This is a genomic window from Pseudoflavonifractor intestinihominis, from assembly GCF_040096055.1.
Classification (GTDB): domain Bacteria; phylum Bacillota; class Clostridia; order Oscillospirales; family Oscillospiraceae; genus Pseudoflavonifractor; species Pseudoflavonifractor intestinihominis.
The window spans coordinates 1-57,671 of the sequence record NZ_JBBMFK010000022.1 but is presented as its reverse complement, the minus strand read 5'-3'; the positions used below and the strand labels follow the sequence as shown (position 1 = coordinate 57,671).

Sequence of the window (57,671 nt, the reverse complement as noted above, 5' to 3'; positions counted from 1 at the left end):
AGCGAACGGGCCAAGGCCGCCGGGTACAAACCACCCGTCACGAAAGCGGGCGGCAAGTAAGCATGGGCGAGAGCGTCTTTGAAGTCGTAAAACAGTCCGTCACCGCCAGAGAGGCGGCGGAGCTTTACGGCATCGCAGTGGGGCGCGGCGGTATGGCCTGCTGCCCCTTCCACGATGACCGCCACCCCAGCATGAAGGTGGACACCCGTTTCCACTGTTTTGGCTGCGGCGCAGACGGCGATGTGATCGACTTCACCGCCCGGCTCTATGACCTGTCCCCCAAGGGGGCCGCTGAAAAGCTGGCCCAGGATTTTGGCCTTTCTTATGACAGCAAGGCCCCGATCCGGCGAAGTTATGTCCGGCAGAAAACCGAGGCGCAGGTGCGGAAAGAAAAACGAGAACACGGCTGGCGCGTCCTGACGGACTACTATCACTTGCTCCGAAAATGGGAGGCCGACTATTCCCCCAAGACGGCGGACGAGGACCCGCACCCGCGCTTTTTGGAGGCCGTCCAAAAAAAAGACTACATGGGCTATCTGCTGGACACCTTTCTCGACAGCAGCACCGAGGAACAGGACCAGTGGATCGCAGAACACACCGCTGAAATTTCGGCCATAGAAGGGAGAGTGAACATCATGGCTGACAAACCCACCAACCGGGAACGGTTGCAGCAAATCACGGCGGGCATTGAACAGGGCATCAAGGAGCTGTTCGAGAGCGAAAAGTATATGCGCTACCTGTCTGTGATGTCCCGGTTCCACCGCTATTCCGTCAACAACACCATGCTCATCTATATGCAGAAGCCGGACGCCACGCTGGTAGCCGGATATAACAAGTGGAAAAATCAGTTTGAGCGCCATGTGAAAAAGGGTGAGCATGGTATTACCATCATCGCGCCAACGCCGTTCAAGAAAAAGATCGAGGAACAGAAGTTGGACCCGGACACCAAAGCCCCCATCCTGGATGCAGAGGGCAAGGCGGTCATGGAGGAACGGGAAGTTGAGATCCCCATGTTCCGCCCGGTGAAGGTGTTTGATGTGAGCCAGACGGACGGCAAGCCCCTGCCGGAGCTGGCGTCCTCCCTGTCCGGGAATGTCCAGAACTACGAGGCTTTCATGGAGGCCCTGCGCCGGTCCGCGCCGGTGCCGCTCTCCGTGGAGCCGATGGCCGCCAACATGGACGGGTATTTCTCGCCGGACCAGCAGCGCATCGCCATCCGGGCAGGCATGAGCGAGGTGCAGACCGTTTCCGCCGCCGTCCATGAGATCGCCCACAGCAAGCTGCACAACTACGCCAAGGCCCAGGAGGAAGCGGCCAGGGCCGGTGATAAGGAGCCGCCCAAGAAGAAAGACCGCAACACCGAGGAGGTGGAGGCCGAGAGCATTTCCTATGCCGTCTGCCAGTATTACGGTATCCAGACCGGCGAGAACAGCTTCGGCTACATCGCCAACTGGAGCCAGGGTAAGGAGCTACCGGAGCTGCGGGCCAGTCTGGAGACCATCAACAAGGCGGCCGGGGAACTGATCGCGGACATTGACCGGCACTATAAGGTTATCTGCAAGGAGCGCGGTATTGACCTGGCCGCCCAGTCGGAACAGACAGTGCCGCAGCAGGAAGCCGCATCGGAGGCGGAGGTCCCCATGCAGGCTCCCGCCCGCCATGCTTACAAGCTCCACAGCAATTTTGAGCGTACCTCACCGGCAGACAGTACCTATATCCAGGAATATACCGTTGCGGATGATTTATCCCTTATCCCCGGAGAGGTACTTTATGCGGGAACCTATGACGAGTGTGTAAAACTGCACAACGCCCTTCAAGATGGCAGTATGACGGCTGAGCAGGTCAAGGCCCAGGCGCAGGCGGAAAAGCTCTATGAGTTGGACGGACGGCTGTACCTCCACGTCCAGCCCTGTGACGGCGGTTATGACTACACTATCTACGACAAGGGCACAATGCGGGCATTGGACGGCGGCCAGCTGGACGCCCCGGAGCTGCCCCTGTCCACCGCCGCGCTGAAAATCTGCGAGATGCACGACATGGGCGGCCAATCCATTCAGTATGCGCCGCTGTCCATGATCGAAACTTTGCAGGAGGCGGCTGTCCAGCAGATGCAGGCAGCGGCCCAGGCCGCCGCCCCGGAAACTACCATGCTGCCGGACGCCCCGGAGCAGCACCTGGACGAGTACCCCATGCCGGACCCCACGCTGACCCAGGACGATTTGGAAAAGAGCGGCTATCTGGACGGGGACCTTCTGCCCCTCTCCAAAGAGCGGGCCTATGAGCTGATGGAGCGCGACCTGACCGTTTATATCGTCCAGCAGGGTGAGAATCCGGCGATGGCTTTTGATACCACCGACCTGGACGCCTACGACGGGATCTTCGCCGTCACCCGCGAGGAATGGGAGGAAAGCCCGGCTTTCGATGCTCAGGTCAAGGAGCGCATGGACCACCAGCAGGAACGGGAGCAGGCGTTCCTCGATCACAAGGGCGACTGCTTCGCTATTTATCAGGTGAAGCACACCGACGAGTTGCGGGACATCCGCTATGAGGGGCTGGAATGGCTCAAGTCCATCGGGCAGACGGCGCAGCGGGACAACTACGATCTAGTCTACACCGCGCCGCTGCTGCCCTCCGATTTGAAGGGCGATACTGCCGAACAGCTTTTTTACCGCTTCAACAATGAACACCCCGCCGACTACCGTCACCCGTCCATGAGCGTCAGCGACATCGTTGCCATCAAGCGGGACGGCAAGGTATCCTGTCACTACTGCGACAGCTTCGGCTTTGCCGAGGTTCCCGGCTTCCTGCCGGACAACCCGCTGAAAAATGCGGAAATGGCCGTGGAGGATGACTACGGCATGATCGACGGCATTCTCAACAACGGCCAGCGGCAGCCGCCCCAACGGGAGTTGCCGGAAAAACGGAAGTCCGTTGTGGAGCAGCTGAAAAGCCAGCCCAAACCCGAACATAAAAAGACAGCGCCCAAAAAGAGCGCGGAAAGGGAGATCTGATATGAACGCTTTGACTTTTGAGGAAACCAACCTGCTGTGCATCTACAACCCCGGCACCCGCCAGGGGGCCATCGAGGCCCTGACCGAGATGCGCGGCCACTTGCAGGCGGACGAGGACGAGCTGCTGGCCCTGACCGACAGTACCCTCGCCAAGCTGCGCGCCATGACCGACGCCGAGTTTGACGAGCTGGAGCTGTACCCGGATTTTGATGAATAACACACTGTTTTGACCCGCAGGGCGGCCACCGTGCCGCCCTGCTTTTATATAAGACCAGGAAGGAGGACAGAATCCCATGCCAACCAAAGCAGAACAATACGCGCAGATGGCCGACCAGGTGGCGCGGCAGCTCACCGGCAGCTGGCAGGAGTGGGCGGGCTTTCTCACCACCGCCGCCCGCCTCTACAAATATCCGTTCCATGAACAGCTGATGATCTACGCCCAGCGCCCGGACGCTACCGCCTGCGCCGAGTACGACCTGTGGAACAACCGCATGGGCCGGTATGTGCGGCGCGGGTCCAAGGGCATCGCCCTGGTGGATGATTCCGGGGACCGGCCCCGACTGCGGTATGTATTCGACATTTCCGACACCGGCACCCGTGAACACTCCCGCACCCCCTGGCTGTGGACGATGAACGAGGAACACACCGCGCCGGTCATGGCGATGCTGGAACGCAACTATGATGTGAGCGGCGGCGACCTGGCCCAGCAGCTGGCCGATGTGGCCGCCAAGCTGGCGGAGGAATACTGGGCCGACCACCGGCGGGATATTCTCCCTATCGTTGACGGTTCCTTTTTGGAAGAGTACGATGAGTACAACATCGAAGTCCAGTTCAAATCCACCGCCGCTGTCAGCATCACCTATGCCCTGATGTCCCGCTGTGGGCTGGAGCCGGAGCAGTATTTCAGCCATGAGGATTTCATGGCGATCTTCGACTTCAACACCCCCGCCACCGTGGGGGCGCTGGGCACGGCGGTCAGCCAGATAAACCAGCAGGTACTGCGGCAGATCGGCGTCACCATCCAGAACTATGAGCGCGCCAAGGGCGCGGAAAGGAGTGCCACACATGGAAAACAACCTGACTTACACGAGGAACGGCGATTACCTGATCCCCGACCTGAAGCTGTCCGAACAGCCGGAGAAGCCCCTGGGCAAGTACGGCAGGATGCGCAAAGCGTACCTGAAGGAACACCGGCCCATCCTCTACAACCAGCTGCTGATGAGCGAGAAGCTGTACCCGCACCTTCGGGAGATCGACGAGACCGCGAACAGCCGTCTGGAGCAGATGATGCCCCGGCTGGCGGAGGCAGCGGGCGCGACGGAGCAGCTGAAAGCCAGCGACCCCATGCAGTGGGTGGGCCTGATGAACACCTGCAAGGCCCAGGCGGAGGAGATCCTGCTGGCGGAACTTATCAACAGCTGACCTTAAACCTGTTCCTCTCCGAAGCGGAACAAATCCATAAAATCGACGAAGCAGAGAGTGTGAAAACGCCCTCTGCTTTTTCTATGCCCAAACCCGCTGCGCAGGCGGAACCTGTGCGCCGGGCGCTGACCCAGGCGGAGATCGACGCCGCCATCCAGGAATGGAACGGCAATATTGAAAGTAAGCACGCGGTTGTCCGCTACATGAAGGACCATGCCCGTGAAAAGGATACCGCCGCCTGGCTGCGGCAGGAGTACGGCGATGATCTCCCGGCCCTGCCTGTGACGGTGGACGGCGCGGCGGGCGACGTGCCCTGGCCCAAGGTGCAGCGCCGGATCGTCCAGCTCATCAAGGAAGATCGGTTCTACACCGAGGCGGAGCAGGACCGATTTGACAACATCGACTCCATCGCCATCCGGGAGGCCCTGGCCGAGCGCGGCATCGTGAACGGCCAGGTGGTGGACCCGGAAAAGCTGGACAGTGATCCATTCATCCGGCAGGTCATGCGGGATGTGGAGGCCGTCGCAACCGAGGAACAGGCCGAGGCAGCGGCAAAGCCGCCTGTGCCGGACTTATCCGGCCAGCCCGTCACCCGCGAGGGCGACACCCTCACCATTGGCAGCGGCGAACCCACCCATGAGATCGACATCACGGTGTCGGACGAGGAATATGCCGCCATCCGGGGCACCATCCCGGAGCGCACCGCCTACGATCCGTCCGCCCCGGTTTACAATGTGGGCAATACCGTCTATCTGGATGACCGCGCCCATCAAATTACCGAACTGCGGGAGGATACGGTGCAGCTGCTGCCCACCGGCATGAGCTATCCCATCTACCGGGTCGAGAGCCGGGAGCGGTTCGAGCAGCTTTTGCGGGCAGACAACCGCAACGACTTCTACACCGAGTTCCTGCCCGTCAACCCTGACACGGCGGACCAGGACCTGCGGGACGTGCTGGCCCACGGCCTGATCGGCGCGCCGAACAAGGCGGAGCTTTCCGAACTGCTGCGCACCGGCAAGAGCAACCGGGAGGTCGCCCTGTGGCTGAGCCGGGCCTATCCTGACATCATCGAGACGATGGAGCTGGAGACCGGCGATACCGCCGACTACCGAACCATACCCGAAGGCATCGAGCTGGAAGTGCTGGACGCGGACGAGAAGCGACTGGCCATGCTGTTCTTCCGCTGGGATGAGGTTGCACCGCTGCTGCGCGGGCTATATGCCCGCCAGCTGGACGGCTTTGTGCAGGAGCAGGATGAACCGTATATGGAAGCCCCTGCCGCCGTGGAAGAACCTGCCGAAACCGCCAAGCCCATTGAAGAAGCTGCTGAGGCACCGGCGTTCCACTCCGAGACGGTGGCCGTCTACCCCGGCGACAAAAACGGACTTCCCTATGACGTGGTGGTGGAACGGCTGCACGTTGACCGGCCGGAACCCACGCCGCCCGAACCGACGCCGGACACGGAGCCGGAGGAAAAGCCGGACCACCCGGTTTCTATCCCGGTCAACGGCGAGTGGCAGACTTTCCCCAACCAGAGGGCAGCCGAACAGGCGGCCTATCAGGAGTACCGGGACAACCTGCGCCGCAACGCCGAAAACTTCCGCATCACCGACGATCATCTGGGCGAGGGCGGCCCCAAGGCCAAGTACCAGGCCAATGTGGCGGCGATCAAGCTGCTGAAATACCTGGAGGAAACCACCGGGCAGGCTACGCCGGCACAGCAGGAAGTGCTGTCCCGCTATGTGGGCTGGGGCGGCGTGGCGGATGCCTTTGACCCGGACAAACCCGCGTGGGCCGCCGAGTATGCGGAGCTGAAGGAGCTGCTGACCCCGGAGGAATACGAAGCGGCCAGGGCCTCCACCCTCAATGCCCACTACACCAGCCCCACCGTTATCCGCGCCGTTTATGAGGCTGTGGAGCAGATGGGCTTCCGTACCGGCAACATTTTGGAGCCGTCGATGGGCGTGGGCAACTTCTTCGGGATGCTGCCGGAGAGCATGGCCGGGAGCCGTCTGTACGGCGTGGAACTGGATTCCATCAGCGGCCGGATTGCCAAACAGCTTTATCCCAAAGCCGACATCACCGTAGCGGGCTTCGAGACCACTGACCGGCGGGACTTCTATGACCTTGCCATCGGCAACGTCCCTTTCGGCCAGTATCAGGTGAACGACAAAGCCTACAACAAGCTGGGCTTCAACATTCACAACTACTTCTTTGCCAAGGCGCTGGACCAAGTGCGGCCGGGCGGCGTGGTGGCTTTCGTCACCAGCCGCTATACAATGGACGCCAAGGATTCCACCGTGCGCCGGTATTTAGCCCAGCGGGCCGAGCTACTGGGGGCGATCCGCCTGCCCAACAATGCCTTTCGCGCCAACGCCGGGACCGATGTGGTGTCCGACATCCTGTTTCTGCAAAAGCGGGACCGTCCGCTGGACATCGCCCCGGACTGGACCCAAACCGGCCGGACCGAGGAAGGCTTCACGGTCAACCAATATTTTCTGGATCACCCGGAGATGGTGCTGGGCCGCCCTACCGCCGAAAGCACCCAATACGGCAAACAGGACTACACCGTGGTTCCCATCGAGGGGCTGGACCTGGCCGACCAGCTGCACGATGCCGTGAAGTATATTCGCGGCACCTATCAGGAGGCCGCGCTGCCGGAGCTGGGCGAGGGCGAGGACATCGACGAATCCCTCCCGGCTGACCCCAATGTGAAAAATTACTCCTACACGGTGGTGGACGGCGCGGTGTACTTCCGGGAAAACAGCCGCATGGTGCGCCCTGACCTGAACGCCACCGCCGAGGCCCGCGTCAAAGGGCTGGTGGGGCTGCGGGATTGTGTGCAACGGCTCATCGACCTGGAGATGGACGCCGCCGCGCCAGATGCCGACATCCGGGCGCAGATGGCCGAACTGAACCGCCGCTATGACGATTTCTCTGCCAAGTACGGTCTTATCAATGACCGGGCGAATCGGCTGGCCTTTGCCGATGACAGCAGCTATTACCTGCTCTGCGCGCTGGAAGTACTGGACGAGGATGGCCGGTTGGAGCGCAAGGCAGATATGTTCACCAAGCGCACGATTAAGCCCCATGAGGCCGTCACCACCGTGGACACGGCCTCCGAGGCCCTGGCAGTCTCCATTTCTGAAAAAGCCTGCGTGGACATGGCCTACATGGAACAGCTCACCGGCAAAACCGGCGAGGAACTGGCCGCCGAACTGCGGGGCGTGATTTTCCGCCTGCCCGGCCCGGTGTCGGAGGGCGAGCGGCCCCAATACGTCACGGCGGACGAGTACCTGTCCGGCAACGTGCGCCGGAAGCTGCGCCAGGCCCAGCGGGCGGCGGAGCAGGACTCGGCCTTTGCGGTCAACGTGGAGGCCCTGACTGCCGCCCAGCCCAAAGACCTGGACGCTTCCGAGATCGAGGTGCGGCTGGGGGCAACGTGGATCGACAAGGAGTATATCCAGCAATTTATGTACGAGACCTTCGACACGCCTTTTTACCTCCAGCGCAGCATTGAAGTCCACTACACCCCCTTTACGGCGGAGTGGCAGATCTCCGGCAAAAATGTCGTGGGGCAAAACAACGTGGCCGCCTACTCGACCTATGGGACCGGCCGCGCCAACGCCTATAAAATCCTCGAAGATTCCCTCAATCTGCGGGACGTGCGTATCTACGACACCGTGGAGGACGCGGACGGCAAGGAGCGCCGGGTGCTGAACGCCAAGGAAACCACCCTGGCCGCGCAAAAGCAGCAGGCCATCCGGGATGCTTTCCGCGACTGGATTTGGCGCGACCCGGAGCGGCGGCAGGCGCTGGTGCGCCAGTACAATGAGGAAATGAACGCCACTCGCCCCCGCGAATATGACGGCAGCCATATCGTCTTTGGCGGTATAAACCCGGCCATCACCCTGCGGGAACACCAGAAAAACGCCATCGCCCATGTGCTGTACGGCGGTAACACGCTGTTGGCCCATGAGGTGGGCGCGGGTAAGACCTTTGAAATGGTGGGGGCTGCGATGGAGGCCAAGCGCCTGGGCCTGTGCCAAAAATCCCTCTTTGTGGTGCCCAACCACCTGACCGAGCAGTGGGCTTCGGAGTTCCTGCGTCTGTACCCGTCCGCCAACATTCTTGTTACAACCAAAAAGGACTTCGAGAAGCACAACCGCAAGAAGTTCTGCGCCCGCATCGCCACCGGCGACTACGACGCCATTATCATGGGTCACTCCCAGTTCGAGAAAATCCCCATCAGCAAGGAACGCCAGGAGCGGCTGCTGCATGAGCAGATTTGGGAAATCACCGAGGGTATCGCCGAGGTAGAGGCCAGCGGCGGGGAACGGTTCACCGTCAAGCAGCTGGAACGCACGAAAAAGTCTTTGGAGGCGCGGTTGGAAAAGCTGCAAGCCGAGGGCCGCAAGGACGATGTGGTGACCTTTGAACAGCTGGGCGTAGACCGGCTGTTCGTGGACGAGGCCCACAACTACAAAAACCTGTTCTTATATACGAAGATGCGCAACGTGGCGGGCCTCTCTACGACGGACGCGCAGAAATCCTCGGATATGTTCGCCAAGTGCCGCTACATGGACGAAATCACCGGTAGCCGGGGCGTCATCTTTGCCACCGGCACGCCTGTCAGCAACTCCATGACCGAGCTTTACACCATGCAGCGGTATCTCCAGTATGACCGCCTGCAAGAGCTGGGCATGGCCCACTTTGACTGCTGGGCGTCCCGGTTTGGCGAGACCGTGACGGCGCTGGAGCTGGCCCCGGAGGGCACCGGCTACCGGGCGCGGACCCGCTTCTCCAAGTTTTTCAACCTGCCGGAGCTGATGAACTTGTTCAAAGAAATCGCGGACATCAAAACCGCCGACCAGCTGCACCTGCCCACGCCCCAGGTGGAGTACCACAACATCGTGGCTCAGCCCACCGAGCAGCAGCAGGAAATGGTGAAGGCGCTTTCGGAACGCGCTTCCCTGGTACACAGCGGTACGGTGGACCCGTCCCAGGACAATATGCTCAAGATCACCAGCGACGGGCGCAAGCTGGGGCTGGACCAGCGGATCATCAACCAGCTGCTGCCGGATGAGCCGGGCACCAAGGTCAATCAGTGCGTGAACAACATCATGCAGATCTGGCGGGATGGCGAGGCTGACAAGCTGACCCAGCTGGTGTTCTGCGACATTTCCACGCCCCAAGCCCGGCCCGCCAAAAAGGTGGCCAAGGCGCTGGACAACCCGACCCTCCACGCTTTGGAGGACGCGGTGCCGCTGGATGAGCCGGAACCGGCCTTTACCGTGTATGAGGACATCCGGCAGAAGCTCATCGCCCAGGGCGTACCCGCCGAGCAGATTGCCTTTATCCATGAGGCCAACACCGAGGTGCGCAAAAAGGAGCTGTTCTCCAAGGTCCGCACCGGCCAGGTGCGCGTCCTGCTGGGCAGCACGGCCAAAATGGGCGCGGGCACCAACGTGCAGGACCGCCTGGTGGCGCTGCATGACCTGGACTGCCCGTGGCGGCCCGGCGACCTGGCCCAGCGAAAGGGACGCATCGAGCGCCAGGGCAACCAGAACGAAACCGTCCATGTGTACCGCTATGTCACCGAGGGGACTTTCGACGCCTACCTCTGGCAGACGGTGGAAAACAAACAGAAATTCATCAGCCAGATCATGACCTCCAAATCGCCGGTGCGAAGCTGCGACGATGTGGACGAAACGGCGCTGTCCTTTGCCGAGATCAAGGCGCTGTGCGCCGGGGACCCGCGCATCAAGGAACGCATGGACCTGGATGTGGACGTGGCGCGGTTAAAGCTGATGAAGGCCGACCACCAGAGCAAGCAGTACCGCCTGGAGGACCAGCTGCTCAAAACCTTCCCGGAGGAGATCGAGAAAAACAAGGGCTTTATCGCCGGGCTGGAAGCGGATATGGCGACCCTGGCCGCTCATCCTCACCCGGAGGACGGCTTTGCCGGGATGGAAGTCCGTGGCGACACCCTCACCGACAAGGAGAACGCCGGTGCGGCGCTGCTGGACGCCTGCAAGGAGGTCAAAGGGGCCGACCCGGTGCCGGTGGGCAGTTACCGGGGCTTCACTATGTCGGTGTCGTTTGACGCTTTCCGGCAGGAGTATATGCTCCTGCTGAAAGGCCAGATGACCCACCGGGCGACGCTGGGCACAGACCCCCGTGGAAATCTAACCCGTATCGACAATGCGCTCAGTCAGATGCCCCAGCGGCTGGAAGCGGTGAAGAACCAGCTGGACAACCTCTACCAGCAGCAGGCCGCCGCCAAGGCAGAGGTGGGTAAGCCCTTCCCACAGGAGCAGGAGCTGCGGGACAAATCCGCCCGGCTGGCCGAGCTGGATGTACTGCTGAACATGGACGGCCGGGGCCGCCCTGCGCCGGAGGCGGTGCTTGCCAAGAGCAGCCGCCCCTCGGTGCTGGAGGGTCTGAAACGCCCGGTGCCGCCGCGCTGCCCCGAAAAGAAACCCAAACACCACGAACAGGAGGTGCGATAACATGAATACCGACAAAAACACGGCCCTCTATGAGAAGATGGCCGCCGAACAGGACAAGTTCCGGGACTGGCTGAAAAGCCAGCCCCCGGAGGAAATTCTAAAGCATACCTATGAGTACACGGTCCGGGAGGACATCCTGATGGCGATGGAGGAGCTGGATCTGCCCCAAAGCCGGGCCGCCGCGCTGCTGGCGTCGTCGTCCCCGCTGGCCGATGTCTACAAGGAGTTTTCTGACCGGGAGACTTCCTACATGGATGTGGTGCGGGACAGCATCGAGCAGCGGGCCGATGCGGCGCTGGACGCCCAGCGGGAACTGCCGCTCTACCGCCACGACGCCGCCTATGCCCGCGAACAGGGCGACCTGGATTTGTACCGGGCGTCCCGCCGCGCCAACATCGCCTGCAAGGAGGCCATCGAGGCGTCCATTTCGGAACATTACCGGGACAACCGGCTGGACAGAGACGCGGTGCCCCAGGTGATCGAGCAGTTCGGCTACACCCGCACCCTCTATGTGCTGGCAAACACCGTGCAGCAGATGGAATGGGATGGACGGTTCAGCCCGGCCAACAAAGCGTGGGCCAAAACGGTGGACATCCCGCCCAACCCGGACGGCTTCGGCGGAGACCGCAACCTGGACTTTGTGGTGGATGGTCACCCCGGCCTGGTTGATCTGTTCTTGAGCCAGGCGCGGCAGGATTATCTGCGGCTCCAGCCGCTGACACCAGAGGAGATTCACGTCGAGGCCGCCCGGCTGTTGCAGGAGCTTCGTGCGCCGGATACGCCCAACAGCCCCCACGGCACCCACTACATGGCCCGCGTTTCGCCGGACTTTCTGGCCCGCGCAGGCACCCAGGCTCATGACCGGCTGATGGCGCTGCTGCCGTTCCGCAGTCTGGCGATCACCGGCATGAAGGACCTGCCCGGCATCTATGTCACCATCCTGGCCAGCGAGGACCGTTCCAAAGAGCTGCGCCAGCGCCGCCCTTCGGTCCGCCGCCAACTGAAGCAGGAGCCGCGTTCCGCTGAAAAGAAAGCGCCCGTTCGTAAGGAAAAGGAGCCGGAGCGGTGAGCGCCCCCAAGCGCAAACGGAAGGTGCAGCTGAACTTCCGGGTCTCGCCGGAGGAATTGGCGTTAATCGAGCAGAAGATGGTCCAGCTGGGGACAAAGAACCGGGAAGCCTATCTGCGCAAGATGGCCCTGGACGGCTATGTGGTGCGCCTGGAACTGCCGGAGCTGAAGGAGTTGGTGTCCCTGATGCGCTATTCCAGCAATAACTTGAACCAGCTGACCCGCCGTGTGCATGAGACCGGGCGCATTTACGACGCCGACCTGGAGGATATATCCCGGCGGCAGGAGGCTTTGTGGGATGGGGTGCATCAGGTATTGACCCAGCTGGCAAAGCTGTCGTGATAGGGGCATACGCCCCGGCTTTGAGGGAGGTCCGGCGTGTGCGTGCGGCTGCGCCAGGCCTCCCTTTTTTTTCTTTGCCCGTATCGTTGCACTTTTGCGGGCCGCAGGCGATAATGGAGTCAGAAACGGAGGTGAAGGCTGATGTTGACATTTGAAAATATCTTGGAGTTGTTTCAAGAGTATCTGCTGTGTGACCCGGAGGAAGAAGTCCTCTCATGCAAACGCGGCTATGTCCGATTGACCTGGAACAAGGATTCCCGCTACTGCGTGGATGGCATCCTCTGCCGGACCCCGGAGGAACTGTTTGACCTGCTGCTCACGGATTACCAGGACTATGAATTGCTCCGCCGGACGAAAGGCCGCCGGGAGGTTACAGAAGCCGACGAAAAAGCCGTGGAGAAGCTGTGCCAGCCCTACCTGGACTGGCGGAAGGAGGCGCTGAAATGAGAGCGGTGCTGTTTATTTTGAAATTGGGGCTGAAAATCCTTGCCGTGCCGGTGGTGCTGGCGCTGATGCTGTTCACCTGGGTATGCTTTGGACTGCTGTATGTGTCCAGCTTCATCTTCGGCCTGGCCTCCACGGTGGTGGCGCTGCTGGGGATCGCGGTGCTGGTAACCTACTCGCCGCAAAACGGCGTGATCCTGTTGGTGATCGCTTTCCTGGTCAGCCCGGTGGGCCTTCCGATGGCTGCCGCCTGGCTGGTGAGCAAGGTGCAGGACCTGCGGTTTGCGATCCAGGATGCGGTGTACGGCTGAATAGGAAATGAAGAATTGCCGGGAGTGAAGTCCCGGCAATTTTTAACTTTACTTTCGTGCTAATTTCGCGTATAATATTAGCATGAAAGGAAGGTGAAGAACATGAGCCAATTTCAACAGTTAGACCAGCTGATGGAACGCCAGGACGGGATGCTGCGCACCGGGCAGGCCCTCGCGGCCGGGATCTCAAAACCTGTTTTTTATCAATTCGTGCAGTCTCGTGGACTGGAACAGGCGGCGCATGGGATTTATCTTTCCAAAGACGCCTGGGTGGACGCCATGTATCTGCTGCATCTTCGCTGTCCGCAGGCAGTTTTTTCCCATGAAACGGCGCTGTTTTTCCACGACCTGACCGACCGGGAGCCGCTGGCCTATTCCATTACGGTCAAGACGGGCTACAACCCCACCCGGCTTAAAAGTGAGGGCGTTCAGGTCTTTACCATCAAGGCGGAGCTGTATGAGGTCGGCCTGTCAACCGCACAGACCCCCTTCGGCCACGATGTGCTGGTCTATGATATGGAACGGACGATCTGCGATGTGCTGCGCAGCCGGAGCCACATCGAGATGCAGACATTCCAGGACGCTTTGAAAGCGTATGCCCGCCGGAAAGACAAGGACCTGCGGACGCTGGTGCGCTATGCCAAACTGTTCCGGGTCGAGAAGATTTTACGCCAGTATTTGGAGGTACTGTTATGATAAAGACAGCCAGACAGCTGAAAGATTTGATCCGCAACCTGTCAAAGAAAAATGCTGCGGATGCGCAGATTTTGATGCGCAACTATATGATGGAGCGTTTTCTTGAACGTATTTCTCTTTCCTCATACCGGGACAAGTTCATCCTCAAGGGTGGTATGCTGGTGGCCGCGATGGTCGGTCTGGACGCCCGCTCCACGATGGACCTGGACGCAACGGTCAAGGGGGCCAACGTCAGCGTGGAGGATGTGGAGAACATGATGGCCGAGATCATCGCCGTTCCCATTGACGACGGCGTTACCTTCCAGGTGAAAAGCATTTCGGAAATCATGGATGAAGCGGAATATCCCGGCATTCGGGTGACGATGACAACGCTCTTTGACGGGGTGCGCACCCCGCTGAAAATCGACATTTCTACCGGCGACGCCATCACCCCTAAAGAGGTGCGGTACAGCTTCAAGCTCATGCTGGAGGACCGTTCCATCGACGTTTGGGCCTATAACCTGGAGACCGTGCTGGCCGAAAAGCTGGAAACCATCATCACCCGGACCACGACCAACACCCGTATGAGAGATTTTTACGACATCGCCATCCTGCAACAACTCTATGGCAGCACTCTGGACCCGCACGTTCTCCATGACGCGCTTCTGGCGACAGCCCACAAGCGCGGCACCGAGCGCCATCTGGCCGAGGCCGCCGAAGTCTTTGATGAAGTGGAGGCCAGCCCGGTCATGCAGGACCTGTGGGTGGCCTATCAGAAAAAGTTTTCCTATGCGTCCGACCTTGGCTGGAATACGGTCATGGCTGCGGTCCGTCAGCTGTTCGCTCGTTGCGAGGGCACGGCATGAAAAAGCGTGGACACTACTGCAAGGTCTGTGGCGAGTATAAGGCAAACGAAAAGTTTTCCGGCAAGGGTCACGCCGCGCACATTTGTAAAACCTGCGCCGCCCTCCCGCCAGAAAAGCAGGCGGAAGAAATGGCACTTACCCGGCTGGTCAACCTTCCCTGGCGATTATCCAAAGAACAGCTTTCGTGGTTGAAGAAACGGATGAAAGACCGGCGGGATGCCGTGCGGACCTTGGCGACGGAACAATATGAAATGCGGTTCCCGCCCAGGATAGAACTGGATGAATTGGAAGATGACTTTGAGGAAGATTTCGATTTTTATATGGACGAGGAAACTGATATAGAGTAAACCGATGCGGTCTGTGATAAGCAGGCCGCTTATTTTTTGGAAAGGAGGCGGACCCCACATGGCCACCACCCGCATTATACCGCTGCACACCGGCAAGGGCCGCACGGTCGGCAAGGCGATCAGCGATATCATTGGTTATGTAAAAAATCCAGAAAAGACCGACCACGGCAGGCTCATCACCAGCTACCAGTGTGACAGCCGCGTGGCCGATGCGCAGTTCCTGCTGGACAAGCAGACCTACGCCGCCCGCACCGGCCGGGTGCGCGGTGCGGACGATGTGATTGCCTACCACCTGCGGCAGTCCTTTGTGCCGGGCGAGATCACGCCGGAGGAAGCCAACCGGTTGGGCGTAGAGCTGGCCCGGCGATTTACCAAGGACAAGCACGCTTTCATCGTCTGCACCCACATTGACAAGGCTCACGTCCACAACCATATTATATGGAACTCCACCACGCTGGAGTGTGACCGCAAGTTCCGCAACTTTTGGGGCAGCACCCGCGCCGTCCACCGTCTGAGCGATACCATCTGCGTTGAGAACGGTTACTCCATTGTGGAGGCTCCCAAGCGGCGCGGCCAGAGCTACAACAAGTGGCTGGGTGACGCGGCGAAGCCCTCCCACAAGGAGCAGCTGCGTCAGGCCATTGACCGGGCACTGGCGCAGAAACCGGCCAGCCTGGAGGAGCTGCTGCGCCTGTTGGAACAGGACGGCTTCACCGTTCACCGGCGCGGAAAAAACATCTCCATCGGCGCGGAGGGCTGGGGCAACAATGTCCGCTTTGACCGGCTGGGGGACGGCTACACGCTGGACGATCTGTTGGCGGTCCTCTCCGGCCAGAAAGAACATATGCCCCGCAAGCAAGCCGTCCCGCAGGCCGCTCCGCCGAAGGTCAATCTGCTGGTGGACATCCAGGCAAAACTCCAGGCCGGAAAAGGTGCCGGGTACGCCCGCTGGGCCAAGGTGTTCAACCTCAAGCAGATGGCACAGACCCTCAACTACCTGTCCGAACATGGGCTGCTGGATTATGCCGATTTGGAAACCAAAACAGCAGAGGCGACGGCCCGCTATAATGCGCTGTCCGATCAGATCAAGGCCGCTGAGAAGCGCATGGCCGAGATTGCCGTGCTGCGCACCCACATCGTCAACTACGCCAAGACCCGCGAGACCTATGTGGCCTACCGCAAGGCCGGGTATTCAAAGAAATTCCGGCAGGAGCATGAGGAGGAAATCTTGCTGCACCAGGCCGCCAAGGAAGCCTTCAACGAGCTGAACGTGAAGAAGCTGCCCACCATCAAGGAGCTTCAGACCGAGTACGCCCAGCTACTGGCGGACAAGAAAAAGGCTTACGGTGAGTACCGGCAGGCCCGCGCCACCATGCGGGAGCTGCTGACGGTCAAGAATAACGTGGATCGGGTCCTGGCGATGGAGCAGACCGAGCCGCAACAGAAAGAAAAAGACCACGGCCAGCGGTGAGCTGGTCGCAGTCAAAAGCGTTCACAAGAACGCGCAGCCACAGATTGAAAATCTGTGTTCCAAGGGGGCTTGGGGGACTTCCCTCAACAAGCGCGTGGGGCTATCTGGATAGCCACAGGCATCGCTTGCCGCTTTCTTTGCAGAAATGAAAAGAGCCAGAGAGGAAACCGTCAAATTTCACTCACTGGCTCAATTCGCTTCAATTTTCTTAGATAGTTCTGTTAATTCCTGCATGGTCTCCTGTGTATGGTGCAGCAGGGTTTCACGCATTTCTGACGGGCAACTGGAATAAAGCATTTTCATCTGGTTGGCTCCCTCATCTTCTGGAGAAACATCCGGATTTATTAGAGAGTCCAGAGAGATGTTCAAAACCTTGGCCAATGCTCTTAAAATCAAATAGGAAGGGTTCATCTGCCCTTTTTCAATGTTGGCAATTTGTTTTACAGAAACATGGCTCAGATCTGAAAGCTCCTGCTGTGTCAGGTCTTTTTTCTTTCGGGCCTCCCGCATTATTTGACCCAAAGCGGTTAAATCGTCAATCGGCATAATCATTCACCTCAATAACATTGTATCGTGCCGATTTGTTTTGAGGAATAACCTTATTATGCCCGCTAAAAGGTATGATAATGCCGATTTTGTAATATAAAAAACGAATAGGGCGCAAAGACCCTTGATATTTTTATATCATGAGTCCTTACACCCTACTATGAGTTTTTATCTTGAGATAATTTTTTTAGGATATATTCTGTTTATGTGAATTACCCATCTGCTCTTTTTCTTGTGTTTTCAGATGCGTTTCCCGCTTATCGGTTGCTTCTTTCAAAAGAGCGTAAGTGGCTGCTGCGGCAGGTACGCCAAGCAACATACCGATTGGTCCAGCCAGATTGCCACCTATTGTGATTGCCGCTAAAACCCACATGGCAGGAAGGTTGATTTTTGCGCCCACAACTTTCGGATAGATTGCATTTCCTTCGATCTGTTGCAAAGTAAGCAGGAAAATAATGAATACCAGTGCCTTAAAAGGATTGACTGTCAGAATCAAAAATGCACCCACAAGTGTAGCAATCCAGGCACCGACATAGGGAATCAGTGCTGTTACCCCAACAAGCGCACCGATCATCGGCGCATATGGTATTCTCAGAATTAACATACCGATTGCACACAGGCTGCCTAAAATTATTGCCTCAGTCGTTTGCCCTGCTACAAAAAGCTTGAAGTTTTTTTCACAGACAGCTGCCACATGAATGCCCCGCTCGGCAAAACATGCTGGAATCCATACACGGACAATTCGGGTGATCTGACTTTTTAATTTCTCCTTATTGGCCAAAATATAAATTGAGAACACAAGACCAATCGCAAAATCGACTGCCGTCGCAACCACGCTTCCAAATGCGGAAGCAGCAGTGTCCATAATGGTGGTTCCCAATTGATTCAACCATTCATTCAAATTGTCTTTCAGTTCAAGAAAATCAATATCAATTTGGGACAGCTGTTCTCCGAATGGGATTTTAGAATAGTCAGCCGTGCTTTCAAATGCCACCAGTTGATCCAGACCATTCGTCAAGGATGATATGACAATAGATACTGCATCGATCAATTCGGGAATAACAAGAAAAGCAACACCGACAAAGACCCCTATCACCAAAATAAATGAAAGCAGGATCGCAAGCGGGCGGCGCATTTTCGTTTTCCTAGATGTCGGATGTTTGGGGAACAGATGTCTTTCAATAACCCCCAACGGAACATTCAGAAACAACGCCAAAATCAATCCAATTAAAAGTGGGTTCAGCAGGTCTTTCAACCACATCACGGCATCAGCTACATGACTAATATGTCGGATGCCAAGATAAATCAAAATGCAGGCTGTAAACGTTCCGATAATCCACTTTGATAATTTTTTGTGTGTTTCAATATCTTCAAACATTCAAGACCCTCCTTACATTAGTGGTGCAAATAGCCGCAGTATATCCTGGAGCAGATGCACTACGATATTTGTTTTGCAATCCTTTTCTGTCACCTGTTGGCATATCTCCAGCGTTTGCAGAAAATCCTCCTTGACTTCCATAACAGCTTTGGCCTCATAGAGCAGAGCACCACATTCATAGTGCAGATATAAGCTGCGAAAATCCAAATTTGTTGTCCCGACTGTTGCAGTACGGTCATCGGACACAAAGGTTTTGGAGTGGATGAAACCATTGGTATATTCGTAGATTTTAACGCCTGATTTTATCAGCTCTCGGTAATACGAGCGTGTGGTCATGTGTACCCACCATTTATCCCAGCGGTGGGGTGTGATGATGCGTATATCTACACCACTTTTTGCCGCAAGACGCAAAGCGGAAAGCATACTATCATCGACAATCAGATATGGGGTGTTGATATACACGTACTTCTTTGCATTGTTTAAGATATGCAGGTAAACGTGTTCGCCCACATTTTCTTCATCCATTGGACTGTCAGCGTATGGCTGAACAAACCCCTTTGCAGTAACAGGGCACTCTTGTTCTTTCCATGGGTAGAAGATTTCGTAGTCCTCGTCTGTATGGGTACAAATTTCCCACGTCTGTAAAAAAATTAGTGTGAAACTCCATGCGGCTTTGCCTTTCAGCATGATCGCTGCATCTTTCCAGTGTCCGTGTTTCTCAATGGCGTTGATGTATTCATCTGCCAGATTGATACCTCCGGTAAAAGCCACCTTTCCATCAATGACCGCTATTTTTCGGTGATCTCTGTTATTTTGCTTTACGGTCAGAACAGGTCGGAAGGGATTGAATACGGCGCACTGGATACCGTGTTTTTTTAGCTGCTTTGCGTAGTCTTTCGGAAGAGTGAGAAAGCAACCCATATCGTCATAAATCAGTCGCACAGTTACGCCTTGCGTGGTTTTTCGCTTCAAAACTTCCAAGATGCTGTTCCACATAACGCCTTCCTGCACGATGAAATATTCCAGAAATATGTACTTCTCGGCTTTTTCAAGTTCCGCCAAAAGTGTTTCCAGCTTTCGTTCACCCGGTGTAAGGTAATGTGTTTCTGTATCTGCATATATTGGAAACCCCGTGTATTCCTGCAAGTAATGAATTTGAGGGTAATATTCAGGCAGTTGTTTTGTTGCGCTTTCATAGCAAATGCCGGGGAGTGCATAGAGTGGTTTTGCCTTTTGTTGTGTATGGAGGACACTTTTTGCAAAGCGCCATTTCGAGGATTGTGCATTAGACAAAAGATACATCAGTCCACCAAACAACGGGAAGGTTAGGATCAGGATCGCCCATGCAGTTTTGTAGGCGCCTTTGTCTTTCTGGGAAACGATATAAAGCACCGCAATGATACTGACGATTGTCAGTAGGCGACTGAAATTTCGGGAAAGCTGACTTCCCCCAAGTACAAGGCATATAAGAAAATATACCTGTAAAAGTAGCAGGAGTATCGTCAACATCCTTCTACGGAATAAGACACGGAGCCAACGCTGGCGCATAATGATTCCCCCCCTTCAAACTCAAATCTACGGATTCTTTTTCCGCTGTTCGCAAAATTCCCAAAACTCTTTTGCAATGCGCTCGTAGGTGCTTTTTCCTACGAGATAGCTCATACAGTGGTCAGCGCCCGGAACAATCAGCAGACGCTTTTCTGATGTACAGGCTTTATAGTTTTCGTATGTCATTTCAACTGGAACAAAGTGGTCATCTGTTCCGTGGACAAAAAGAACAGGAATTTGGCAGTGCTTCAACGCTTCTGTAGTTGAGGCAGCATCAGCATCCATTTGGATGCGCTTTTTGCACATCCTATCGGCACCTGTTTTATGCAGAGCATAAGGAATATGCAGATTGCTTTCGGAGACATGTTTCCAAATTGCATGGAGCGAAGTAAATGCACTGTCCGCTGCGATTCCAAATACATTATCCGGCAGTTCCAGTTCGGACGCCATTAGCACAGAGGTTGCACCCATGGATACCCCGGCAAGATAGATGGGAATGCTTTTTCCTGTTTTCTCGTTTATCCAATTTGTCCATGCCAGGCAATCGTAGCGTTCCAGCAAACCTAAACTCATATGGTCGCCGCCGCTATTATTTTGTCCCCGCTGCTCTGCGTAGAGTACAGAACAATGATTATTGCGCCAGAAATCTGCGATTAGACCAAAATCATGTGACCAGGAGGAACGCCACCCGTGCATGGCAACTATAGTTCTTTTCGGTTCTTCGCAGGGACACCAATGCCCAATCAATGAAATTCCGTCGTGAGCAGTGATTTCCACCACGTCACAGCCGCTTTTTTCGAGCTGACCAGCTGCCTTTTTTACAATTTCAGTGGTTTCTATCATTTCAGGTGAACCGGACACACGCATTTTTCCGTTGCTTCTGTCCTGCGGCGCAACCCGATCCATGGCGAGCTGCATCATCTTTTTGGTTAGAAGATGATGCCAAAGCACACAAATCGCACTACCGGCAGCACCTATTATCAATCCTTTTTTCAATGAATCCTTCATAGCACGTCCTTTCATAACGTGGGTATAACTTACTCTTTGTCATTGGCAGTTTTCTTACTTAATTTTCTGCGATATGCGTAATATAACAGAATCGACATTGAGGCTTTTTCATAACCAAACTTGCCGAAGCACTGGAACGCCGCATTGAGAATGGTCAATCTCTTTTCTTCGGTCAGGGCCAAAAATTTGTTCAATTCATTTCCTTCTTCTTACACAATAACCGTTTCGGTTATTCAGAGTATAGCACCAATAACCGAATCGGTCAAGTGTTAATGCAGCAAGTGTATTGATGCGCTTTTTGCAAGCGTCATCTGCGCTCATGTCTGGATAAAAGAACTGATCCACCGATATATCGAACATTGTCACCATCTGATAAAAAGTGTTCAAGCTCGGATGCTGACCGTCGTTTTCGTTATATATGATGGTGCGGGGATCACGGTCAATGATAAGGGCCAGTTGATCCTGTGTCATCCCGCTGGTTTCTCTTTTGCGCTTTATCTCGCACCCTATATCGTGGAAATCAAATTTGCGCTCATCGCGTTCAAATTTCATAGACATCACCCAATGTAATTTTATATTTCAGGTAGTAGTATTTGAACGAATTACATTTTCGTGCAACTGCTGACTTGAACACACCGGTACTTTCGAGACTAATCTTCGTTGGTCTAACAGTATAAAAAGAAAACTTTTGAATCATACTCCAAAATACTTGACCGTTTCGGTTATTGGTGCTATACTCTAAATAACCGAAACGGTTATTGTGTAAAAAGGAGGAAATGAATTGGACAAATTTTTGGCCCTGACCGAAGAAAAGAGATTGACCATTCTCAATGCGGCGCTCCAGTGCTTCGGCAAGTTTGGTTATGAAAAAGCCTCAATCAATGATATTGCGGTAGCCGCACACATTTCCAAAGCGTCTGTGTTTCAGTATTTCGGCAGTAAAAAGCAGCTCTACATTTACCTGCTGGAATACTGCAAGAAAATCATAGAGGGACTATTTGATAAGGAAGCCCTCGATTCCGAAACAGATTTGTTCGACAGGATTCTGGCATCCAGCCGCATGAAAATGGAGGGGCTCCAAAATCAGCCTTTTATCTTGCAGTTTATTACCAGTGCCTGGGAGGAAAATTCTCCCGAGGTGACGGATACGCTGGCGATCCTGACGGAGGAGACCGGCAGATTCCGAAACGATCTTGTTCTGCGGGAAGAGGATGCTTTGAAATTCAAAGACCCAGAGGATGCCCAGCCGGTCTTTCAGATGCTGCTTCTGATGGCCGAGGGCTATGTGGCCGGGTACCGGGGGGCGGCGGCTTTCGATTTTCAGGCTGTCATGGAGGATTTTGAGAAGAACATCGCAATTCTGCGGAAAAATTTTTATAAGGAGGAGTATTTGAAATGAGTGAACAAGCGATTGTCTTGAATGATCTGATGAAAAACAAAGAATGAAAAAAATAGAAAAGGAGACAAAACCATGAGTAATTCTATTAAAGACAGCGTACAGGCTTTCGCCGTCAATCAAGTGCTGAAATATGTTGACAGCAATCCGCAGGAAGCATTCCCCAAGTTGTTAGATTGGGCGGATAAGTTCGATAAGGATAACCTCTATCTCACACAGCGCCAGCAAATCCGTAAGGTGATGGAGCAGCCTGACAGCAACTGGATGCGCCTGATCAACAGCCTTTGGACGGACATTGATTCTGAAGTCCGCAAAGTGTTCTTCCGCAATTTTATTGTCAATGCATCTCTCTTAGGCAGCCGCAAGCAGGTGGCTAATCGTGAAAAGTACGGCTGCAATATCCCCTGGGCAATCCTGATGGACCCCACTTCCGCCTGCAACCTTCATTGCACCGGCTGTTGGGCGGCAGAATACGGTAATAAGCTGAATCTGAGCTATGAGGAACTGGATGACATCATCAATCAGGCCAATGAACTGGGAACCTATATGTTCCTCTACACCGGCGGTGAACCTATGGTACGCAAGAACGATCTGCTCCGCCTGTGTGAAGCGCATCCTGACTGCGTATTCTCTGCCTTTACCAACGGTACCCTTATCGATGAGAAGTTTGCCGATGAGATGCTGCGGGTGAAGAACTTCTACCCGGCCATCAGCATTGAAGGCTTCGAGGAAGCTACTGATTTCCGCCGTGGCAAGGGTACTTATCAGGCTACTATGCGGGCGATGAAGATTCTGAAAGAAAAGAAGCTGCCTTTCGGCGTATCTGGGTGCTATACCAGCAAGAACATCGACTCCATCAGCTCGGATGAGTTCTTCGATCATCTGGTGGAGTGCGGTGCGAAGTTCGCATGGTTCTTCCACTATATGCCTGTGGGCAACGATTCCGCTGTGGAGCTGCTCCCGTCTCCTGACCAGCGTGAAAAGATGTATAACCGCATCTGCGAATACCGTAGCACAAAGCCTATTTTCACAATTGACTTTCAGAATGATGCGAAATTTGTAAACGGCTGTATTGCTGGTGGCCGCAACTATCTGCATATCAATGCCAATGGTGACATTGAGCCTTGCGCTTTTATCCATTACTCTGACTCCAACATCCGTGAAAAGACCCTGCTGGAAGCATATCAGTCTCCGCTGTTTATGGCCTATCACGACGGTCAGCCCTTTAATGATAATATGTTCCAGCCGTGTCCTATGCTGGAAAATCCTGAATGTCTGCGTAGCATGGTAAAGAAATCCGGTGCCCATTCTACCGAGTATCAGTCCCCGGAAAGTGTTGACCATCTGTGTGATAAGACTACACTTTATGCAGAAACCTGGAAGCCGAAGGCCGATGAGCTGTGGGCTGCTTGTCAGGGCTGTAGTGGGTGTAAGAAGTGATGGACGGCTATCAAATTTTCACAGATGCCACCTCAGATCTCGCACCGGAGTTAACCGCAGGTCTGCCATCTGTTGAAATGATTCCTATGAATGTTGAGATCGGCGGAACAGAATACTCATATGGTTCCCCGGAAGGAATCACAGCCAAGGAGTTCTACCGCTTGCAAAGAGCTGGGAATTTTGCAACGACCTCACAAATCAACCCAACGATTTATTTTAAGCATTTTGAACCCTGTCTGCGACAGGGAACCGATATTCTGTATCTCTGTTTTTCCTCTGGTCTGTCAGGTACATATCAGTCTGCGTTTTTAGCGGTTGAAGAACTACAGCAGGAATATCCGGAAAGAAGAATCATCTGCATTGATACGCTTGCTGCCGCAGTGGGTGAAGGGTTTTTAGTCAGAGAAGCTGCGAAAAAGCAGAGGGAAGGACTGTCTATTGATGAATTGGCTTCTTGGGTCATGGAACACCGATTAGAGGTATGTCATTGGTTTACGGTTGATACCTTTACCCATTTGAAACATGGCGGGCGGGTTTCAGGTGCCGCAGCCGCAATGGGAACGGCTTTGCAGATCAAACCGTTGCTTCATGTGGACAGCGAAGGAAAGCTGCAAGCAGTGGAAAAACCTCGTGGAAGAAAAAAGGCTGTTACCACTCAGATTGCCCGAATGGAACAGGGCTGGAAACCTGAACTTGGTAAATCGATTCTGATAGGTCATGCCGATGACCCTGAAGCAGCAGATATGCTGAAAGAAAGGTTGTTGGAACAATTCCCGGATTCTGAGATTTGTATTGCTTATATTGGCCCTATCATCGGAGCACACACCGGTCCCGGCGCACTGGCATTGATTTACTGGGGAAATAATCGATGACGGAGGATTTGTAGATACGCAAAAAAGCATTCTCCATCATAGAAAAATATAGTTTTGTTTAGAGCTGCCGGGTAACTTATGCTCGGCAGCTTTGAACTGTCTGCTAGAAGTAGTAGGAGGTGAACATATGGTTCCGCATGTATTGGGCGTAGGATACGCCTATAATGAATATGAGGTTACTGCTGGCCGATGGAAAGAATTTGAAATTGAATTTGACTATGCTGATAATATTAAACAAGCGGCCGCAATGCTGTCTTTTAAAGAATATATATGCGTAGCTATTTGCTCTGATGTGATTCCACAAGACGATTTGGATATCTTGAGACAAAAACGTGCGGTACCAATTATTGTTGTGCCACCTTCATATTCGGAGGAACAGCGGTATGCATGTGTCCATTTTGGTGCTGCTCAATATTTACATACCTATAATCATCCTATGGTAGAAATGTTTTCAGAGAAAAATAGTATGAGAAATTGTTTGAAAATACCAAAAGATAAAAGAAGACCGCTAACAATCATCACTGTGAAAGACTTGTCTTTCTGCTTAGAGTACAGGTCTGTAGAGATAGCTGGGGTATGCATTGATTTGACCGAAAAAGAGTTTGATATTCTTGCGCTGCTAATTATGAATCAACGGCAAGTCTATACTTATGAAATGATAATGGATTCTGTTTGGCATGATGATTTTTCGTTTTATTCACGCAATGCGATTTCAAGCCATATAAGTAATTTACGGTAAAAGTTAAAAAGTTCGGAAACTGCATCAGAACATATTAAAAGCATTCGAGGAATAGGCTACAAATTCGAAGTATAGGTATTTCTTGTGCAAATCTTGTATAAATCTAAAGTAAATCTTGCTTTCTGTTCTATACCATAGCTCTCAATAATGGCGAGCAGCTGTTAATTGAGTAATGGTTCAATGAAAACGCGGCTTGCTGAATAGCTGCCGCTTTATACTGCGTAGACAGAAAGGTTATTTACAGCGGCATATAGGAGGATGCCGCTTTGTTTGTTTTAACCTTTTACAGTTCTCATAATCTTCACTTGCTAAAAAAAGTGTAGCTTCCCCTCCGGGGCAGTTCGGCAACCTGTCGGTATTATCGTTCTGCGCAAACCGGAATAATAATGATCTTTTTTGTTGCGCCAGTTTCCTGGAATGGGAGACTGGCGCTTTTGCTTGTCGTTTTTTGCCGAATGTCCCCAAACGGCCTCGATGCCGTTCCCCGCCTCCATTCGATTCACCCGCTAATCACCCGTGAATCGAAATGGAGGTACATAATGAAGAAAGTCAATCTTCGGGATCTGTATCCCGATGTTTATAAAACCGATGCCTTTTTGGAAGTAACCGATGAAGTACAAGCGGTGTTTCAGTCTGACGAGCGAGCTGAAGCAGCCTATGAGCGAAAAATGTATCGCTATAAGGCGCAGTACTCCCTGGACTGTGAGAATGGAATTGAAAATGCGGTCCTGCGAAAGCTGGAGACGCCGGAGATGCTTCTGGAGGAAAAGCAGCTGCGCGAGCAGATTTACTCCGCCGTGATGGCTTTGCCGGAGAAACAGGCAAAAAGAATTTATGCTCGGTACTATCTGGGGATGAGCGTAAATGAGATTGCCGGAGCCGAAGGTGTAGATCCGAGCCGTGTCCGTGACAGCATCCGGCGTGGGCTGAAACAGTTGGCAAAAATTTTTTGATAAAGTTTCATTTGAAGCGCCTGTTTTTTGCCCCTTTTGTCAGTGTTAATAGAAGGACAAGTTTTCCCCTTCGATGGTACTTTGACAATTGAATAGACGGCATTTCTGGTACATAACCCATGTACGAGCGAATCAGGCGCGCCGCCAAGATGGACAGCCAAGGAGGTGATAAACAAGGCTGTTCCCAGCGATCAACGCCAGCCTGAGACCCGGAGGTGGCACTTCGAGCGCGAGGACTCCATGGGGGCTTAAAGATACTTGTTCACACCCGCCCACGGACTTGAGGCGGAACCCTGCGGCGCACGAGTAAAACGACGCTGCGGAGTTATGACATCCGCGCCAGCGGAGACCGGGAATGTCCCCATCGTCAGGGATGCGTGGCAAATGTGGCGAGCAATAACCAAACTATCATACAGCAGCCGTACCGATTGACTGGTTAGCATATCCCCTCAACTTTATCGGTACGGCTGCTTTTTTATATGAATTGAGACAAAATGTTTCCTCATATCTTATGAAGAAGCAGTTTTTGACTGGAGGTGCGTCAGTATGGATCAGAAGAATCCCCCTACAACCTCCTACAAAGAGGTGAAAATTGGGAAAACCATTTACCGTGTGACCAGCTTTTTTTCGGGCGAAAAGGAGCTGGGAAAGACTTTGGAGCAGCTGGCTGTCCGGCGCGCCATGTCGGAGGTTTCCACATCTGTCGGCTGCTCCGCACACACGGCTACATAGTTACACTATCCTCCCGGCCTTGCCGCATCCTTGCGCGGCGATGGATTCTCCGCTACGATGTTCATACAGGGAGATTCCCTGTGGAGCCATCACGCCGCACGAGGTATGGAATCTGAATTGTCGGGAGGGAAAATAAAGATGACTACAAAAACATACAACGTCGGCATCTACTGCCGTTTAAGTAACGACGATGAACGCGACGGCGAATCCGTCAGTATTGAGAACCAGAAGCTGCTGCTTCAGAACTATGTACGGCAGCGGGGCTGGAATGAAATTGATACCTATATCGACGATGGCTATTCAGGTACGAATTTTGACCGTCCTGGGGTCAAGCGTTTGATTGAGGACGCCAAGGCCAAGCGGATCAATGTGATCCTGGTCAAAGACCTGTCCCGTTTTGGCCGTAACTACATCGAATTTGGACAGTACACAGACTACCTGTTTCCGTCCCTGGGCTGTCGGTTTATCGCTCTGAACAACGGCATTGACACGGAAAGCGCCAATGGCAGCACCGATGTCATGTGCTTTTTGAATTTATTTAACGAATTTTATAGCCGCGACACAAGCAAGAAGGTCAAGGCGGTCAAAAAAGCCTGTGCTGAAAGCGGCAAATTCATGGGAACCTACCCTGCCTACGGCTACAAGCGGGACCCGGCGGATAAGCACCACCTGGTGATTGATGAGGACACCGCCCCGATTGTGCGCCGTATCTTTGAGATGCGGGCAGCCGGAACAGGGTTTCACGCCATCGCCGTTATGCTGAACGAGGAAGGCATCCCGTCCCCCGGTGTATTGTACTACCAGCGCAAGGGACAGAGCGATCCGCGCCGGGTCAACCACAAATGGGCAGACCAGACGGTGAAAAACATCGTCCGCAGCGAGGTTTATATCGGCAACATGGTCCAGGGAAAGACCGGAACGCTGTCGTATAAGTCACGCAAACTCGTGGGCAAACCGGAGGAAGAATGGATTCGTGTGGAAGGGACCCATGAACCGATTATCTCACAGGAGCTGTGGGATACCGTGGTCAGCATTGACAAAAAGAAGGTACGGAAATCTTCTTCCGCTGATGGCTATAAGAGTATCTTCACCGGCCTTGTGTACTGTGCGGACTGCGGTTTCAAAATGCGGAATCAGGTGGAGCGATTCACCTATAAGGACGGGACACCGGGGCGGTACAGCTCCTTTATTTGCGGGAACTACTCCCGCAGCGGAAAGGGAGCCTGCACAATTCACACCATCTATGAAAATGTGCTGACCCAGCTGGTGTTGGAGGACATTCGGGAAAAGGCCCGTTTTGCGGAATATGACCCAGAACAACTGGTGCAGCAGATTATCCGCCTGAAGGATAAGGAAGCCAAAAGCCGCCTTTCCTCCTGCGAGCAGGAGCTGAAAACATATACGGCGCGGCTTTCCGAACTGGAACGGCTGATGCAGAATCTCTACGAGGATAAATGTGCCGGAACCATTCCGCAGACCGTTTTTCAGACCTTAATGCACAAATACGAAGCGGAACGGGCGGAAAAGTCCGAAGCCATCCCGGAACTGGAGCGCAAGGTCAAAAGCTACCTGGAGAACCGCACGGACGCAAATCGCTGGCTGACCGTTATCCGCCGGTACACAGAGATTACGGAGCTGGACGAATCCATCCTCTTTGAACTGGTGGACCGCATTGAGGTTGGAGAAACTCGAAAACTGGGCGGACAGCGGATTTGTGACCTCCGTGTTTACTACCGCTATGTGGGCAATGTGGACGCGGCGCTGTCACAGGAGGAAAGGAGGCAGCCACTTGAAGAAGCAATATAAGGTCGGCATCTACTGCCGCCTGAGCGTGGACGATGCCTCCAATTCCGCAAAGGCAAAGAACTATATCCCCGGCGATGAATCGGCCAGCATAGAAAATCAGTACGAAATTCTCTCCAAATTTGTCATGCTCAACGGCTGGATCGAGGTCAAGACCTATCGGGACGATGGGTACAGCGGCGGGAATTTTCAGCGGCCCGGATTTTTGGAAATGCTGGAGGACGCCCGCCACGGCCTGATTAACCTGATTCTGGTTAAAGACCTGTCCCGCCTGGGGCGTGACTTTGTGAAGGTGGGCCGCTATACGGATGTGATTTTCCCGTCCCTGGGCTGCCGGTTTGTATCTGTGCTGGACTGTCTGGACAGCGAGGGCGACAACACCGATATGCTGCACTTCCGCAGTTTGATGAACGACTACCATCTGAAAGACCTGTCGGGAAAAATCAAATCGGTGCTGTACGCCAAAAAGAAAAGCGGCCAATACTTGACCGCCTACGCTCCTTACGGATACCGCAAGAGCGATGAGGACAAACACCGGCTGGTGGTGGATGAAGAAGCCGCCGCTGTGGTGCGGGAAATCTACCGGATGCGCTGCTCCGGCATGGCCTACGGCAAGATTGCGGCGGCACTGAACGAGAAAAGCATCCTTTCTCCCCGCTGGCATTGGGAACTGCACTACGGAAAAAAGGGCAGCTGCAAATACTCCAAACTTTGGACCTATGCCACGGTAAAAAACATCCTGAACGATACTGTTTATCTCGGCATAGTCACACAGAACCGCACCGGCTCCCATTCCTACAAGGACAAAACCATGATACAGAAGCCGGAAACGGAATGGATTTGCCACGAGGATGCCCACGAAGCAATCGTTGACCGGGAACTGTGGGAGGCGGTTCAGGAAAAGAACCGGGCAGTCAAACAGCAGGTGGCAAATCATGCCGCCCCTCTGCCCGCCCTGTTCACCGGCAAACTGGTCTGTGCCGATTGTGGGCATCCTCTGGCAGCCACCCGCGAGACCCAGCGCAGAAAAAATGGGACATCCAAGCGATATGTTTCCTATATCTGCTCCCACTTTGCCACCACCGGACGCAGCGCCTGTTCCTGGCATCGGATTTATGAAATCTCGCTGAAAACGCTGGTGCTGAATGAAATCAGGGCGCACAGCCGGGCGGTAGCACAGGATGAAAATGCCGTGCTGGACAAGCTGAAACAGCAGATACTTTCCGAAAGCGCAGCCAGACAGGAGGATTCCAAACTGGAAATCAGCCGGTTGCGGCGGCGTATCGGAGAGCTGGAACACATGACCGCTAAACTTTATGAAGATAAGGTCAGCGGCATAATCAACAACGACACCTTTGCTGTCCTGATTCAAAAAAGTGAACAGGAACGCATCCAAAAGGCAGAGCGTCTGGAGGTTCTTCTGGCAGAGGAACGAAAAGCCCGGCAGGAGGTTGAAAATATCCGACAGTGGGCAGGCATCGTCCGCCGCTACCTGAATGTGCAGGAGCTTGACCGGGAAATCGTTGAGGAACTGATTGACCACATCGAGATCGGAGAACGCTCCGTTATAGACGGTCAGCGCCGTCAGGACATTAAAATCTTTTACCGCTTTGTTGGTGTGGTATAATGGGAAAAAGAAAAGACCCGGCTGCATCCGCAGTCCGGGCATACACCTGACAACATTCTATGAAAACGGTTTGCGATTGAACCGCATCGTTTTGTCGAAAAAGAGTGATTCAGCAGAACACCCTTCCCAAACAGCTTATGTTCTTCATAATGTTGCGGAAAGGGGTAAAATCATCATCGCCTTTTAGACTGTCCACACCGTCATTGATGGCGATCAGCCGGACACCGCGCTGCCGCAAAATCTCCATGACCTGGCCGACTTTCAGATAGTCGCGCCCCAGGCGGCTCATGTCCTTTATGACGATGGCCTCCACCCGTCCGGCCTCGACTTCCTCCATCATCGCCAGAAAGCCGGGACGGTCAAAGCGGGTTCCTGATACACCGTCATCGGTGAAGTGGGTGGGGTTCGGTAGCCCATTCCGGCGGGCATAGTCCTCTAACATCTTTTTCTGGAAAGAGATTTGTCAAGGGTGTTTTACCATTCAGCAACGAATTAAGGCATAAACAATATCACATTTTTATAATGCTTTTTGACCACAATCAGTCCGGCACTGACTGTGGTCTTTATTTTGAAAATGACATTTTCCCCTTAAATAAAGGAATCAATCGTCGTTGCGTTTTTCGTCAATATCTGCCATAATAAAAAGGAGTGTAAATAAAAGAAAAAGGGGGGAATTGCCATGCCGCAAACACCGTTTCATGCCTATTACAAGGCCCGGCTTTTGGAACAACTGCCGGAAGCAGAACAGTTTATTCCGGTCTTTGCATCATCGGACATTGAAATCTATCCGTTCCAAATTGCAGCGGCCAGCTTTGCCCTGCGTTCCCCCTATCAGAAAGGTGCTGTCCTGTGCGATGAAGCCGGTATGGGCAAGAGCCACGAGGCCATGCTGGTCATCAATCAAAAGTGGCTGGAGGGATGCAGCCGGATTCTGCTGGTTATTCCCAATGCCGACCTGCTGCACCAGTGGACGGAAATGCTGGATCGATTCTATACCGTTCCCTATGTGGTTTTGACCAGCCGCAAAGAATGGCAGGCCCACAGCGCCCCCGACCATCCCAACGCCTTTATCCAGGATGCCATAGTCGTAACCACCTACGACTTTGCCGCCGACAACGAGGAGGCTGCAAAGGTGGTCAACTGGGACTTGACGGTATTTGAAGAGGCTAACGCCCTGTCCCCGGTCTACCAGGAGGACAACAAGCAGGCCAAGGCCCTCAAGCGGATCGCCGGTGATTCTTTCAAGCTGCTGCTGACCGGCACTCCCATTGAAAAGAACATCATGGACTTATACGGTCTGATCTGGTTCATCGACGAAACGCTGCTGCCGGGAGAAAAAGAGTTTCTGGCCCGGTATCTGCGCCGACCAGAGAACTACCCGGAACTCAGCGAACAGGTCAGCCGCTATTGTTTCCGTACCCTCCGTTCCCAGGCCAAGCACTACGCCAAGGTGACGGAACGTGTGCTGCTGACCGTGGAGTACACCCCCGGCAAGGCAGAGCGGCAGCTCTATGAGCTGCTGTACGCCTACATCAACCAGACGGAAAAGAGAGCCTTTCCCGAAATGAACCAATATGACCTGGCTCTGCGGTTACTTGGCCTGTTGGGTTCCTCTACGGCGGCAATTTTGCAAACCATCAAAGGTATCGTCAAGCGGCTCCAGGGGCTGGAAAACGCAGCGGACGAACTAAGCCAATGGCAAGAGATTCAAACCGTAGCCGAAAGCATTCCCCAGGATGCCAAGGCCGGTGAGCTGCTGACCGTTCTCAAACAGGGATTTTCCCTTATGAAGAAAACGGGAGCCAAACAGAAAGCGGTTATCTTCACCGAGAGCGTGGAAACCCAGAAGATGCTCCAGAATCTTCTTTCTGGCCGGTACCGCACTCTGGCCTACAACGGCAGCGCCGATTACTCCGTGATCCACCAGTTCAAGGAGGATGGCGAGGTGCTGATTTCTACCGATAACGGTGCCAAGGGCTTCAATCTGGAGGAGGCTGCTTTCATCATCCACTACGACTTGCTGTACAACACCTTAAAGCTGGAGCAGCGTATCGACCGCTGCCACCGGCTGGGTCAGGAAAACGATGTGCTGTCAGTGGCCTTCATCGACAAGAACAACTTTGCCGATGTTCGCAAGCTGGAGCTGGTCAACAAGCGGATGCTGGTGACAGACGGTGTCTTTGGTATTACCGATGACGTGCTGGGCGGTTTTACAGATGATGTAAAAGCAGCCTTTCCGGTCATTGCCCAGCGGTTGCGGCCCAGGGCGCAGATTGAGCAGGCATACCGCCACACCCTGAGTACCCACGAGGAAGATAACCGGCAGACCGTCTCCGCAGCGGAGGATATTCTGTTTACCACCTTCACCAAGGAACTGGCCGACAAGGTGAAGATCAATCCCAAGTATGTGAATCGCCGTGGACAGGAGCTGAACAACGACCTCTGGGAAATTACCAAATGGTTTTTTACTCGTTATAATGAAAAGAACGATGATTGCCGTTTTGTGATTGACGAATTCAACCGTACGATCACGGCCACGGAGTACCGGGAACTGCCGGTGCTGTTCTACTACTGGACGGGGAGCCGGAACCGGCCCTATCGCAGCCAGAAGATGTACGGCATGGCAAAAGACTTCAAACCCAAGGCCGGACAGATTACCCTGTCCAGTATCATAGGCCGTGGGATTCTCCACGAGCTGGAGTGTGCCAACGAGGGAGTGCTGACCATCCCGACGGTGCAGGCGCCGTGCCAGATAGCCCTTTATACTGTCACCCTGGTTTCAGGCTCCAGCCGCACAGAACACGCCGTACTGTGCGGTTTGACGGATAGCGGCAAGGCCCTGGACGATGCAGCTTGCCGCAGCATCTTTGACTTGCCGGTGGAGAGCAGCACGGAGGATGAGCGGAGATCCCCCCACTGGTTAAAAGGAACCAGCCGCCCCCACCCGCTGGATCGGCTGGTGCCGAGTGATAAGATGATGGCGGAGCAACTGGAGCGCCTTTCGCCTGCCCAGGCCGAGGAAATGGAGCGGATGAAGCAGCAAGTGTCCGCTGATAAGGCGGCATTGAGCCGAGAACTGAACACCCTGGACAGCCAGGTACAGCAGGCGCAAGCGGAGCTGGAGGCCGTCACCGGCGACCGGCTGAAACGTCTGGCTGCACAGAAGAAAATCAACCAGCTTCGGCAGGAATATATGAAGCACCAGGAGAGCCAGTTCTTTGACGCCATGCGGCTGGATATGGAGCTGGAAGAAAAAATGAAATCTTTTGCCGACAAAGAAAAGCTGACGGCAAGGGTGCAGAGAGAATTTGTGGTGGTGATTGATAAGAATGCGAAAGAAAATAACTGATTTTTACAACAAATATTCGGTTGCTTTTAATATAATCAGTTTTCTTGTGGCTATCGGAAGCATCTGCCTTACAATCTGGATTTCCAAACAGCCTGTGACACTTCCGCAGAAAGAGCTTAGTTGTATAACGACAAATAGCAAAAGTCTTGTACTGATGCTGGGAAACGATAGTAACTTGAAATTATTGTACGGAGAACGTGAGGTTTCAAAACCGTGCATAACTTCGATTGTAATTCAAAATACTGGAGCTTACCCAATAACAAATAGTGACTTTTTGCGGCCATTTATTATTGCTTTTGGGGAAACAGACGAGATATTATCGGTTAATATAGGCGATTGCTCCAATCAGTATATCAGGGAAGAAGTCGTCGAAAATAGTAGTTTTAGCAATCAGAAACTGACCATTGATAATTTTTTGCTTAATCCAGGAGAAATGTTTACGGTTGATATAATAAGTGATGGAGGTATCCCTCTTATTAACTTCGATTATCGCTTAGAGGGGATCAGCGAGTTAAATTTAATCAATAATCCCTCTAATCAGATCATTCTTACACGTAAAGAAAATCCTGTGAGTATTTTGCCGTTTTTAGTTCTACTGTGCTTGATTGTAGTAGCTGTAATTATCGTAATGGTAATTGTTATGAAGAAACTAAATAAGCGGGATGCAGCAATGTTTGACCGTTTAGAGGCAGCAATAAGGAAAGAAATGCAAGAGGAGAATCAGCATGAACAATCTGATTGATGGTTTATCCATGAACATAGAACAAACCAACCTGGACAAGCTGCGCTCGGTGTTCCCGGAGTGCGTCAGCGAGGGCAAGCTGGACATTGACAAGCTGCTTTCTCTGTGCGGCGAGTACATCGACAACGATTTTGAGAAGTACAAGTTTGAGTGGAAAGGCAAGGCGGACTGCCTGCGGCTGGCCCAGAAGCGTTCCACCGGCACCCTGCGTCCCTGCCCCGAAGAGAGCGTCAACTGGGACACCACCCAGAACCTCTACATCGAGGGCGACAATCTGGAGGTTTTGAAGCTGCTGCAAACGGCTTATTACCGCAAGGTAAAGATGATTTACATCGACCCACCCTACAATACCGGCAACGATTTTGTTTATGCCGATGACTTTGCCGACCCCATGGCCCGGTACAAGGAAGTGACCCAGCAGACCACCAAGAGTAACCCGGAAACCATGGGGCGCTTTCATACCAACTGGCTCAACATGATGTACCCACGTCTGCGGCTGGCGGCAAACCTCCTGCGGGACGATGGTGTGATTTTCATTTCCATTGATGATGCAGAATTATATAATCTCAAGAAAATTTGCGATGAGGTTTTCGGTGAGGAAAACTATGTTGCGACACTTGTTTATGACAAGAACCGTAAAAATGACGCAAAATACTTTTCTGTTGGGCATGAGTATATGCTGGTTTATTTCAAGAGTGCTGCAACCATCTATGAAAAGGGCATTGTTCTTCGGGCGACAAAAGAGGGGATTGACGAGGTAAAGGAAGAGTTCCAGCGCCTACGCACTTTATATAACGATGACTGGACAAAAGTAAATGAGGGCCTGAAGGCGTTGTACGCCTCTTGGCCAGCTGATGATCCTCGCAAATCCTTGGCACGGTTTACACGAGTTGACGAGAAAGGGCCATATAGAGATGATGGTAATATAAATTGGCCTGGTGGCGGCGGGCCTATGTACGATGTAATACACCCTATTACCGGAAAGGTGTGCAAAAAACCAGTAAGTGGATGGCGGTATCCGACACCAGAAAGATTACAAGAAGAAATTGAAAAGGGCCATGTAGTATTTGGAAAAGATGAAACCACGGTTCCTCGCGTCAGAATGAATCTTTTTGAAGCGGATAAAGAGGTGTTGCGTTCAGTGCATTTTAGCTATGCGCAAACTGCAACCAATGAATTTGTCAAGATATTTGATGGTAAAAGAGTTTTTGAAAATCCTAAAAGTATAGATGACATTAAAAAATTAGTTGAGTATATAACCGCCAAAAACGATAGTGACATCGTCCTTGACTTCTTCTCTGGATCTGCCACCACCGCCCATGCAGTGATGCAGCTTAACGCCGAGGACGGCGGCAACCGGCGCTTTATCTTGGTGCAGCTCCCCGAACTGTGCGACGAAAAGAGCGAGGCGTACAAGGCCGGGTACAAGAATATCTGCGAGATAGGAAAGGAGCGCATCCGCAGAGCTGGGAAGAAAATTGCAGAAACAATTTATGAGGAGAAATTTGCTGTTAAAATTGGCGGACACACAGTTACTTCGTTAGCTCCAGCAGTTGAGATAATCCAGCCTAAAGAAAAAGTGGTTCGAGAAATTCAGAAAGAATTGAAAGGTATTGATGTCGGATTTAAGGCGTTCAAGCTGGACACCTCTAATCTGAAAACCTGGGACGCTACACCCATCGAGGACGAGCAGCTTGATCTGCTATACCGGCGGATGAACAGCATGATCCACCGGGTGAAGCCGGAGCGTACCGACCTGGACATGATTTATGAAATTATGCTTAAGCTGGGTGTGCCGCTGACCTACTCCGTAACCTCATTCTCCATTAACAATAAAACGGTATATGGTGTGGGCGATGATTGCCTGTTGCTGATCTGCTTGGCCGAGAATGTGCAGCCGGAGGACGTGGAGCAGATGACCGAATATGCCCCGGCAAAAATTATTATCTCCCGTGACAGCTTTGCCGACGATACAGCCATGGCAAATGCCTACTATATCCTGCGGGATCACGGAATTGAATTGAAATTGGTGTGAGAATCTATGGAACATGTTGTAATTATTTCAACTATTGCGATTCTGGGTTTAATTATCTTAGCTCTATCCATCTTTTATATATTGATGAAACGGCAAAGGAAGATAATTGTAACAGAGAATTTTGGTAATTGTTCTCCTATTATTGTTAATAGATATTTAATCTGGTATTCTTCCTTCTCTTTATGGACAATCATTCAATACGCTTTGTTATTAGTCCCGCTATACACATCCATAGCTACGATTTACTTTTCAGCAGATGTGATTATTAACGAGGCACCTGATAGCAGCACGATTTTATTAACTATCTATGCTGTTATCTCTGCACTATTCCCAACGATAACTTCAAAAATTAAACCCAAGTTACATGCAGACGGTTTCTATATGGGTGCGACACAATTAGAACAAGGGCTCATAAAATTTAGCAGAGGGTTGATTGAAGAACAAGAATTGATAGAAATCTATGTAAAAGCCGAGAAACATACTAACCCTCTAGTTGGTAAGGACTCAGACTCAGATTTAGACTGAGGAGAAATAAAGTGAAATGAAGCTAAAATTCAAGTCCCAGGACTTTCAAACCCAGGCGGTCAACGCTGTGGTGGATTTGTTTACCGGCCAGGAGAAAACCAAAAGCACCTTCTCCGTGGTGGATGAGCGGCAAACTTCCATGATTCCAGAGATGGGCCAGGGCAACGCCCTCTACATTGACCAGGAAACACTGACCGCCAATATGCACACTGTCCAGAAGCGGAATAACTTGCCCCTGACCCCCTCGGCGGTGGACTGCCAGTTCTGTATCGAGATGGAAACCGGCACCGGCAAGACCTACGTTTACACCAAGACCATCTTTGAGCTGAACCGCAAGTACGGCTTTACCAAGTTTGTTATCGTGGTGCCTTCGGTGGCTATCCGGGAGGGTGTCTACAAGTCCTTTGAAATCACCAAGGAGCATTTTGGCCTGCAATATGATAACGTGCCATGCCGGTACTTCATCTACAACTCTGCCAAACTATCCGATGTGCGCCAGTTCGCCACCAGCTCCAACATTGAAGTGATGATTATCAACATCGACGCTTTTAAGAAGGCGGATAACATCATTAACCAGGCCCAGGATCGGCTCAACGGCGAAACGGCCATGGGGTTCATCCAGAACACCCACCCCATCGTCATCATCGACGAACCCCAGAGCGTAGACAACACCCCCAAGGCCAAGGAAGCCATTGCCACGTTGAACCCCCTGTGTGTGCTGCGGTACTCCGCTACCCACCGGGAAAAAATCAATCTGCTTTACCGCCTGACTCCGGTGGATGCCTACCAGATGGGGCTGGTGAAGCAGATCGCCGTGTCCTCCAATCAGATTGCCGGTGGCTTCAACCAAGCCTATGTGCGGCTGCTTTCTGTCAGCAACGACAAGGGCTTTAAGGCCAGGGTAGAACTGGATGTGAAGGGCAAGACCGGAGCCGTGACCCGAAAGGCCATGACCGTCAAGCCGGGAGACGATTTGTTCCTGCTCTCCGGTCAACGGGAACTGTATGAAGGCTACACCGTCGCCGGAATCGACTGTACCCCCGACTTTGAGCATATCGAGTTCGGCAACACCCAAGAGGTCAAGCTGGGCAAGGCCATTGGCGATGTAGACGAGAACATCGTCAAGAAGGCGCAGATCCGGCGCACCATCGAAACCCACCTGGACAAAGAGCTGCGGTATCTGGACAAGGGCATCAAGGTGCTGTCCCTGTTCTTCATCGACAAGGTGGACAAGTACCGCCATGAGGACGGCACACCCGGTATCTATGCCACCATGTTTGAGGAATGCTACCAGGAGCTTATGGCAAAACCCAAGTATGCCGTCCTTCAGGAGCGATTCACCACGGATGTGAGTAAGGTACATAACGGCTACTTCTCCCAGGACAAAAAGGGCCGTCTAAAGGACACCAAGGGCGACACCCAGGCCGACGATGACACCTACAACACCATCATGCGGGACAAGGAGTGGCTGCTGAGCTTTGAGTGTCCGCTGCGGTTCATTTTCTCCCACTCGGCGCTGCGAGAGGGCTGGGACAACCCCAACGTGTTCCAGGTCTGCACCCTGATCGAGCAGAAGTCCACCTTTACCTGCCGCCAGAAAGTGGGCCGTGGCCTGCGTCTGTGCGTCAACCAGGACGGTGAACGCATCGAGGACAAGAACATCAATGTCCTTCACGTCATGGCCAACGAGAGCTTTTCCGAGTTTGCTTCCACCCTCCAGAAAGAGATCGAGGACGAAACTGGCGTCAAGTTTGGTGTGCTTCAGCTCAGTTTGTTTGCTGGGATGACCTATCAGGAAGAAGTTACCCGTGAGCATACGATTGACAGAGAAGAAGCCCACGAGTTGGTAAAAACCTGGATGGAGGACGGCTCCATTGACCAATGGATGGCCGATCCCGAAATGACGGCAGCGGAAGAAAAAATTACAGCGGAATTGGAATCAGGGAAAATCACCGAACCGCCCAGCCCTGTAACAGAAGTCATGCGCCAAATTAAAAACGGTGCGACCGCAGAACAGGCAGCGGAGGCAATTATTGGAATCACCAGTACAATCACTACCGTGGAGGAACACACCGTCACCCACGAGGAAGCTACGGAGCTGCTGGAGCATTTTGAGCAGAAGGGATATATCACCAGTACCGGCAAGGTCAAGGATACCATGAAGAACGCTTTGAAGAACGGAACCCTTGACCTGCCGAAAAAATATGAAGCTGCCAGAGAGCGTTTTGAGCAGATTATCGCCAATGCCGACCGGAAGCCCCCGGTGCGGGATGCCTCCCGTGATGTGGTGGTACGGCTCAACAAACAGGTCATGCTCTCCCCGGAGTTCCTGGAGCTGTGGAGCAAGATCAAGCAGAAAACCGCCTACCGGGTGAGCATTGACACAGAGCAGCTGGTGAAGAACTGCGTCAAAGCCTTTCAGGAAATGCCCCATATCCCCAAAACCCGTCTGGTGTCCCAGACTGCCGATATTCACATCCAGCAGTCCGGGATCAGCCACATGGAACGGGAAATGCGGACGATGGAGATTGCCAACGATTATCAGGCCCTGCCGGACATCATCACCGCCATCAGCGATGAAACGCTGTTGACCCCGGCTACCGTCAATCGGATTCTGGTAGAGAGCGGACGGTGTGGCGATTTTCTCAACAATCCGGAGGCATTTCTGGAGCAAGCCGTAGAGCTAATCCGCAGCCACCGCCACGCCTTGGCTATCGACGGTATCCGTTATGTGAAGCTGGATGGCCAGGAATATTATGTGCAGGAAATCTTCGACACCACGGAGTTGCTTGCTAACCTGGATCGAAACGCCGTAAAGGTGGAACACAGCGTCTATGACTATGTGGTTTACGACAGCTCCACGGTAGAGAAGCCGGTGGCGGTGGCCCTGGACAACGACCCGGATGTGAAGATGTTCTTCAAGATTCCCAGCCGCTTCAAAATTGAAACCCCCATTGGCACGTACAACCCCGACTGGGCTGTGTATCTGAATAAGAATGGTGAGGAAAAGCTGTACTTCGTCCTGGAAACCAAGGGTGACACCAGCTTTATGCACCTGAAAACCAGTGAGCAGCTAAAAATCCACTGCGGCAAGGAGCATTTCAAAGCACTGGATGCAGGTGTGGAGCTGGAGACTGCAACCAGTTGGACGGAGCTGCGCAAGCGCATTTGACAGAGATAGAAAGAGCTTTTTATCTCACATCGCGTCCTTGATTCTTGCGCTTTCCCTTGTTGGAAATCTGCTGCTCCTTCTGCGTCTGGCGCACCATTCTCCGCACGGCCAGCCGCTCTGCATCCTCGTCCAGCATCCGGGACACCGCCTTTTTACTGTCAAACATCAGAAGTGGGCTGTACTTCTCAACGTAAACCTGCTGTGCCTGGTTCTCCGCTTCCTGTTCTTTGCCGGGGCGGATGGCCTGTCTTGCTTCATACAGCTGCACTGGGTCGAAGCCCTGGGCCTGCTCCCGAAGCCCGGCATACTCGTTCAGGGCAGCGTCCAACTCGGCGGAATATTTCTGTTCCTGTTCTTCCAGCCGTTTCAGGCTCTGCTCCATGGCAGCGATGTCTTTAGGAAATTTATCGGCGGCATCTTCCTCGGTATATGCCAGCGACGCCAGAAGCAGATTTTTCTCAGAACGCAATTCTTCCAAATCCTCTGTCAGTGCCGCAATTTTTGCGGCCAGCTCCCGGTGTCGGAATACATGGACAGCAGAGAGCGCCTTTTTCTCGGTAAGCAGGCTGCGGCGCTCCTTCGTCTTATCTCGGATGTCCTTTGCCAGCTGATTGTACTGTGTGAGGGCAGGGCGCAGCGTATTCAGCGAAGTGTTCAGGCGTTCCTTGCCCTTGCGGAGATACCCCAGCTGATAGCAGAACAGCAGCAGATTTTTACGCAGATTCTCCATGGCCTCGGCAAGTGCCGGGAGGGTATTTTTGACTGCCTGGGCCAGCTTTTTGACCTGTCCCCTCAGCTCCCGGAGCAGGGCATTGTCGGTCTTGATCTGCCGGTTCAGCTCGCACCGGTCAGAGATGATACCCTTTTTTTTCATGGCTCTGGCAACCACACCCTCATGGACCGTGGGCCGCTCCAGCAGACCACGCTCGGCATGGCTGCGGTGGTCGATGCGTTCCTCATGTCCGGTGCGCTCCAGATGGCGGTTTGCCACATCTGCCCATGCAGCCCGCCACAGAACAAGTTGCTCATCGCTGTTCCAGCGTTCCGTGATGGGATTCTGTCTGCCATATTTGGTACTTTTGGGATACTTGGATACCCGTTCATAATCCTGCGCCTGCGCTGCGGACGGGGCCATATACACCTTCTTTTTGCCCACTTTGTACTGGTACTGTTTTTCCCAGCCGTCGGCCTGCGCCTGTTTGAACTCAGCGGCGGTAAAGCCCCGTTCCTCGCCGTCTTTGACACAGAGATATTCTTTCTCAGTCTTGTACTGCCATTTTCCCTTTTCATCCAGCGGGCGCACCGTCAGCAGGATATGGGCATGGGGATTGTGTCCGGGAGGATACGGGTCATGGATGGCAGCATCGGCGCACATTCCGTCTGCCACAAATTGCTCCTTGATGAAATCTTGCAGGAGCTGGATTTGTTCCTCCCGGCTCAGTTCTATGGGCAGCGCCGCCACAAATTCACGGGCGAGGCGACTGTCCTTTGCTGTTTCGGTTTCCTCCACGGCGTTCCACAGGGTTTCCCGATCCTGCCACTCTGCGGGGGCCGTGGCTGGCAGAAAAACCTGCCGCCACCCAAGGCCCTGTTTGCGGGTGTAGTCGTGCTGCACCCCGTCATACTCGTTGAGCATCCGGGAACAGCTCAGATAGGCCGCAGCAGCCACAGCGGAGCGCCCGGCTCCACGGCTGACCATCTTGGCCTCCAAATGATAAATCGCCATAAATCACCTTGTCCTTTCTGAAAGGGGTGCCCCGAAACAGGGCACCCTTGTTTTCGCTCAGTGCGTCGTGAAATACGACGCACCACCAGCAGGGGCGGAACGATTCGTTCCACCCCTGTATCTGTGTCAAGCTGCCGGTGGCAGGTTGACACAGGCAGACGGCGGGATGGGGTGGCAATATACCACCCCATGAACAGGGGCTTCCAAAACGGAAACCCCTGCGTCGACTGCATGGGCAAGGCTGGCAGTTTGGCAGAAATGCAGCCTTGTCCAGCGGCTCCCGCAGGAGCCGCAATCCCCCTCGGAGAGCGCACGTGCCCGACCAACGGGAGGGCTACCACCGCCTGCTTTAGCAGGTGGTGAGTAAGTGCGCCCTTCGGGATAAAAAAGAGGAAGGTCCCCGGTTTCCCGGAGACCTCCCAGCAGTTTTCAATCGTGTCCTGCCAGCTTTCGCCGCAGGTACTCTTCCAGATTATCAAGCCCTACCGCCTGTACTTCCGGCAGTACTTTTTCCAGTACAGCGCCCTCCTGAATGAGCCGTCTTGTCCGGGCTTTTCGCTCCTTCACCCGGTCCCGTGCCTGGGCTTCCTCCAAGCGGTGCTTTGCCTGCAACAGTTTCTTTTCTTCACTTGTCATGGGATTACCTCCGTTTCTGCCAGATCAGGTCATAGCCCAGCACATCGGCCAGTTCCACAACCTCCTTGTAGCGGATGGATTCCCGCTGGAGCTTGGCCGACAGGTTGGAAACGCTGTCCGACCAGTCGTATTCCTCATGGAGCCGGTCAACTACCTCCTGCATGGTGTATCCCGCCCGGACGATCTGTGCCTTAATCTCATTGCGTACCGTCATCATCAAAAATCCTCCTAAATTTTCTTGATAAAAAAGCGAAGTCGGCACGCCTTCTGGCATAACCGCTTCGCTGTGTGGTGAAAAATCTCCTTGTCACCAAATCCGTTCAGAATTGCCGGTGTGATGTCCTGCCCATAAGCCGCACCTTCCGACTTTTCCGTTACGTGTGACTTGGCTTGAAACCGTGCATTTCCCCATGATTCCATGCACCCGGTTCACCGGGGCGAGAAGCACGGTTTCGCAAAATGATTTCTTCCAATAGGCAAATACTTTTCGATTTCCACTTGCCTTGATTTAACATGGGATTTGACCGGTGATTCTGACTGACATAGCCGCTGAATTGCTATAAAAGGGAGAACAACGGTCAATCAAAGCGTACGTACGTACATGGATCAGCGCCGCCATTCCTCCGGCACATCTTCCGGTACGTACGTACGCATCGAATCACCGGAAAACACTGATATATGATTTCTCACCAGTACCTCAATCCCCAGAAATCCACGCACCCGCCGTCCGGCTGCGTTGGTCACATTGTTGCAGTATTCCAGATTGTAGCGGCTCTGGCAGGCGATCAGGGCTTCGCTGAAGCTGCGTGGCTTCAGGGCAGGCAGGTTGTTTTCGGTGCAGTAAATCTGGTATGCCTCGTACAGTTCTTTGGAGCTGGCAGATAGATCGGCTTTCAGGCGAACATACCCGTCAGAATCCAGAAAATCATAGACATTGTTGTTGTCCCGTTTGACTGCTTCCCGGTTGTTTTTGGTGCGCTGGCTCTCGGTGAACTTGAAGTTGTTTGCGGCCAGCCGCTGCAATCCCTCAAAAGCCCACAGCAGAATACCCTCCACCTCGGCTTTCATCTTCTCGGCAAGGTCAGGATCATCCACACGGCCAGCCGGTTTTTCTTTCGTGGTCAGCACCAGCTGGCGGCGATAAAATCCGTCGCTCCGGTCAAACAGCGCCTGCAAATCTCCGTTGGAGAAGGCCAGCAGCCGGGCGCACATCCATCCCTGATAGCTCTGCTTGCCCTTGCGCTCCAAATCCATCTTGCCCTGGGCAGTGACGATGGATTTCACATAGTTGGTCTGGCGCAGGGCCTCCATTCGCATATCGTCATCCACGCACAGGAGGATATGTTCCAAATCGGCACGGGCAAACCGGTTCTCGGATATTTTCCCGATGCTGCCATCCTTCATGTTGGAACCGAACAAAGTTCCCAGCACAGCGCCGATCTGCGACTTTCCTTCGCCACCGCTGCCCTTAATGACCATCATCCGCTGCCCCTTGTTGCTGGGAATAAGGCAGTAGCCGATATATTCCTGCAAGGTGGGGATGTCCTCCGGGTAGAGCAGACCATCCAGAAATTGCAGCCAGAGAACAGGTTTTGGGGCGTTGGGCTTGTAGGACACGGGGAAACGGTTGCGGACGATTTTCGGCTTTCCTTTCGCAAAAGTTCCGTCCAGAAAAAGCGTGCCGTTGGAAAGATGAATCCGATCCGGCTCCGGGGGAAAATCCTCTACCAGCGCCGCCAGTTTCATCAGCTCCACAATGTTGCTGATTTTGCGGGGAATGTTGCTGACCGCACAGCATTTCAGCTCCTCAAAAATTTCTCCTCGCAGGGGTAGTTCGTCTGTCACACGGCCTTCGGGCGTGAAAAAAGCCCCGTTTGTGAAGATGATCTTGTGCGTCTGCAAGAACTCCTCACAAAACAGGGCTTCGTTGATGCTTTTGTCATCGAACCAGACGGGCATCCCGTCAAGCTGCGTTTTGTTTTTCATAGGCACCGTCCTCCTTTTTCAGCCTGTCCAGCCGTTCCTCCAAACCGGCAATCAGGTCATCCTTGTTCAGCATTTCCACGATTTTCACCCGCTGTTCCAGTTCGGCGGCAATGAGCAAATCCGCCAGATACTCCACATAGTCCAGCATCTGGCAGGCTTCCACAAACCGGTCATCCAGAACATCTTCCGGTGTCTTGGGTGCGTACTGCACCTTCCAGCTTTCCAGAAGATGCAGATAATCACACAGCACCCGCAGACAGCGCACTTCTTCCTGCCGGTATGCTTTCAGCAGAGGACGCTCCGGTTTTGGTAAGGCGATTGCCGCCGGGGGCTTGTCCGGGTCAATCCCGAAATCCTGTGCCAGTTTCTGCGCTGCTTCGTAACTGTTCAGGCCAAACAGCCTTGCCACAAAGTCAATCACATCGCCGGTGGCTCCGCAGCCGAAACAGTAAAAATACCGTTCGTTCAGCTTCATGCTGGGGTGTTGGTCCTCATGGAACGGACAACTGCACATCCCATTTCGGTTGACTTGCAGCCCATAGTGTTTCGCTGCATCCGGCACACAAATATTCTGTTTTACCAGTTCAAAGAGTGTCATGAAAATCCCTCCGTTTCAGGGCATAAAAAAAGCGGCCTGCCCGGTTTGTTGGGGCAGGCCGCAGTCTTTATGCAGTTTGTGATGTTTCCGTTTCTTTGGCTTTCCGCTTTTCCTTCCGGTAGAACTTCTCCCGGCAGGCGGGTTTGCAAAATTTAGCGTTGGGGCGGACAGACTGGAACGGCTCTCCGCAGCACTGGCATACCAGCTGGTACGGTTCACCCGGAACGATCAGCCCCTCGGCAATCTTCTGTTTGCGCTCCTTCTGGCGCAGATACTTTTCATGGTCACGGATGCGCTTCTGGCGGCGCTTTTCCTCCGCAGCCAGTTCTTCCTCGGTAGGTTCGGGCATGGGCACTTCAAACTTCCCGATGAAATTCAGATAAATCTCAATTTCCTGCACCCGCTCCCCGGTGCTTCTGTCCGGGGCATGAACCAGAATTTTCTCCACAAATTCATGGATCATAGGGGCGGTCAGCTCGGTGAAATCCGTATATTTCTGTGCCAGCGCCAGAAAGTGGCTGGCACGGTCGGTATCCTCGTGAAATTGGTCCAACTGTGCCTGCTCGGATGCAAGCAGCTGTTCCAGCTCCGCCTGTTCCTTTTCATATTCGGCACACAGCAGCTCGAACCGTTTTTCCTCCAACTTGCCCATGGCATAGGTTTCGTATAGCTTTTTAATCAGCACATCCAGCTCGGCGCTGCGCTTGCGCTCCTTGGCGACCTTGCGTTTCAGCTCCTTGGCCGCTTCCTGCTGGCGAACCTGTGAAATGCTGCGAACTTTCTGAATAAACTCTTCCTTGTTCTGGATGGCATAGCTGGCGGTAGTGCGGATGGTTTCCAGAATCAGAGCGTTCAGGGCTTTGGTGCTAACGGTGTGGGAAAAACACATCTGGGTTTCCCGCTCAAAGGTCAGGGTGTAGGTGGAGCAGTTATAAAAGTCGGTTCCATACTCCCGCCCGTCCTTTTTGCGTTTGCCCCGGTGGTTATACATCTTGGCTCCGCAGTCGGCACAGAACACAAGGCCGGTCAGGGGATTGGCAACGCCGGTGGTATCTGTCCGGCGCACCGTCCGTTTCACCTGCTGGGCGAGCTGCCAGGTTTCCGGGTCAACGATGGCCTCGTGGGTGTTCTCAAAAATCAGCCAGTCGGACGGGTCATTTTTTACCCGCTTATCCCGGTAGGACTTTTTGGAGGAACGGAAATTCACGGTGTGCCCCATATACTCCGGCTTGGTCAGCATAGAACTGACCGTGAAGCCGTACCAGTCATAGGGGCGGCTGGTGTCCACGGTGTTCTTACGGCTGCCTCTGCCGTTGCGAGCCAGATAATAGGCGGGGCACTCCACCTTTTCCTGTGTGAGTATCTTGGCAATCTCATGGGGGCCGTGCCCCTCCACCGCAAGCCGGAAGATCCGCCGCACCACGGCGGCGGCTTCCTCGTCCACCAGCCAGTAGTCCTTGTCCTCTGGGTCTTTTTTGTAGCCATAGATGGCGTTGTTGGTGGTTGGCTTGCCCGCCTTGCCCTTGACACGGTATGCTGCCGAAACCTTTTTGGACTGGTCACGCAGATACCATTCATTCATGATATTGAGAAAGGGCGCAAACTCGCCGCTGTCCTGTTCCTCGCTGTCGATGTTATTGGCGACAGCAACAAAATGAACCCCATTCTGCCGGAACATTACCTCGGTGTAAAAGCCGGTTTGCAGGTAGTTTCTGCCGATCCGACTTAGGTCCTTACACAGCAGATGGGCCACCTTGCCCGCCTCGATGTCCGCCACAAGGCGCTTCCATGCAGGACGGTCAAAGTTGCCACCGGACCACCCATCGTCTGTGTAGTGGACGATATTGGTGTAGCCCCGCTGTGCTGCATAGCTTTCGAGATAACGTTTCTGGTTCAGAATGGAGTTCGAGTCACCCGTGAGGTCATCGTCACGGGACAGGCGCTCATAGAGCGCAGTGATTTTTTCTTCCGTCTGTCTGTTTGCCATATCAGGCGCTCCTTTCAGACGGACGGCTCATTTGTGGCAGTTCCATTATACCACATTCCGGCTGGTTTGCCAGCCCGTCATTGCGGATCAGCCGCAGAATTTTATCTTCCATCGTTTCCTCGGCGGTTTCGCTGAGGTAGACACGAACTTTATAGGTGGTGTTGCCAATGTGCCGGGTCAGAAACACGGCGTTTTTATCTGCCATAGAACCTCTCTTTCTTGCGCTTTCGGCGCATCCGGTGTATACTGTTGTTATAGTTCCGTTGCCTGTAACCTGCGATTGTGTTACTTCTTTTTTGTGTCATGCCTGAACATGGCGAAATCCCCCTTTCTCCTGCGTGAACGAGCCGATGTAACCCAAGTAACTTGTTTTCAGATTACTCTTTCACTAATAGGAGAAATCCGGGGTGCAAAACGGAACCATTTTTGAAAAATCGAAAAATATTTTTTTGAAAAGAGGTGGGGGCATGGCGTATCTGTCTGATGACGAGCTTCTGGATACCGAGGGTGGCTTCACCGGATGGGACGCTGGGGCGGAAGAAACGCTGGAACAGGCGCTTGCGGAAGAACGTCTGGCCGAGCTGGAAAGTGAGCTGGAGCAGGACGAGCATCCCATCGACTATGAAGCAGAGCTGGAGGACGAGGAAGAAGAAGCTGCCCCGGTCAGTGATAAACGGCTGAAACGGGAGATGCGGGCCGAGGCCATACGGCGGCTGGAGGAAGCAGCCCGCACCGAAAAGGATTTCCGGGCCGTGGTGGAGGAATGGAACAAGCTGGACCGGAACCGGGAGCGCCGGGAACGGGACCATGAAAACCTCCGTGGGGATGTGCCGCTGGAATATCAGGCGGTGCCGGAACCGAAACTCATTCCCCGATGGATGAACAACCCCACATACCGGCAGCTGATGGCCGGGAACTTTCTGGACATCCTGTTTGACTGCCCCTATGAGATGCACAACCTGACCGCCGACGCCTTTGTTTCCCGCATGGTGGAAGAACTGAGTGAGGAACATAAGGAAGTTTTGTATTTTCTCTCTTTGCGGCTGTACAGCACCACCCGGCTTGCCGCTGTGCGTGGGCAGTCTGACCGCAACATCCGCAAGCTGCGGAAAACCATCCACAAGAAATTGCAGCGCCAGATGTATGACCATCTGTGCGGCAAGCAGGAGCATGGTAGCAGCTTGACCTTGCGGGAACGCCAGTTTTTGGAGGAATACTCGAAAATTGCAAGGAAACAAGGCAAGGACGCCGTGATCCGGCGGGAGAATAAGACCAAGCGCAGAAAAAAGAAAAACCGCCCCTGATAATTGGGACGATTAAGGAGAAAGGGCGTGTATGATGAAAAATTTATTTGAACAGTCCCGTTCCCATTGGGTGCGGTACGATCATTACGAGCTGAAAACAGCGGAAGATGGCAAGCGGTATATCACCCCCGGCAAGAGCGCAAAGCCGGATGTCTACAATCCGCTGAAAGAGGTCCCCAACATTGTGCTGGATGCGCTGAATGTGGGGATGCTGATGATGGGGCGCAAGCCGGAAGCAGAAGTGGAAAAGGCGATCATGGAGTTTATCACCCGGTACGGCCTGCTGGGGCTGATGACTGCCCTTCCCACCACACCGTCCTTTATGGACTATGAGGCGGTGTACCTGCCGAAAAACCACTTCATCAAGGAAGAATCCATGGCGACAGACAAATACTTGTCCCTGTTTTACCCCTTTGACCAGCTGGATTTGGTGAAAAAAGGCATTGAATCCACATGGAATGTGTCCGGTGACCGGACGATGGTTGCCCTGACCATGACTTTCATGGACGAGCCGATGGCGAAGAACATGAGCTTCCAGCGAGAGTATGCGGAACCCTACGACTGGGTTGCCCAGCAGTTCAAGGACTGGGCCTTTACGCTGACCACAGCTATTTTGTACTACAATGACTATGATTCCATCGACGAGGATGCACGGGGGCTGTACCGCAAGGCCATGGCCGCATTTGGTGGGATCGCCCCCAGCTACCACATCGAGCTGTTGGATAAGCCCACCATCTATTGGGATTTCCATTCGCTGCTGCTGGGCATCCAGATGATGTTCAGCTTCATGTTGGTAGACGGTGACCAGCCCCTGCGCCTGTGCAAGCACTGCCAGAAGGTGTTTCTGGGTAGCCGGTCCAACGCCGCCTTTTGCAGCCCACGGTGCAAGAACCAGTATAATGTCTACAAGAGCCGGGGAAAGAACCGGACGGATGGAGGTGACGAGGAATGAGCGAGGAACAGGGACTGACCCCGTATGAAACCAGAGAAATCCTCTTTTATAAGACCGAAAACGGAGAAGTGCGGGTGGAAATCCTGCTCTTTCAGGAAAACCTCTGGCTGACACAGGCAAAAATGGCAGAACTGTTCGAGGTACAGAAAGCGGCCATTTCCAAGCACCTGAAAAATATCTTTGAATCCGGCGAACTGAGCGAGGATTCAGTTGTTTCCAAAATGGAAACAACTGCGGCGGACGGGAAACGGTATCAGACCAACTATTATAATCTGGACGCCATTATCGCTGTGGGGTATCGGGTGAACTCCAAAAAGGCGACCATGTTCCGCATTTGGGCAAACAGGGTGTTGAAAGAGTTCATCATCAAAGGCTATGTGATGGATGACGCACGGCTGCGGGAGCCGGAGAACTTTTTCGGCAAGGATTATTTCGAGGAACAGCTGGAGCGTATCCGGGACATCCGGGCCAGCGAGAGAAGGTTCTACCAGAAAATCACGGACATCTATTCCCAGTGCAGCGCTGACTACGATGTGGAAAGCCCCATCACAAAGGAGTTTTTCGCAACGGTGCAGAATAAGCTCCACTATGCGGTCACCCATCATACCGCCGCTGAGATCGTATACGGCCGTGCCGACAGCACCAAGCCCAACATGGGGCTGACCACATGGAAAAACGCCCCCAAAGGCCGCATCCGCAAATCGGATGTCACCGTTGCTAAAAACTATCTGAACGAAACGGAAATGCGTAACCTGAACGAGATTGTCACCATGTACCTGGACTATGCGGAACGGCAGGCCCGCCGTGGAAATGTCATGTATATGGCCGATTGGGTCAAGCGGCTTGACGCATTTTTACAGTTCAACGAGGAAGATATTCTGCATGATAAGGGCAAGGTGACCGCCGCCATTGCCAAAGCCTTTGCCGAGAAAGAGTTTGAAAAGTTCCGGGTTTTGCAGGATCGGACCTATCAGAGCGACTTTGACCGGCTGGTTGCGGAAACTTCGGATGCCCTGACAGAATAACCATATACACAGAAAGCCCACGCCTCCGGTTCTCTTTCCGGCTGCGTGGGCTTTTTCGGCCATCGCCTATTTCTTGTTTTGCAGCTGTTCATGGGCTTCCTGCTGGACAATCAGCCCCGCTGAAAAGCCATACTTGAAATGGCTCTCACTTTCCTCACACTGGGCGATAGCGTTCTGCGCCCGAAGCTCCTCCACCAGAGCATAGTCCTCTTTACTGAGCCGATGGGATAGCTGCTCCATCAACGCCGCACAGGTTTGGATCGCCTTGCGGTATTCCGGGGACGTGGGCACTACCGTTTCACAGGGATAAAACTCCCCGTTATACATGGCTTCCAAAATCATTGCGTTCCCTCCCTCAGCAGTAGACCAGCTCAGCCAGGACAATTTCCTCGGCTCTGTTGTGGATAGAGTTCATGGAGCGCACCCATGCCATCTGGTCGGCATCTTTCAGGGCTTCTGTGACGCCCTCTTGCTGCATCATGGCTTTTTCGATAATTTCCAGCCGCTTCCGACAGGCGGTGTCGATTTCCTCCAAATGGGGAAACAGTTTTTCAGTGACAATGAGATCGGTATACAGAATGGGCCGGTGTTCTTTTAAGTAGGCACGGCGCAACCGGCCATATTTCCCGATATGGTACTCTTTGGTGTCCAATAACACAAGGTCAGGAATGAGATAATCGCCGCATTTGGTGTAAGTCAGTTCCATACAAGACTCCTTTCGTGGGAATGTGGTTGACAGTTACGGTAGGTTTGAGGGCATCCCTCCTTTATCATAACTGTCTTTTCATTCGCCACAAATGAGCCGTCAGTCATGATGTAATGTTTTTTGGTGTATTCCACCCTCTATACATTACATCATGGTTCGATATGGAGTTACTCTCGCCCTGTAACTCATCATCGCGGCTCAAACGCTCATACAGAGGGGTGATTTTCTCGTTTCTCATGGCTGTACCTCCTGAAATGAAAATGCTCTAAGTGACTGCTTCACTAACCATGACAAAAACCATGATTAAGAAGTCACTTAGAGCATACATCTCCCTGTACCTGGTAACAACGAAGATATTTCCCTGTGAACTTATTGCAGTTCAGACGGTGATACACAAGAGGTTGTCCCATTGGGCAAATAAATGTATCCTGCTGCGGATCATATGAAAATCCATATTTACTTGGATCATTGTGAAAACGGATGGAGGGAATATAACCGGTAATTCCCAATAGTTTCAAACCCCTGTGAACAGTGCCAGTGTCGTACCCCCTGCCCAAAGCAACTTTCTCCATAGACAGGTTCAACAGTTTTTGCTGCCGTTCCAGATGCCACAAAACCAACGATAGGCAATGTTTAACTGAATTTCTTGGACAAGTCGGCGTCCGGACTTAATGCCATAGAGGTATCCTACCAGCAGCATTTTGAACATACTGGCAGGATCAACAGATGGGCGGCCATTTGCAGGGTAATGCGGTGCTACAAGATCGTAGATAAAGTCAAATGAAACCATCTGATTGATTTTCCGAAGTAAGTGATCGGTTGGGATCAATTCTGCTATATCCAGAATTACCATACTCATTTGAACGCTCTGCCGTCCCATCATGCTCCATCCCTCCTTTGTTCCTATTTATACCATATGGGTGGAGTTTTTAGGGCTTTTGTCAGCGGGTCCAATCCTTGACACTACCCAAATTCATTAAATTCTGAGATAGGTGTATAAGTAGCCATTGTCATATCGAGTGACCGCATTTATGTGCAACCTGAATATTGAATTTCCGCACTTTTATCCACGCCAACGTCTTTCCAGACCGGACAAAAAGTTTACCGCGGATATGATATATGGCATACCCGCTGGAAAGGATGCTGTCCTCATTGCGAAGAGCAGAGATTCCAGAGTTCGCGAAGGGGTGGCTGGCAATCGCCGGAGAGAAGGCGGTCTTCTGAATCTGCACATCGAGGAGGGTATGCGCCACCAGCTTTACTCGTGGCAGATCGGTTTTGCGGGGTATCGGGAAAGATCTCCCAGTTCTAACGCCTACGTTTCTTCAGAGAAGGGGTTACTGCATCGGCGGATAAGACCGAGCTCGGTTTGCCGGACGCCGTCCTCTACCATGGCGTCCTCGCCCAGCTTCTCAAAATCCATATACCCGTCGATGGTATTGATTAGCTCATCATCAGCACCGATGCGCCGCAGGACGATTTGAACGTATTCATAGGTGCCCTCCGTGATACGCTCGTAATCGTCCAGATTCATAGCACAACGGAGAGAATCCTGCATAGTTCCAGGCTGCTCCGCCGAAAGAACCGACAGATATTTCAGCAGCTCGCCGTCTTCATGCTGCATTCCCTCAATGGCCAACGCCAACTCGTTTGCATCTTCCAAATATGCCCCTGTGGTGGGAGTATGCTCGTCCATGTAGGGCCAGGCCGCTTCGGGGAATCTGGGATCACCCTGCATCTGACCGGCAACAGCGACATAACGGCCAAGAGTCACATCTGAGTTGACTTTAGGGATGAGATCATAGTCCGACACCCTTCCAGATCACTCTGCGCCAGATGTCCTCATACGTGGTGAGGCTGCTTCTGACCGAAAAGCAGTTGTTTGGGAATGAGGCCGGAGCGGATGGCAAAATCCCGCTTGGCGTCCAGGCAGTTTCCCTATAGGAATGCCCTTGGTTGAGTCCCTTACGGTCAAAGCTCCAGTCCCAGGTCACGAGGTGGACGCCGTACTCGGTCTGGTGTCCAGCCAGGACCGTTCCGTTGAATTCGGACAGCGTTCGGAAGTCACCGGTCGGCCCCTGAGCTTTCAGAGGGGGCGCCTGTTCTATCAGGGTCATATATTTCCGCACCACGCAGGCGAGATCCGTGGCCTTTTGGCAGGCTCGTTCCCGTTCCAGGGTATCTACATCTTTGTGAGCGTACCGGATGCTGGCACCGTCGCTGATTTTGCACAGGGGAAGAACCATCCATTCCACAGGGAGCAGACCGTCCCGCTCCGGCTGTGCCGTGGAGCCTTCTCGGCGAAGAGTGGTGCAAAGTTCTCGAAAAAATTGATTGCTGCCCATTTTGTTTCCCTCCTAAATTTTAGTGCCTTTTTTGAAATTACCTAAAAATGAAAAAGGACGCCAACTTATTGGCCCGTCACGACCAACAAATTGACGCCGCAAATTTTGTGTATTCTATCGGCAGAAAAATAGCGCCCTTTTTGAAAGTTGTTGCTTCAAAAAGGGCGCTGCATAGCTTCAGTCTTGCCAGCTGCTGAGAAAAGAGGGGTCAAATCCCACCAGTTAGGTGGAAACGGCGGTTGACATCTATAAAATCATCCGTAAAAATTCGGGCTGAAAAAGCCCGAAAACGGTTGATGCCACTGGCTTTGCGCCAGTGGCATCTATACCATTTTGAATTTATGGTGGACCTGAACGGGATCGAACCGTCGACCTTACGGATGCGAACCGTACGCTCTCCCATGCGTAAAACTTCTATGCGCCCAAAAGTGAGGCAGAAAAATAGCAAAAACAGAAATAAATAGTCTAAAATTAGCGGAACAGTGTGTATCTTTGTTATATAGGAGGCGTCCAATACCGGAATTTCGGTATCATGGGTGCCTCCTTTTTATGGGCAAATACTTAATTGGTCTCGTAACTCAAGTGGGGGGCACTTGCGCTACATCCCCTGCAATAAACATACACCTCAAAGATTTTGCGAACGATTATGACCCAAGGAAAGGAGGGGGGCAGATTGTGTCAGAGATTATTCTATCTGACTATTTTTACGGGGATGAATCAGAACAATTCATCTACTTCCGTATTCCTCGACTGCTGATTACAAGCCCCCGTTTCAAACACCTCTCCACAGACGCAAAACTTATGCCTTTGCCCTTGTTCTCTATCGCTCAACACGCCAGAACCGGAGGCCGGGAGAGGAACATGGCTCCGCCCATTGGGGCGACCCCAGGCAGCTTGACCGGAAATACCGCGACAAAAAGGAGGAGAATAATGTCATCCTCACCCAGCATATCCGCATGAGCCTGAACAGCCGGAAACATCAACGGAACCTTCTGCAAATCATTGTGGGCGGTTCAGGATCAGGCAAGACGCGCTATGTGGTAAAGCCCAATATCTATCTCGCCAACACCTCCTATATTTGCACGGACCCGAAGGGGGAGCTGGCCCGGAGCACCATTCCGTTGTTGTTGCGGAAAGGGTACACCATCCGCGTATTTGACCTGGTGGACCCGGACCGCTCCGACTGCTATAACCCGTTCCGCTATATCCGAAGTGACGCCGATGTGCTGAAACTCATAGCGAACTTTATCCGCAATACCACCCCCAAAAACGCCCATGCCAATGATCCGTTTTGGGAGAAATCCGAGACAGCTTTAGATTGTGCCCTTATGCTGTATCTTCTGCATGAGGCGCCGCCAGAGGAGCAGACCATGGAAATGATGCTCACCATGCTGGAATACGGTACGGCGAAAGAGGGCGACGGCGATTATCAATCCCCGTTGGATCTTCTGTTTGAGGCGCTGGAGGAGGAAAACCCCAGCCATATCGCCCTGCGGCAATATAAGGTGTTCAAGCAGGCTCCCAGTGAGACGGCTATGAGCATTTTGATTACCGCTGCCGTGCGGCTGGCTCCGTTCTCCTTGCCGGAGGTGCAGCGGATCACCAGCACGGACACGATGGAGCTGGAAAAACTGGGGGAACGCAAGCAGGCTATCTTCTGCGTCATTCCTGACAGCAACGATGTGTCTCTCAACTTTTTGGTTGGTATGCTTTACACCCAGGCATTTCAGGAGCTTTACTTTCAGGCGGACAAGGTACATGGGGGCAGCCTGCCTATTCCAGTCCGGCTCATGTTTGATGAATTTGCAAATGTGGCACTCCCTGACGGCTATGCCCGTTTACAGGCTACCATGAGATCCAGAAATGTCATGGCTACTATTATTCTGCAAAATATCAGTCAGCTTAAAGAGCTGTTCAAAGACTCCTGGGAGGGGATCATCGGCAATGCTGACGCTTTTGTGTACCTGGGAGGCAACGAGCAAAGCACCCACAAGTATGTGTCGGAGCTGCTGGGCAAGGAGACCATCGAGACCAGAACTTCAAGCCAAAGCCGGGGGCGCAACGGCTCCTATTCCCAAAACTTCCAACAGGCAGGGCGGGAACTCTTGACCCCGGACGAGGTGCGTATGCTCGACAACCGCTATGCCCTGGTGCTCCTGCGGGGTGAGGCTCCGGTCATTGATGAAAAATATGACCTTATGCGACACCCCAATATCAAGCTCACCGCGGACGGCGGGGCCGCGCCATATATCCATAGTCCCCGCTGCCTGTATGCCGAGGAGGATCTGGACTTTATCTTTACATCTTTGGACGACATTGAAATCATTGATGAAATGGAGGAATCTTAACATGAACAAGCGATCCCTGACGAAGAAAAACGGACGCCGCATCCAGTGCATTTGGGCGGTTTTGGTACTGACCATTTCTCTCCTGACAGTCCCCGCTATGGCCGCAGACGATCCGCTCAGTATCGTCAACAATCTTTCCGACTTTATCTTCTCCATCATTCGTGCCCTGGGCATCATCATCCTGGGCTGGGGCGTGGTGCAGGTTGGCATGAGCATCCAGAGCCACGACGCCTCCCAGCGCACCCAGGGGTTCCTGTGTCTGTTTGGCGGGCTGCTGATTGCCTTTGCCAAGGAGATCCTGACCACCATCGGCGTGGCATGAGCCATGCAAAAGAAAATGGGGAATTGTGTCTCACCGTGAGACGCAATTCCCCAAAGGAGGTGCAGCTTTATCAGCGATAACTGGGTCGTTAATATTCTGGAGGACGCGCTTTCCGGGTGGAACGACAAACTGGCCGAGATATGGACCCTTCTGACCCAGACGCCGGAGACTTTCAAGGGCGGCGATATATGGAACTCTATCCTCGGCATCCATAACGCCCTGGTGGGGGTTGGATATGGTCTGCTGGTCCTGTTTTTTGCCATTGGAATTTTCCAGAGTGCGGCCAGTTTCCGGGACTTTCAACGCCCGGAATTTGCCCTGCGTCACTTTATAAGATTTATTTTGGCAAAGCTGGCGGTGGGGAGCTGCATGGAATTGATGACAGCCATATTTGCCATCTGTGGAGGGGTTGTCAATACCGTTATGGGCAGTGTGGGCGGCTCTATTTCTACGGCGGCTACGCTGCCCACGGAGATCGTGACTGCGGTGGAAAGTCTGGGCCTTTTGGAGAGTATCCCTCTATGGCTGGTATCTCTATTATCCAGCCTTTTTATCACTATCATGTCCTTTATCCTGCTGCTTACGGTCTATGGACGGTTTTTCCGGCTCTATCTCTACACCGCCCTGGCCCCCCTTCCATTGGCGTCTTTTGCCGGGGAAGGAACCTCTGCAAGCGGAAAAGCATTTTTGAAAAGCTATATCGGCGTGTGTATGGAGGGGGCGGTAGTGGTTCTGGCCTGCCTGATCTATTCGGCTTTCCTGTCCAGCTCCACACCAGCGGCAGACGCATCTCTTTCCGCTGTGAGCATGGTATGGCAATATGTCGGACAGCTCATTTTCAATATGCTGATCCTCACCGGACTTGTCAAGGGCGCAGATCGGATCGTAAAGGAAATGCTGGGTTTATAACATAAAAAAGCGGGACAGGAAACACCTGTCCCGCTTATGACATATACGCGATTATTCCGTTTTACTTGTCTCCCCTGGGAATGGCCAATAATGGGTGGAAGGGTCAGATAATATCTGCGTTTCCCAAAACCGCTGTTCCTGTTTCCTGCGGTAAATGCGGTGTCCCCATGCCAGAACCGCAAACAGGATACATCCCGCAAAGAGGCTCAGACAAAGGATTCTGTGGTTTGCCGCCCATGCAGGGAAAAAGAGTTTGGTAGCGACAAAATACACCGCCAAGGGCAAGAGACGGAGCCACCATAGCAGTTTACAGACCGACGGGAGTGACACAAGAATAAGCAGTACAATGAACAACTGCTTTCCGGCAGTTACGAAAACTTCCATGACAGAGCCTCCTCACATTGTCAAGTTTTATCGTGTTTTCGGTAAAATGAAAATGTAGCAAATGGTACTCAAAAAGTGAGCACCCCAATGGCAAATAAAAAGAGCCATT

The 57,671-nt window shown here is 53.1% G+C and carries 48 protein-coding genes and 2 pseudogenes (1 of these 50 running past the window's edge); 31 read left to right on the top strand and 19 right to left on the bottom strand.

Going from position 1 to position 57,671, the window contains the following annotated elements:
* From WMO64_RS12595 to WMO64_RS12535, 12 genes are all read left to right on the top strand, one after another.
* Window positions 1-60 carry the end of a hypothetical protein gene (locus tag WMO64_RS12595; protein ID WP_002576341.1) on the top strand. The gene continues 222 nt to the left of window position 1, outside the view, so only the last 60 of its 282 coding nucleotides appear in the window; its start codon lies off the left edge, out of view; it ends in the stop codon at window positions 58-60.
* Between the two features lie 2 nt (window positions 61-62).
* Window positions 63-3,011 carry an LPD16 domain-containing protein gene (locus tag WMO64_RS12590; RefSeq protein WP_002576340.1) on the top strand — a complete coding sequence of 983 codons (2,949 nt, stop codon included), beginning with the start codon at window positions 63-65 and terminating at the stop codon, window positions 3,009-3,011.
* Between the two features lies 1 nt (window position 3,012).
* Window positions 3,013-3,228 carry a transposon-transfer assisting family protein gene (locus tag WMO64_RS12585; RefSeq protein WP_002576339.1) on the top strand — a complete coding sequence of 72 codons (216 nt, stop codon included), beginning with the start codon at window positions 3,013-3,015 and terminating at the stop codon, window positions 3,226-3,228.
* 76 nt (window positions 3,229-3,304) lie between these two features.
* Window positions 3,305-10,945 carry a helicase-like domain-containing protein gene (locus WMO64_RS12575; protein WP_435412069.1) on the top strand — a complete coding sequence of 2,547 codons (7,641 nt, stop codon included), beginning with the start codon at window positions 3,305-3,307 and terminating at the stop codon, window positions 10,943-10,945.
* Between the two features lies 1 nt (window position 10,946).
* A complete protein-coding gene (locus WMO64_RS12570) occupies window positions 10,947-12,014 on the top strand; it encodes a DUF3849 domain-containing protein (protein ID WP_349232200.1) in 1,068 nt (355 codons plus the stop codon).
* The gene (locus tag WMO64_RS12565) at window positions 12,011-12,355 is read left to right on the top strand and encodes a plasmid mobilization protein (protein WP_349232199.1); all 345 of its coding nucleotides are present in this window, start codon (window positions 12,011-12,013) and stop codon (window positions 12,353-12,355) included. The genes WMO64_RS12570 and WMO64_RS12565 overlap by 4 nt, the downstream gene beginning before the upstream one ends.
* A 141-nt stretch (window positions 12,356-12,496) precedes the next feature.
* The gene (locus tag WMO64_RS12560) at window positions 12,497-12,802 is read left to right on the top strand and encodes a hypothetical protein (RefSeq protein ID WP_349232198.1); all 306 of its coding nucleotides are present in this window, start codon (window positions 12,497-12,499) and stop codon (window positions 12,800-12,802) included.
* Window positions 12,799-13,110, top strand: coding sequence for a CD1845 family protein (locus WMO64_RS12555; RefSeq protein WP_349232197.1), 312 nt, complete (start codon window positions 12,799-12,801; stop codon window positions 13,108-13,110). Before WMO64_RS12560 ends, WMO64_RS12555 begins: the two co-directional genes overlap by 4 nt.
* A gap of 102 nt (window positions 13,111-13,212) precedes the next feature.
* On the top strand, window positions 13,213-13,806 hold the full coding sequence (locus WMO64_RS12550) for a type IV toxin-antitoxin system AbiEi family antitoxin domain-containing protein (protein WP_349232196.1): 594 nt from the start codon (window positions 13,213-13,215) through the stop codon (window positions 13,804-13,806).
* The gene (locus WMO64_RS12545; protein WP_349232195.1) at window positions 13,803-14,651 is read left to right on the top strand and encodes a nucleotidyl transferase AbiEii/AbiGii toxin family protein; all 849 of its coding nucleotides are present in this window, start codon (window positions 13,803-13,805) and stop codon (window positions 14,649-14,651) included. Before WMO64_RS12550 ends, WMO64_RS12545 begins: the two co-directional genes overlap by 4 nt.
* Window positions 14,648-14,998 (top strand): hypothetical protein, encoded by a 351-nt coding sequence (locus WMO64_RS12540; protein WP_002576329.1) that lies wholly within the window; start codon window positions 14,648-14,650, stop codon window positions 14,996-14,998. The genes WMO64_RS12545 and WMO64_RS12540 overlap by 4 nt, the downstream gene beginning before the upstream one ends.
* Window positions 14,999-15,056: 58 nt before the next feature.
* Window positions 15,057-16,469 (top strand): relaxase/mobilization nuclease domain-containing protein, encoded by a 1,413-nt coding sequence (locus WMO64_RS12535; protein ID WP_002576328.1) that lies wholly within the window; start codon window positions 15,057-15,059, stop codon window positions 16,467-16,469.
* Window positions 16,470-16,658: 189 nt separating this feature from the next.
* Here the strand turns inward: WMO64_RS12535 and WMO64_RS12530 are convergent, their stop codons facing one another.
* The 5 genes from WMO64_RS12530 to WMO64_RS12510 form a co-directional block, all read right to left on the bottom strand.
* Window positions 16,659-17,015, bottom strand: a complete 357-nt coding sequence (locus WMO64_RS12530; protein WP_016147209.1) for a helix-turn-helix domain-containing protein — start codon at window positions 17,013-17,015, stop codon at window positions 16,659-16,661.
* 187 nt (window positions 17,016-17,202) lie between these two features.
* Entirely contained in the window at window positions 17,203-18,393 is a 1,191-nt protein-coding gene (locus tag WMO64_RS12525; protein ID WP_002587438.1) for an AI-2E family transporter, read from the bottom strand.
* 12 nt (window positions 18,394-18,405) lie between these two features.
* The gene (cls, locus tag WMO64_RS12520; protein WP_002587439.1) at window positions 18,406-19,941 is read right to left on the bottom strand and encodes a cardiolipin synthase; all 1,536 of its coding nucleotides are present in this window, start codon (window positions 19,939-19,941) and stop codon (window positions 18,406-18,408) included.
* Window positions 19,942-19,968: 27 nt separating this feature from the next.
* Window positions 19,969-20,949, bottom strand: coding sequence for an alpha/beta hydrolase (locus WMO64_RS12515; RefSeq protein ID WP_002587440.1), 981 nt, complete (start codon window positions 20,947-20,949; stop codon window positions 19,969-19,971).
* 195 nt (window positions 20,950-21,144) lie between these two features.
* Window positions 21,145-21,501: a helix-turn-helix transcriptional regulator gene (locus tag WMO64_RS12510; RefSeq protein ID WP_002587442.1), complete on the bottom strand. Its 357-nt coding sequence runs from the start codon at window positions 21,499-21,501 to the stop codon at window positions 21,145-21,147.
* Between the two features lie 229 nt (window positions 21,502-21,730).
* Here WMO64_RS12510 and WMO64_RS12505 point away from each other — a divergent pair, with 229 nt between their 5' ends.
* The 8 genes from WMO64_RS12505 (at window position 21,731) to WMO64_RS12470 (ending at window position 30,511) form a co-directional block, all read left to right on the top strand.
* Window positions 21,731-22,348: a TetR/AcrR family transcriptional regulator gene (locus WMO64_RS12505; RefSeq protein WP_349232194.1), complete on the top strand. Its 618-nt coding sequence runs from the start codon at window positions 21,731-21,733 to the stop codon at window positions 22,346-22,348.
* Between the two features lie 72 nt (window positions 22,349-22,420).
* Window positions 22,421-23,785: a radical SAM/SPASM domain-containing protein gene (locus WMO64_RS12500; RefSeq protein WP_262398491.1), complete on the top strand. Its 1,365-nt coding sequence runs from the start codon at window positions 22,421-22,423 to the stop codon at window positions 23,783-23,785.
* Entirely contained in the window at window positions 23,785-24,657 is an 873-nt protein-coding gene (locus tag WMO64_RS12495; protein WP_002587448.1) for a DegV family protein, read from the top strand. The genes WMO64_RS12500 and WMO64_RS12495 overlap by 1 nt, the downstream gene beginning before the upstream one ends.
* Before the next feature lie 127 nt (window positions 24,658-24,784).
* A complete protein-coding gene (locus WMO64_RS12490) occupies window positions 24,785-25,396 on the top strand; it encodes a winged helix-turn-helix domain-containing protein (protein WP_349232193.1) in 612 nt (203 codons plus the stop codon).
* A 539-nt stretch (window positions 25,397-25,935) separates the two neighbouring features.
* Window positions 25,936-26,349, top strand: coding sequence for a sigma factor-like helix-turn-helix DNA-binding protein (locus WMO64_RS12485; protein WP_016147205.1), 414 nt, complete (start codon window positions 25,936-25,938; stop codon window positions 26,347-26,349).
* 546 nt (window positions 26,350-26,895) lie between these two features.
* Window positions 26,896-27,081 (top strand): hypothetical protein, encoded by a 186-nt coding sequence (locus WMO64_RS12480; protein WP_016147282.1) that lies wholly within the window; start codon window positions 26,896-26,898, stop codon window positions 27,079-27,081.
* A 138-nt stretch (window positions 27,082-27,219) separates the two neighbouring features.
* Entirely contained in the window at window positions 27,220-28,887 is a 1,668-nt protein-coding gene (locus WMO64_RS12475) for a recombinase family protein (RefSeq protein ID WP_016147283.1), read from the top strand.
* On the top strand, window positions 28,871-30,511 hold the full coding sequence (locus WMO64_RS12470; RefSeq protein ID WP_016147284.1) for a recombinase family protein: 1,641 nt from the start codon (window positions 28,871-28,873) through the stop codon (window positions 30,509-30,511). Before WMO64_RS12475 ends, WMO64_RS12470 begins: the two co-directional genes overlap by 17 nt.
* A gap of 145 nt (window positions 30,512-30,656) precedes the next feature.
* Here the strand turns inward: WMO64_RS12470 and WMO64_RS12465 are convergent.
* Window positions 30,657-30,971 (bottom strand): annotated as a pseudogene (locus WMO64_RS12465) (recombinase family protein); the annotation flags it as partial.
* A 219-nt stretch (window positions 30,972-31,190) separates the two neighbouring features.
* Between WMO64_RS12465 and WMO64_RS12460 the strand changes: the two are divergent.
* From WMO64_RS12460 to WMO64_RS12440, 5 genes are read left to right on the top strand one after another with little or no spacing between them, the layout of a single operon-like run.
* Entirely contained in the window at window positions 31,191-33,860 is a 2,670-nt protein-coding gene (locus tag WMO64_RS12460) for an SNF2-related protein (protein ID WP_235821980.1), read from the top strand.
* Entirely contained in the window at window positions 33,841-34,602 is a 762-nt protein-coding gene (locus WMO64_RS12455) for a hypothetical protein (RefSeq protein ID WP_071432508.1), read from the top strand. Before WMO64_RS12460 ends, WMO64_RS12455 begins: the two co-directional genes overlap by 20 nt.
* Window positions 34,586-36,637, top strand: coding sequence for a site-specific DNA-methyltransferase (locus WMO64_RS12450; protein ID WP_349232192.1), 2,052 nt, complete (start codon window positions 34,586-34,588; stop codon window positions 36,635-36,637). The genes WMO64_RS12455 and WMO64_RS12450 overlap by 17 nt, the downstream gene beginning before the upstream one ends.
* 6 nt (window positions 36,638-36,643) lie before the next feature.
* A complete protein-coding gene (locus tag WMO64_RS12445; protein WP_349232191.1) occupies window positions 36,644-37,162 on the top strand; it encodes a hypothetical protein in 519 nt (172 codons plus the stop codon).
* Window positions 37,163-37,178: 16 nt separating this feature from the next.
* Entirely contained in the window at window positions 37,179-40,334 is a 3,156-nt protein-coding gene (locus WMO64_RS12440) for a type III restriction-modification system endonuclease (RefSeq protein WP_349232190.1), read from the top strand.
* A 19-nt stretch (window positions 40,335-40,353) separates the two neighbouring features.
* Here the strand turns inward: WMO64_RS12440 and mobQ are convergent, their stop codons facing one another.
* From mobQ to WMO64_RS12405, 7 genes are all read right to left on the bottom strand, one after another.
* Window positions 40,354-42,060, bottom strand: coding sequence for a MobQ family relaxase (gene mobQ, locus WMO64_RS12435; protein WP_349232189.1), 1,707 nt, complete (start codon window positions 42,058-42,060; stop codon window positions 40,354-40,356).
* A 429-nt stretch (window positions 42,061-42,489) separates the two neighbouring features.
* Window positions 42,490-42,696, bottom strand: coding sequence for a hypothetical protein (locus WMO64_RS12430; RefSeq protein WP_002596142.1), 207 nt, complete (start codon window positions 42,694-42,696; stop codon window positions 42,490-42,492).
* A 4-nt stretch (window positions 42,697-42,700) separates the two neighbouring features.
* Window positions 42,701-42,910 carry an LLM class flavin-dependent oxidoreductase gene (locus tag WMO64_RS12425; RefSeq protein WP_425475198.1) on the bottom strand — a complete coding sequence of 70 codons (210 nt, stop codon included), beginning with the start codon at window positions 42,908-42,910 and terminating at the stop codon, window positions 42,701-42,703.
* Between the two features lie 392 nt (window positions 42,911-43,302).
* Entirely contained in the window at window positions 43,303-44,682 is a 1,380-nt protein-coding gene (locus tag WMO64_RS12420) for a DNA primase family protein (RefSeq protein WP_349232188.1), read from the bottom strand.
* Window positions 44,660-45,280 (bottom strand): CHC2 zinc finger domain-containing protein, encoded by a 621-nt coding sequence (locus WMO64_RS12415; protein WP_349232187.1) that lies wholly within the window; start codon window positions 45,278-45,280, stop codon window positions 44,660-44,662. Before WMO64_RS12415 ends, WMO64_RS12420 begins: the two co-directional genes overlap by 23 nt.
* 67 nt (window positions 45,281-45,347) lie before the next feature.
* Window positions 45,348-47,267 (bottom strand): DUF4368 domain-containing protein, encoded by a 1,920-nt coding sequence (locus tag WMO64_RS12410; protein ID WP_349232186.1) that lies wholly within the window; start codon window positions 47,265-47,267, stop codon window positions 45,348-45,350.
* Between the two features lies 1 nt (window position 47,268).
* Window positions 47,269-47,472, bottom strand: a complete 204-nt coding sequence (locus WMO64_RS12405) for a transposon-encoded TnpW family protein (RefSeq protein ID WP_007885061.1) — start codon at window positions 47,470-47,472, stop codon at window positions 47,269-47,271.
* A gap of 262 nt (window positions 47,473-47,734) precedes the next feature.
* On the opposite strand from WMO64_RS12405, the gene WMO64_RS12400 reads away from it, so the two are divergent.
* From WMO64_RS12400 to WMO64_RS12390, 3 genes are read left to right on the top strand one after another with little or no spacing between them, the layout of a single operon-like run.
* A complete protein-coding gene (locus tag WMO64_RS12400; RefSeq protein ID WP_071435081.1) occupies window positions 47,735-48,571 on the top strand; it encodes a hypothetical protein in 837 nt (278 codons plus the stop codon).
* 31 nt (window positions 48,572-48,602) lie between these two features.
* Window positions 48,603-49,523: a DNA gyrase inhibitor YacG gene (locus WMO64_RS12395; RefSeq protein WP_083389962.1), complete on the top strand. Its 921-nt coding sequence runs from the start codon at window positions 48,603-48,605 to the stop codon at window positions 49,521-49,523.
* Complete coding sequence (locus tag WMO64_RS12390; RefSeq protein WP_349232185.1) at window positions 49,520-50,548, top strand: virulence RhuM family protein; 1,029 nt, start codon at window positions 49,520-49,522, stop codon at window positions 50,546-50,548. Before WMO64_RS12395 ends, WMO64_RS12390 begins: the two co-directional genes overlap by 4 nt.
* A gap of 66 nt (window positions 50,549-50,614) precedes the next feature.
* On the opposite strand, the gene WMO64_RS12385 is transcribed toward WMO64_RS12390, so the two are convergent.
* The 6 genes and pseudogenes from WMO64_RS12385 to WMO64_RS12360 all read right to left on the bottom strand — a co-directional run bounded on the left by WMO64_RS12385 (window position 50,615) and on the right by WMO64_RS12360 (window position 53,599).
* Entirely contained in the window at window positions 50,615-50,890 is a 276-nt protein-coding gene (locus WMO64_RS12385) for a DUF6809 family protein (RefSeq protein ID WP_117507445.1), read from the bottom strand.
* A gap of 13 nt (window positions 50,891-50,903) precedes the next feature.
* On the bottom strand, window positions 50,904-51,254 hold the full coding sequence (locus WMO64_RS12380; protein ID WP_117507447.1) for a TnpV protein: 351 nt from the start codon (window positions 51,252-51,254) through the stop codon (window positions 50,904-50,906).
* 103 nt (window positions 51,255-51,357) lie between these two features.
* Complete coding sequence (locus WMO64_RS12375) at window positions 51,358-51,492, bottom strand: hypothetical protein (protein ID WP_283124962.1); 135 nt, start codon at window positions 51,490-51,492, stop codon at window positions 51,358-51,360.
* A gap of 375 nt (window positions 51,493-51,867) precedes the next feature.
* A pseudogene (locus WMO64_RS12370) lies at window positions 51,868-52,137 on the bottom strand (transposase); the annotation flags it as partial.
* A gap of 432 nt (window positions 52,138-52,569) precedes the next feature.
* Window positions 52,570-53,067: a DUF6329 domain-containing protein gene (locus WMO64_RS12365; protein ID WP_349232184.1), complete on the bottom strand. Its 498-nt coding sequence runs from the start codon at window positions 53,065-53,067 to the stop codon at window positions 52,570-52,572.
* Window positions 53,054-53,599, bottom strand: coding sequence for a hypothetical protein (locus WMO64_RS12360; RefSeq protein ID WP_349232183.1), 546 nt, complete (start codon window positions 53,597-53,599; stop codon window positions 53,054-53,056). Before WMO64_RS12360 ends, WMO64_RS12365 begins: the two co-directional genes overlap by 14 nt.
* Window positions 53,600-54,555: 956 nt before the next feature.
* Here WMO64_RS12360 and WMO64_RS12355 point away from each other — a divergent pair.
* Genes WMO64_RS12355 through WMO64_RS12345 form a run of 3 tightly spaced genes read left to right on the top strand, consistent with a single transcriptional unit; the run spans window position 54,556 to window position 57,178 of the window.
* A complete protein-coding gene (locus WMO64_RS12355) occupies window positions 54,556-55,947 on the top strand; it encodes a VirD4-like conjugal transfer protein, CD1115 family (protein WP_435412068.1) in 1,392 nt (463 codons plus the stop codon).
* A gap of 1 nt (window position 55,948) precedes the next feature.
* Entirely contained in the window at window positions 55,949-56,269 is a 321-nt protein-coding gene (locus WMO64_RS12350) for a glutamyl-tRNA amidotransferase (RefSeq protein WP_325298576.1), read from the top strand.
* A 45-nt stretch (window positions 56,270-56,314) separates the two neighbouring features.
* Window positions 56,315-57,178, top strand: a complete 864-nt coding sequence (locus tag WMO64_RS12345) for a VirB6/TrbL-like conjugal transfer protein, CD1112 family (RefSeq protein WP_494338271.1) — start codon at window positions 56,315-56,317, stop codon at window positions 57,176-57,178.
* Window positions 57,179-57,671 lie beyond the last annotated feature (493 nt).

What these genes read in the sequence shown, in the direction of transcription:
- WMO64_RS12590 (WP_002576340.1), top strand. Translation starts at nt 63, where the DNA reads ATGGGCGAGAGCGTCTTTGAAGTCGTAAAACAGTCCGTCACCGCCAGA.
- WMO64_RS12585 (WP_002576339.1), top strand. Translation starts at nt 3,013, where the DNA reads ATGAACGCTTTGACTTTTGAGGAAACCAACCTGCTGTGCATCTACAAC.
- WMO64_RS12575 (WP_435412069.1), top strand. Translation starts at nt 3,305, where the DNA reads ATGCCAACCAAAGCAGAACAATACGCGCAGATGGCCGACCAGGTGGCG.
- WMO64_RS12570 (WP_349232200.1), top strand. Translation starts at nt 10,947, where the DNA reads ATGAATACCGACAAAAACACGGCCCTCTATGAGAAGATGGCCGCCGAA.
- WMO64_RS12560 (WP_349232198.1), top strand. Translation starts at nt 12,497, where the DNA reads ATGTTGACATTTGAAAATATCTTGGAGTTGTTTCAAGAGTATCTGCTG.
- WMO64_RS12555 (WP_349232197.1), top strand. Translation starts at nt 12,799, where the DNA reads ATGAGAGCGGTGCTGTTTATTTTGAAATTGGGGCTGAAAATCCTTGCC.
- WMO64_RS12550 (WP_349232196.1), top strand. Translation starts at nt 13,213, where the DNA reads ATGAGCCAATTTCAACAGTTAGACCAGCTGATGGAACGCCAGGACGGG.
- WMO64_RS12545 (WP_349232195.1), top strand. Translation starts at nt 13,803, where the DNA reads ATGATAAAGACAGCCAGACAGCTGAAAGATTTGATCCGCAACCTGTCA.
- WMO64_RS12540 (WP_002576329.1), top strand. Translation starts at nt 14,648, where the DNA reads ATGAAAAAGCGTGGACACTACTGCAAGGTCTGTGGCGAGTATAAGGCA.
- WMO64_RS12535 (WP_002576328.1), top strand. Translation starts at nt 15,057, where the DNA reads ATGGCCACCACCCGCATTATACCGCTGCACACCGGCAAGGGCCGCACG.
- WMO64_RS12530 (WP_016147209.1), bottom strand. Translation starts at nt 17,015, where the DNA reads ATGCCGATTGACGATTTAACCGCTTTGGGTCAAATAATGCGGGAGGCC.
- WMO64_RS12525 (WP_002587438.1), bottom strand. Translation starts at nt 18,393, where the DNA reads ATGTTTGAAGATATTGAAACACACAAAAAATTATCAAAGTGGATTATC.
- cls (WP_002587439.1), bottom strand. Translation starts at nt 19,941, where the DNA reads ATGCGCCAGCGTTGGCTCCGTGTCTTATTCCGTAGAAGGATGTTGACG.
- WMO64_RS12515 (WP_002587440.1), bottom strand. Translation starts at nt 20,949, where the DNA reads ATGAAGGATTCATTGAAAAAAGGATTGATAATAGGTGCTGCCGGTAGT.
- WMO64_RS12510 (WP_002587442.1), bottom strand. Translation starts at nt 21,501, where the DNA reads ATGAAATTTGAACGCGATGAGCGCAAATTTGATTTCCACGATATAGGG.
- WMO64_RS12500 (WP_262398491.1), top strand. Translation starts at nt 22,421, where the DNA reads ATGAGTAATTCTATTAAAGACAGCGTACAGGCTTTCGCCGTCAATCAA.
- WMO64_RS12495 (WP_002587448.1), top strand. Translation starts at nt 23,785, where the DNA reads ATGGACGGCTATCAAATTTTCACAGATGCCACCTCAGATCTCGCACCG.
- WMO64_RS12490 (WP_349232193.1), top strand. Translation starts at nt 24,785, where the DNA reads ATGGTTCCGCATGTATTGGGCGTAGGATACGCCTATAATGAATATGAG.
- WMO64_RS12485 (WP_016147205.1), top strand. Translation starts at nt 25,936, where the DNA reads ATGAAGAAAGTCAATCTTCGGGATCTGTATCCCGATGTTTATAAAACC.
- WMO64_RS12480 (WP_016147282.1), top strand. Translation starts at nt 26,896, where the DNA reads ATGGATCAGAAGAATCCCCCTACAACCTCCTACAAAGAGGTGAAAATT.
- WMO64_RS12475 (WP_016147283.1), top strand. Translation starts at nt 27,220, where the DNA reads ATGACTACAAAAACATACAACGTCGGCATCTACTGCCGTTTAAGTAAC.
- WMO64_RS12460 (WP_235821980.1), top strand. Translation starts at nt 31,191, where the DNA reads ATGCCGCAAACACCGTTTCATGCCTATTACAAGGCCCGGCTTTTGGAA.
- WMO64_RS12455 (WP_071432508.1), top strand. Translation starts at nt 33,841, where the DNA reads ATGCGAAAGAAAATAACTGATTTTTACAACAAATATTCGGTTGCTTTT.
- WMO64_RS12450 (WP_349232192.1), top strand. Translation starts at nt 34,586, where the DNA reads ATGAACAATCTGATTGATGGTTTATCCATGAACATAGAACAAACCAAC.
- WMO64_RS12445 (WP_349232191.1), top strand. Translation starts at nt 36,644, where the DNA reads ATGGAACATGTTGTAATTATTTCAACTATTGCGATTCTGGGTTTAATT.
- WMO64_RS12440 (WP_349232190.1), top strand. Translation starts at nt 37,179, where the DNA reads ATGAAGCTAAAATTCAAGTCCCAGGACTTTCAAACCCAGGCGGTCAAC.
- mobQ (WP_349232189.1), bottom strand. Translation starts at nt 42,060, where the DNA reads ATGGCGATTTATCATTTGGAGGCCAAGATGGTCAGCCGTGGAGCCGGG.
- WMO64_RS12430 (WP_002596142.1), bottom strand. Translation starts at nt 42,696, where the DNA reads ATGACAAGTGAAGAAAAGAAACTGTTGCAGGCAAAGCACCGCTTGGAG.
- WMO64_RS12425 (WP_425475198.1), bottom strand. Translation starts at nt 42,910, where the DNA reads ATGACGGTACGCAATGAGATTAAGGCACAGATCGTCCGGGCGGGATAC.
- WMO64_RS12420 (WP_349232188.1), bottom strand. Translation starts at nt 44,682, where the DNA reads ATGAAAAACAAAACGCAGCTTGACGGGATGCCCGTCTGGTTCGATGAC.
- WMO64_RS12415 (WP_349232187.1), bottom strand. Translation starts at nt 45,280, where the DNA reads ATGACACTCTTTGAACTGGTAAAACAGAATATTTGTGTGCCGGATGCA.
- WMO64_RS12410 (WP_349232186.1), bottom strand. Translation starts at nt 47,267, where the DNA reads ATGGCAAACAGACAGACGGAAGAAAAAATCACTGCGCTCTATGAGCGC.
- WMO64_RS12405 (WP_007885061.1), bottom strand. Translation starts at nt 47,472, where the DNA reads ATGGCAGATAAAAACGCCGTGTTTCTGACCCGGCACATTGGCAACACC.
- WMO64_RS12400 (WP_071435081.1), top strand. Translation starts at nt 47,735, where the DNA reads ATGGCGTATCTGTCTGATGACGAGCTTCTGGATACCGAGGGTGGCTTC.
- WMO64_RS12395 (WP_083389962.1), top strand. Translation starts at nt 48,603, where the DNA reads ATGATGAAAAATTTATTTGAACAGTCCCGTTCCCATTGGGTGCGGTAC.
- WMO64_RS12390 (WP_349232185.1), top strand. Translation starts at nt 49,520, where the DNA reads ATGAGCGAGGAACAGGGACTGACCCCGTATGAAACCAGAGAAATCCTC.
- WMO64_RS12385 (WP_117507445.1), bottom strand. Translation starts at nt 50,890, where the DNA reads ATGATTTTGGAAGCCATGTATAACGGGGAGTTTTATCCCTGTGAAACG.
- WMO64_RS12380 (WP_117507447.1), bottom strand. Translation starts at nt 51,254, where the DNA reads ATGGAACTGACTTACACCAAATGCGGCGATTATCTCATTCCTGACCTT.
- WMO64_RS12375 (WP_283124962.1), bottom strand. Translation starts at nt 51,492, where the DNA reads ATGAGAAACGAGAAAATCACCCCTCTGTATGAGCGTTTGAGCCGCGAT.
- WMO64_RS12360 (WP_349232183.1), bottom strand. Translation starts at nt 53,599, where the DNA reads ATGGGCAGCAATCAATTTTTTCGAGAACTTTGCACCACTCTTCGCCGA.
- WMO64_RS12355 (WP_435412068.1), top strand. Translation starts at nt 54,556, where the DNA reads ATGAGCCTGAACAGCCGGAAACATCAACGGAACCTTCTGCAAATCATT.
- WMO64_RS12350 (WP_325298576.1), top strand. Translation starts at nt 55,949, where the DNA reads ATGAACAAGCGATCCCTGACGAAGAAAAACGGACGCCGCATCCAGTGC.